Consider the following 48,560-nt stretch of genomic DNA (forward strand, 5'->3'; position numbering starts at 1 on the left):
GTCGCCGCCGGCGTCGTGTACATGCCGCCGCCCGATGTAGCACCTTTGGTCTTCTTCTCCGCCTCCGGCGGGGGGTTCCCCTTCGCCGCCCTCGGCGAGCTCCGCCCCCGGTGCGTGGAGGTAGTCGAGGCGGCCGAAGAAGAGCGGGGTGTGGGCGTGGTCGGCGAGGGCCTTGATGCGCTCGCCGATCTGGTGCTCCAGGACGGCGGCATTCACCCAGTTCGCGGTGACGTCGCTGATGTCGAGCGCCTCGACGTCGGCGCGCATGCCGCGCAGCGCGGCGCGTGACGCGGCGAGGTGGGCGCGCTCGCGTCGGAGCGGGTCGGTGTCTTCGTGCGCGGGCACGGCTGAGCCTTCCGGGCAGAGCAGCAGTGGATGGATACGAGCGGATCCCGGCCGGTTGCCGTCCGGACGGAGGCTCTCCCTCAGCTGAGCGGGAGGCGGGCAGACGCGGCATATTAGCCACCGGCGCCCGAAACGGCGAACGAATTTCCGGCGGGCGGTCCTGGGGGCCGCCGCCGCCCCCGAGCCCACCTCAGGGGCATCCCTCCCGGGTGGGGCAACGGCCTCCACCTGAGGGCTGACCGGCCCGTACCGCCGTCTCAGACCGCTGGCGGATGTGCTCCGAACGCGTGAAATCCATCATGGAGACATGAGCTCCGCATCGTTCACCCCGGCACACCGTCCGCCCGCCCCTGGCGCCTCCGCCCTCGGGGCAGGGCCCGCCCACCACCAGCGCATTCTGCACGCCCTGGGCAACGCGCTGCGCGCGATCCGCGTCTACGCGGAGGCCGCGTTCAGAGTCGTCGTCCTCGGCGAGTACGCGGAAAGATCACCGGTGATCCGCCGCTGACGCGAGCGGCCCGCTAGACCTCGCCGCCCACCTCGTCCCCCACGCCGTCAACCCCGTCCACTCCGTCAGCCCCGTCAGCCGTCAGCAGGTCGCCCGCGTCGACGATCCGGTACGCGTAACCCTGCTCCGCCAGGAAGCGCTGGCGGTGGGCCGCGAAGTCCTGGTCGATCGTGTCGCGCGCGACGACCGAGTAGAAGATCGCCGGGTGACCGTCCGCCTTCGGGCGCAGTACGCGGCCGAGCCGCTGGGCCTCTTCCTGCCGCGACCCGAACGTGCCCGACACCTGGATCGCGACCGTCGCCTCCGGCAGGTCCACCGAGAAGTTCGCGACCTTGGACACCACGAGCACGCTGATCTCACCCTGCCGGAAGGCGTCGAAGAGCTTCTCGCGCTGCGCGTTGGTCGTCTCGCCCTTGATCACCGGAGCCCGCAGGTGCTCGCCCAGCTCATCGAGCTGGTCGATGTACTGGCCGATGACGAGCGTCTGCTGCCCGCGGTGCTGCTCGACCAGCGCCTCGGTGATCCTGCGCTTGCTGTCCGTCGTCGCGCAGTACCGGTACTTCTCGTCCGTCTCGGCCGTCGCGTACGCCAGCCGCTCGGAGTCGGTCAGATTGACCCGCACCTCGACGCAGTCCGCGGGCGCGATGTAGCCCTGCGCCTCGATCTCCTTCCAGGGCGCGTCGAAGCGCTTCGGGCCGATGAGCGAGAAGACGTCCGACTCGCGGCCGTCCTCCCGTACGAGCGTCGCGGTCAGGCCGAGGCGCCGGCGGGCCTGCAGATCGGCGGTGAACTTGAAGACCGGCGCGGGCAGCAGGTGCACCTCGTCGTAGACGATCAGGCCCCAGTCGCGGGAGTCGAACAGCTCCAGGTGCGGATAGATGCCCTTCCGCTTCGTGGTGAGGACCTGGTACGTGGCGATGGTGACCGGCCGGATCTCCTTCCGCGCACCGCTGTACTCGCCGATCTCGTCCTCGGTGAGCGAGGTGCGCCGCACCAGCTCGTGCTTCCACTGGCGCGCGGAGACGGTGTTCGTGACGAGGATGAGCGTCGTCGACTTGGCGGTCGCCATCGCACCGGCGCCGACCAGCGTCTTGCCCGCGCCACAGGGCAGGACGACGACGCCGGAGCCGCCGTGCCAGAAGTTCTCGACGGCGTGGTTCTGGTACGGGCGCAGTGCCCAGCCGTCCTCGCGCAGCTCGATGGGGTGCGCCTCGCCGTCCACGTAACCGGCCATGTCCTCGGCGGGCCAGCCGAGCTTGAGCAGCGTCTGCTTGATCTGGCCGCGCTCGGAGGGGTGCACGGCGACCGTGTCCTGGTCGATGCGGGCGCCGACGAGCGGCTGGACCCGCCGGGAGCGGAGGATCTCCTCGAGGACCGGGCGGTCTGTGGTGACCAGGACGAGGCCATGGGTGGGGTGCTTCTCGAGGCGCAGCCGCCCGTAGCGGGCCATGGTCTCGGCCACGTCGACGAGGAGGGCGTGCGGCACGGGGTAGCGCGAGAACTCGACGAGCGCATCGACGACCTGCTCGGCGTCGTGCCCGGCCGCGCGGGCGTTCCACAGCCCGAGCGGCGTGACGCGGTAGGTGTGGATGTGCTCGGGAGCGCGCTCCAGCTCCGCGAAGGGGGCGATGGCGCGGCGGCACGCTTCCGCCTGCTCGTGGTCGACTTCCAGGAGCAGCGTCTTGTCGCTCTGGACGATGAGCGGTCCGTTCACGCCTCGGCCCTTTCTACTGGCGGTGCGGCCGGCCGGGTGGAGGAGCGGGGCGGGGGCTCCGACCGGACCGGCCAAACCTCCAGTGTGCCCCATGCGGCGAGGTGGCCGGGTGGCCCCGGCCACAAATGCCTGGGAGCCCGGGGGCTGCCGGTCGGGGCCGGTCGGGGCCGGTCGGGGCCGGTCCGCGGCCGCTCCCTCCTCACCCGGCCCTCACTTGGCCTTCAGCCGGCTCTCAGAGGGCGGGGAGGTGGAGGTTGTTCACCAGCGGGCCTTCCACCTGGAGCTCGACGGGTACGGGGACGGCGCTCGCCGGGACGGTGAGCGCGGCGAGGAGCGCGACGGCTCCGAGCAGCACGGTGGCGATTCGGCGCATGAATGACCTTCCTCTTCCACAGCTTCCACAGTGGTTCGGGCAGTGGGTTCCGGCATTGATTCCGGCGTGGATTCGGGCAGCGGTTCCGGCTGTCGCCGGAGGGGCCGGACCCCGGACCGCTGGGGGGAGGCGGGTCCGAGGCAAGATCCGCCGGACTAGGCAGGTCCGTCGGCGAGCTCGGCGACGCCGGTGATGCGGTGCAGGGGGAAGGTGCGGACCTCGTCGGCGGTGTGGTCGTACGCCGTGACGAAGCCGCCCTCCACCCGGACCGGCGCGATCACCCGCTGGCTGGCCGCCCCGTCCGCGTTGACGTAGCCGATCCACACGGCGGTGCTGGCCAGCGCGGCGGCCTGCATGGTGGCGAGGGTCTCGGCAGAGGTGGTGCGGGGAAGGCGGCCGCCGCCGTCCGCGGGCGCGGCGGTGGAGGCGGAGGCGGCTGTGGTCGCGGCAGCGGGCCTGGTGACGGCCGTGGCCGCCAGGTCGCCCGCGCGGATGGCCTTGACCGCTGCGCCGAGCAGAGTGTCGTCGGGGACGGGCGGACCGCCGTGTACGGGGGCGGGCGCGGTGCGGGGCGGGGTGCGGTACGCGTCCGCGCGGGTCACCAGCACGTCGCCCTCGGCCGACTCGGCGGCCGGCGCGTAACCCATCTCGCGCAGCCGCTCCAGCAGCAGGTCGGGTGTGGCCTGCGCGGCCACCACGGTCGGCGCGAGGCGGCGCAGCCGCAGACTGGACGAGCGGCGGTCGGCGAGGATCTCGGCGAGCAGCGCGTCGTCGTCGCAGCGGACGTACGCGAAGGCGGCGCCGACGCGGAGGTTGCCGTGCTTGCGCGCCACGTCGTCGATCAGATAGCTGAGCGGCTGCGGTACGGGCGTACGGGAGTGCTCCGCGAGGAACGCGTGCAGGTCGGCCGCCGTCTGCCCGGCGTCGAGCGCCCGGCGCACGGAGCCGGGGGTGAAGCGGTAGACGGTCGCGCCGCCCTTCGACTCGACGTCCGCCAGCACCCCGAGCACCTGCGCCAGCGGCCGCTCCAGCGGCCCCGGCGCGACAGCGGTCAGATCGGCCTGCAGCAGCACGTGATCGAGCGGCTCGGGCAACTGCGGTGCGAGCAGCGCGGCGGCCTGCGCGACCGCCGCCGCGACCTCTTCGGCTGTCGGCATCCCGGTCCACGCGGGGCCGTACCCGGCTGCGGCGAATGTGCGGGCGACTGCCGCGCCACGGCCGCCGGCCCCAAGCGCTGCGCCCTCCCCGGCCCCTTCAGGTTCAGGGGCGCGCCCGGCCCGGTCGGGGCGCCCGCGTCGGGGAGCGCCGACGCGATCCGCGTCCGGCTCGGTGGGGCCGGTCCGCTCGTCGGCGGGCGGGAGGGGGCCCAGCAGGGCGCGGCCGTGGGTGGAGAGGGCGCCGCGGCCGGTGACGCCGAGGAGTTCTGCCTCGGTCAGGGTCCAGCGCGCGAGGCGGGAGCGGAGGCCCTCCGGGGCGGGCGCCGCGGTCCGGGCCTGGCTCTGGGACGAGGTCCGGCTCTGGGTCTGGGGCTGGGCCTGCTGGTCGGCTGTGGCGATCCGGGTGGCGGCCGAGCGCGCCCGCGCGGCGCTGGAGGACCCGGCGGATGCGGCGGGTGTGGCGCCGCCACCAGCCGTCGGGCGCCCGGCCGTTCCGGCGCCGGGGCCGGGGCCGGTGGCCGCGCCTGTCGCGGAGGCCGCACCGGCAGCCGCCCCGCGCGTAGCCCCGCCCGCGCCGGAGGCGGCCCCGTGTTCCCAGCCCAGGCGCGCCAGCAGCGCATCCGGATCCGGCGCCGTGCCCTCCGGCAGGGAGGCGAGGAGCTCCAGGACGCGGCGGCGGACGTACGGGGCCGGGGAGCGGTCGAGGCCAGGACCCAGGGCCGCCAGCGTGCGCCCCTTCGCGTCCTGGCCTCCGACGGGTCCGGCCGTGCGGGTGGCCCCGAGCCAGGCCGTGACCAGCGCGGCCCACCGCTGCTCGGCGGGCTGCCCCAGCCACTCGTCGTATGCCGGGGTCGGCGCGAATCGCTCGTCCGCCTCGCCGTCGGAGGCGAGCAGCCCGGCGGCGTAGGCGAGTTCGAGCCAGAAGGCCGCGGTCGGCTCGTCCGTGTCGAGCGCGGCGGCGGTCCGCTTGAGGTCGCGGACGCTCAGGCCGCCCGCGCGCAGGACGGCGGGCCCGCCGAGGTCCCACTCCTTCAGCAGGTCCTCGACCGTGCCGAGGGCCGTGAAGGCCTGACCCGCGGCGGTCGCGTCGACGATCCGGGGCCGGTGCTCGGCCGCGGGCGCGAGGGGCGGCGGCAGCGGCTCGGGCGTGCGGTGCGCGCGGCCGCCGCGCAGATGCAGCGCGACCTCGCGCGGCAGCACGACCGTGCCGACACCCATCGGCAGCAGCAGCCCGCGGGCGGTGAGCCAGCGGACCGGCGCCGACGGCTGCGCGGGCACGGTCCCGTACGGCGGGCCCCATACGAGCCGGGCGAGGATCTCCCCCGACTCCTCCGGGGCCCCGGCGAGCAGCGCCGCCATCCGCTCGCGGTCGCGGAAGAGGGCGGTGAGTGCTTCGACGGCGGTCACCGGGTCGTGGGTGGTCGGCAGCCCGGCCGTGGCGATGATCTCCTGGAGACGGCCGGGCGACATCCCGGCGGTGGCCTCGGCGACGGTGGGCCCGAGCCCGGTGGGCGACGGGGCGGCCGCGCCCGCGGCGCCTGCGGCGCCTGCTGCCCCGGGGGCGCTGGGGGCGAGCACCTCGCGGGCCGTACGGACCAGATGCAGCCGGTCGTCACCGCCCCAGACGAGCGCCTGGGCGCGGAGCGCGGCGACGGCGCCGGGCAGTTCGCGTGCGACGGCCTCGTCGCCGGAGTCACCCGCCATGAGGCCGAGCAGTACGGCGTACGGGCACGGGTCGGGGGCGACCGCCAGCGCCTCGGCGGTCTGCAGGGCGAACCGGTCGAGGCGCTCGAGGGCCCGTACGACGGAGGCGCGGGTGCCGGCCCGGGTGGCGAGCTGGGTGAGGTCGCCGGGGACCGGGGAGAGCAGGTCGGGGCGGGCGCGGAGGAGGACCGCGAGGTCGGCGTCGGGACGCGTGCGCAGCTCCTCGGCGAGCGTGCGGGGCGCCGCCCCGGCGCGCCGCCCACCGCCGCGGCGGCGACGCTCCGCCGACGCGCGCGCCTCCGGATCCCGCTCGCTGGTCATCCGCACCACGATATCCGCTCCCCGCCAACCACCGGGATGCCCCGCATCTCCCACCACCCCGCGGGGCCGGGTCGCGCAGGCGCGACTGAGGCGGAGGGAGGAGAGTCGGGGTGGTGCGTTCGGCTGGGGCGTGGGGCCGCGCGCCCGGCTGGGGCCGGGGGCCGGAGGCGCGGCTGGGGCCGGGAGGCTGCGGGTGCCGCCGGGCGAGGCACGCGGCAAGGACGCCGCGGGGCGGATGGCGGCGGCTTCACGCCGCGGGGCGGCATTCGACCCGGCCGAGTGCGGCCCCGCCGACCGAAGCAGTCCACCGACGGAGGGAAGGGGCCAAGCCCTCTCAGAAGAAGAGCCGGTGGGGACAGCCCCGCGGAGCCGCGCCCCTCGGCCGGGAGCTGGGCCGGTACTCGGCCCAGGGCTGAGCCCGGCACTCGGCCCGGAGCTGGGCCCGGCGCTCAGCCCAGTACCCGGCCCGGCACCCGCCCCCGCGCTCCCCCTCCGCGCTCGGAATGTCAGGCGCACCAACGGCGTTGGGACCTGACATGCCACCCAACGCCGAGCGCACCCGCATGCCCCCCGCCGTCCACATCCTCGGCATATCCGTCTTCGCCCTCGGCACCTCGGAGTTCATGCTCTCCGGCCTGCTGCCGCCCATCGCCGACGACATGGGCGTGTCCATCCCGCAGGCCGGGCTGCTGATCTCGGCCTTCGCGATCGGCATGGTCGTAGGCGCCCCGCTGCTCGCCGTCGCGACCCTCCGGCTCCCCCGCCGTACGACCCTCATCACGCTCCTCGGCGTATTCGGCCTCGGCCAGATCGGCGGAGCAATCGCACCCGGATACGGGTTCCTGTTCGCCTCGCGCGTCATCAGCGCCCTTGCCTGCGCGGGCTTCTGGGCCGTCGGAGCGGCGGTCGCCGTCGCGATGGTGCCGGTCAACGCGCGCGCCCGCGCGCTGGCGGTGCTGATCGGCGGACTGAGCATCGCGAACGTCCTCGGCGTCCCGGCAGGCGCGCTCCTCGGCGAGCACTTCGGCTGGCGGTCGGCGTTCTGGGCGGTCGGCGGGATGTCCGCGGTCGCGCTCGTCGGCGTGGTCGCGCTGATCCCGCGCATCCCCGTCCCCGAAGGGCGGCCGAAGCTCCGCCGGGAGCTGCGGATCTACCGCGACCGGCAGGTTCTCCTCGCGGTCGCCACGATCGCGCTCGCCGCCGGCGGCGTCTTCTGCGCCTTCAGCTACCTGGCACCGCTCCTCACCGACGTCGCCGGGCTCAGCGACAGCTGGGTTCCCACCGTGCTCGGCCTCTTCGGCATCGGGGCACTCATCGGTACGGCGATCGGCGGCCGTGTCGCGGACGCACACCTCTTCGGGGTGCTGCTGACCGGCATCACGGCCTCGACGGCCTTCCTCGCGGTGCTCGCCTTCACCGCGCACAGCCCGGTCGCCGCGGTCGCCCTCTCCTTCCTCCTGGGCGTCTCGGCCTTCTGCACGGCGCCCGCCCTCAACGCGCGCCTCTTCAACGTCGCGAGCGCGGCCCCGACCCTCGCGGGAGCGACCACCACCGCGTCCTTCAACCTCGGGAACACGGGCGGCCCGTGGATCGGCGGCGCGGTCATCGACGCGGGCTTCGGCTTCCCCTCCACGGCGCTGGCCGGCGCGGTGATGAGTGCGGCGGCGATCGGGGCGGCGGCATGGAGCCTCCGCCTCCACCGGCGTGCTGGGAGCACCCGCATGATCGCGGTAGCGGGCTCCCCGCACGCCCTCGAGCACGCCTCCGAGCATTCGCCCGCCGACTCGACGACCGGCGCGTAAGGCACGCAGGCACCGCCGGCCACCGCATCCCCGTACGCCCCGGGCGCTCCACCGTCAGCCCGCTCTGCACCGAGCCGACCGGCCTCACGCCTCACGCAGGCCGGAGTCGACAGCGGCCCCCTTGGCCGAGGCCTGCCGGCGGCCGGCGGCCGAACACCGGGCAGGGGACAGGGCTTCGGGTCGACTGGGGCCGCATGAGGTAGGGAAACTCTTACCGCGCGAGGCTCGGGTGTGACCGGATATCTCTGTGGCTGCGCCTTGTGAATCCGCTGGTAGCTATCCCCGCATGGCCTTGATGTCCTCGGCGTTCTTGGCTCCGCCGCCGATCGCCCATTCGGCGCTCGGCGTCTCGGTAATGAACGCGTGCGTGGCCTGGCGCATCTGTTCGCCCGCGATCTCGATGAGTGCTTCCGAAAGGCGTTCCACCATCTGGCGCTTTTCCTCATGAGTGAAGACGCCCTCGATGACCTTGATCTCCACGACAGGCATAGGGCCATCCCTTTCGTTCTACTGTGCCTGTTATGAGGCTAGGCAGCTCGCATGACTGCCGCGCAAGGTGCGAGGCCATTCAGCGCAGCAGAGCATGCCCGGTCGCCCGGCTCTGGTGCTCATGCCGAGCCCACGCACGGCCGGACCCACCTGGTCAGGCGTTGGGGTGGCTGCTGGATTCGGCGACCTTGGTAGACCTGCGGGCTCGCAACAACCGGCGTTCAGTTACGCGGCAGTGCCGGGCCGCAGGCACGCCGTCCCCCCGTTCGCCGGCGCCGATTCACCGGCCCTTGCGCCGCCTCAGCCCCGCCTCCGTCAGCCGCCTCACCAGCTCCTTGCTGCTCACCTCGATCGCGCCCAGCTCCACTGCCCCGCGGTAGCGCTCGCTCGGCACGTCATAGTGGTCCCCGTCGAAGGCCCGCGGCGGGGCGCCGAGCCGGGCCGCGAAGGCGTGCAGCTCCTCGTACGAGACGTCGCTGACCATGTGCGACCACATCCGCCCGTGGCCCGGCCAGGTCGGCGGGTCGATGTAGACCGCCACGCTCAGTGCCCCAGGACGGCGCCCAGGCCACCCACGGAGGCGACGACCACGCCCGCCTCCGTGCACACCCAGTGCGGATCGGGGCCGAGTTCGGGTTCGATGCCCAGCGCATGCGGATCCCCGCCCTCGGTGCAGACCGGACAGACCGGCCAGCGCCCGTACTTGTCCAGCAGCGCGTCCTGGACGTCCTGGGCGATCAGCCCCGCGAGGAAAGGTGCGCCTTCAGGCCACTGCTCGACCCACCAGCGCCGGTGCGCGACCGCGTCCTCGACGAGCGAGACCACGTCGGCCTGGGCCACATCCCCGGCCGCAAGATCGGCGAGTACGAGGGCACGCGCAGCGTGCAGTGCCTGCTCAAGCTCCATAAGCCCCATTGTCACGCCCTTTCCACAGGGGGTTGACTCCACCGGCGGCTGAAAATACCTTCCAAGTGTGAGCAGCAGTCTGAAGGAAACTTTCAGCAGCGGGCCGGTCCGCCCGACCGGACCCGATGGGCCGCCCGCGCCCGCCGCCCTCGCCGCCAAGGTCCGTACGCTCGGGCCCTCAATGACCCGCTCGATGCAGCGAGTTGCCGAGGCCGTGGCCGGCGACCCGGCGGGCTGCGCCGCGCTCACCGTCACGGGTCTCGCGGAGCGTACCGGCACCAGCGAGGCCACCGTCGTCCGCACGGCCCGCGTCCTCGGCTACCCGGGCTACCGCGATCTTCGCCTCGCGCTCGCCGGGCTCGCCGCCCAGCAGCAGTCGGGCGCGGCGCCGGCCGTCACCGCCGACATAGCGGTCGACGACCCGATCTCCTCCGTCGTCGCCAAGCTCGCCCAGGAGGAGCAGCAGTGCCTCGCCGACACGGCGGCCGGCCTCGACACCACCCAGCTCGAGTCCGCGGTCGCCGCGCTCGCCGCCGCCCGCCGCATCGATGTGTACGGGATCGGCGCCTCCAACCTCGTCGCCCAGGACCTGGTGCAGAAGCTGCTGCGGATCGGGCTGATAGCGCACGCCCATGCGGACCCGCACCTGGCCGTCACCAACGCCGTGCAGCTGCGCGCGGGCGACGTCGCCATCGCGATCACCCACTCCGGGCGAACGACGGACGTCATCGAGCCGCTGCGGGTCGCGTTCGACCACGGCGCGACGACGCTGGCGATCACCGGCCGCCCGGACGCGGACGTCGCGCAGTACGCGGACCACGTCCTCACGACGTCGACCGCGCGCGAGAGCGAGCTGCGGCCCGCCGCCATGTCGAGCCGGACGAGCCAGCTGCTGGTCGTGGACTGCCTGTTCATAGGCGTCGCCCAGCGCACGTACGACGCGGCGGCACCCGCGTTGTCCGCCTCGTACGAAGCACTGGCCCACCGCCACAGCCCCAAGCGGCAGTAGCGGGTCCACCGGCCCCGCACTCGAAAGAACGACGCCACCCCCCTTCCTGCCACAGAGAGTCGACACGCCATGCCCTCCACCACCGACACCCCGGGCGCCGACCACGCGGAGCACGCCGACCCCGGCAACCCCGCCGACCCCAGCGACCCCGGTAACCCCGCCGACGGCCCCGACGACGACATGAGCGATGCCGCAGGCGACTACGCAAGGCTGCGCGCCCAGCTGGACAGCCTCACCACCGAGGCGTTCCGCAGCGAGTTGGCCGACATCGACCAGCTGCCCACCCTCGAGATCGCGAAGATCATGAACGGGGAGGATGCCACCGTTCCCGGTGCGGTCGCCGCGGTGCTCCCGCAGATCGCCGCCGCGATCGATGCCACCGCCGCCCGTATGGCCCGCGGCGGCCGGCTGGTCTACGCGGGCGCGGGCACGGCGGGACGGCTCGGCGTGCTCGACGCAAGCGAGTGCCCCCCGACGTTCAACACCGCGCCCACCGAGGTGGTCGGCCTGATCGCGGGCGGCCCTTCCGCCATGGTGACGTCGGTCGAGGGCGCCGAGGACAGCAAGGAGCCGGCGGCCGCGGACCTCGACGCACTGGGCCTCACGGCGGACGACACGGTCGTCGGCATCTCCGCCTCGGGCCGCACCCCGTACGCGATCGGCGCCGTGGAGCACGCACGCGCGTGTGGGGCTCTCACCATCGGCCTGTCCTGCAACGCCGGTTCCGCGCTCGCGGCCGCCGCCGAGCACGGCATCGAGATCGTCGTCGGCCCCGAGCTGCTCACCGGCTCGACCCGCCTCAAGGCGGGTACCGCCCAGAAGCTCGTCCTCAACATGCTCTCGACGATCACCATGATCCGGCTGGGCAAGACGTACGGGAACCTGATGGTCGACGTCCGCGCCTCGAACGAGAAGCTGCGCGCCCGCTCACGCCGCATCGTCTCGCTCGCCACGGGTGCGCCGGACGCGGAGATCGAGGCCGCGCTCGCGGCAACGGACGGGGAGGTGAAGAACGCGATCCTCACCATCCTCGGCGGAGTCGACGCCCCGACGGCAGAAAGGCTGCTGGCCGCTTCTCAAGGCCACCTACGCGCAGCCCTTCGCGCAGCACAGAGTTGACAGGGGGTTGTGGGCAATCGTTCCGCGGGGCGGAACGGGTGGGCACAACCCGACCACCGGCCCGCACCCGGAAAACCCACCGCAAGGCCCCACGGGCCCGCACAGCAAGGCACCCCGCACATGCCACCAGCACACGAGACCGCAGCCGCGCTCCTCCCCCTCGTCGGAGGAGCGCGGAACGTCACGTCCGTAGCGCACTGCATGACCCGGCTCCGCCTCGGCCTGGCCGACCGCTCCCTCGTACAGGACGAGGCCCTGAGGGCCCTGCCCGCCGTGCTCGGCGTCGTCGAGGACGACACCTACCAGATCGTCCTCGGCCCGGGCACGGTCGCCCGGGTGACACCGGAGTTCGAGCGGCTGGTGGAGCAGGAGCGCTCCGCACGTGGAGGCGCAACAGGCGCCACCACCGCCGAAGAACTGGCCGCGCACGGCACCGCACTGCGCGCCGCGCAAAAAGCACGCAACTCCACCCCGCTCAAACTCTTCCTCCGCCGCATCGCCAACATCTTCGTCCCGCTCATCCCCGCCCTCATCGGCTGCGGCATCGTCGCGGGCATCAACGGCCTGCTGACCAACCTGGTCAGCACCGGCCAGGCCCCCTGGGCGTCCTCCCTCGTCCCGGCGCTCGCCGCCATCGCGTCCGGCTTCATGTCGCTGATCGCCGTCTTCGTCGGCATCAACACGGCCAAGGAGTTCGGCGGTACGCCGGTGCTGGGCGGCGCCGTCGCCGCGATCATCGTCTACGCGGGCGTGGCCAACGTCAGCGCCTTCGGCCAGAAGCTGGCGCCCGGCCAGGGCGGCGTGCTGGGCGCGCTCGGCGCGGCGCTGCTCGCCGTCCAGGTCGAGAAGTGGTGCCGCCGCCGGGTCCCCGAGGCGCTGGACGTCCTCGTGACGCCGACCGTCACCGTGCTGGTATCCGGCCTGGCCACCCTCTTCGGCCTGATGTTCCTGGCGGGCGAAGTGTCCACCGCCATCGGCGACTTCGCGAACTGGCTGCTGTCCGCGGGCGGAGCCTTCGCGGGCTTCGTCCTCGGCGGCCTCTTCCTCCCCCTCGTGATGCTGGGCCTGCACCAGGCGCTGATCCCCATCCACACCACCCTGATCGAGCAGCAGGGCTACACCGTCCTCCTCCCCATCCTCGCCATGGCGGGCGCGGGCCAGGTGGGCGCGGCCGTCGCCGTCCTCCTCCGGCTCCGCCACAACACCTCGATCCGCAAGACCATCCGCTCGGCCCTCCCCGCGGGCCTGCTGGGCGTGGGCGAACCGCTGATCTACGGCGTCTCGCTGCCGCTCGGCCGCCCGTTCGTCACGGCCTGCATCGGTGGCGCGTTCGGCGGCGGCTTCGTCGGCATGCTCAACCAGCTCGGCGACGCGGTCGGTTCCACGGCCATCGGCCCCTCCGGATGGGCGCTCTTCCCCCTGCTGAAGGGCAACACAGGACTCGCCGCGCTCGTCGCCGTCTACGCGGCGGGCCTCCTGGTCGGTTACGTGGCGGGCTTCCTCATCACGTACTTCTTCGGCCTCAGCAGGCAGCAGCGGGCGGAGCTGAACGTCGCCCCGGAGGACGCGGCGGCCGACCCGGCGGCCGCCGCGGAGACGGCGGCCGGCGACCCGCGCGCCCTCGTCCAGGGCGACCGCGACAAGGAGCCGGCGACGTCCGCCGGGGTGGCGCCGTGACAGCGGAGGCCACGGCCGCACGGCCACGGCGCCTGTATGTCCTGCGGCACGCCAAGTCCGCCCGGCCGGACGGAGTGGCCGACCAGGACCGGCCACTGGCCCCGCGCGGCCGCCGCGACGCGCCGGCCGCGGGCCGCTGGCTGCGGGACACCGGCGCGGCTCCCGACCTCGTCCTCTGCTCCCCCGCCCTGCGCACCCGTGAGACATGGGACCTCGCCGCACCCGAACTGCGCGCCGGGGGCGCCGCGCCGCAGGTCACCTACGATGCGGGCGTCTACCAGGCCACCTCGGACGAGTTGCTCGCCCTGGTACGGCAGACCCCCGCAGACGTACGGACGCTGCTGCTGATCGGCCACAACCCGGGCCTCCAGGACCTGATCCTGATGCTCACCGGCGAGGCGGACGGCGATGCCCTGGTGCGGATCCGCGAGAAGTTCCCGACGTCCGCCATCGCCGTCCTTCTCGTCCCGGATCCCTGGTCGGCCCTCGCGCCGGGTGCCGCCCGGCTGACCGAAATGGCCGTGCCGCGCGGCAGGAAGGGGTGACGCCGTACGCCGCCTGACGGCACGTCCGGCATCCGGCTTCCGTCATCCGGCGCCGGCGCCCGGCGTCGCGCGTCAGACCTCACGCCTCACGCCTCACGCCTAGGGCGTCAGGCGTCGCACTCCCCCGGTTGCAGCTTCTGCGGCTTGGACAGGGACACCTGGTCCTCCACCGCGCCGTTGGAGGAGTTCTTCACGGGCGAGGTGGCGGTGAAGTCGGTGATGGCCCAGTAGTGGTGGCCGTGTCCCTCGAAGGGGCCCGTACCCGTGTGCTCGTAGTCGATCCAGAACACTCCGGTGACCTGCTGCCGCTGGTACCGGTGCTGAAGGTGCGCCTTGTGGCCCTCGGGGACGAACGCGCTGAAGCTCTGGGTCGTGCCTGTCGACTGCCCCCAGGTGTGCTGGTACTGGGTCTGGATCGAGGCCTTGACCAGCTTGCTCAGCCCGACTTCGAGGCTGGCTCCGACGGTCACGCTGTTCGTCGTGATGTACTCGTTGTGGTCGCTCCAGGTGATGTTGTTCTGTTCGTTTCCGCCCCGGCAGTTGGCGAAGTCGGAGCTCAGCGGCTCCCAGGGGCCGAGCCCTGTGGTCTCCGGCGATCCGTACGGATAGAAGCCGCACGACACCCCGGGGACGTCCATCTCCTGCTCCGCCGCGCAGTCCTCGACTATCTGACGTGCGCTGATCTGGCCTTCGCCGGAGGCCTCCGGATACGCCTCCTCGGGGGCACCGAAGGCGGTGCCGTCCCCCAGGCAGACGTACTTGCCCTCGCAGAAGGTCGGGGTCTCGGCGAAGGCGGTACCGGCGCCCAGGGCGCCGAAGGAGAGGGTGGCCGTCACGACGGCGAGCAGCCGGGACTTGCGGAATCTCATGGAACGATCTCTTCCGGTCGAACGGGGGGGTGAGAGATGGTGCAGATGTTTCTGGAAGGAACATCTGGATGAAGAGTGACGCTAGGGAATTCGCCCGGAGCCCACAACGCATCGCACCAGAACGGCCGGAAGAGACAACGGAGTTCGACGGACCCATCGGTAACGCTTAATGTTCCGTAGCTTGTGCGCTGCCGGAGAGGGAACGCCGCGATCAGCGGCGACCGGACGGCTTGCTGCATCGATCTCGCAGCGAGCAGTCGTCGAAACGCTCGGTACACCGATACCAAGGATCAAATCGCGCCAGTCTGGCGCAGAAAAGCCGCTGGGGCGGCACCTTCACAGGTGCCGCCCCAGCGTTCAGGACGTTGATCAACCTGGGGGTCCCCCTGCTCGAGCGAAGCCGAGAGCTTGGGGGAGGTCGATCAGAAGTCCATGTCACCGCCCGGCATGCCGCCCGGGGCCGCCGGGGCGGCCTTCTCCGGCTTGTCGGCGATGACGGCCTCGGTGGTGAGGAAGAGCGCCGCGATGGAGGCGGCGTTCTGCAGCGCGGAGCGCGTGACCTTGGCCGGGTCGATGATGCCCTCGGCGATCAGGTCGACGTACTCGCCGGTCGCGGCGTTGAGGCCGTGACCCGGGGTCAGGTTGCGAACCTTCTCCACGACGACGCCGCCCTCGAGACCGGCGTTGACCGCGATCTGCTTCAGCGGGGCCTCCAGGGCCAGGCGCACGGCCTGGGCACCGGTGGCCTCGTCACCGTCGAGCTCGAGCTTCTCGAAGACCGAGGAAGCCTGCAGCAGGGCCACGCCACCACCGGCGACGATGCCCTCCTCGACGGCGGCCTTGGCGTTGCGCACCGCGTCCTCGATGCGGTGCTTGCGCTCCTTGAGCTCGACCTCGGTCGCGGCACCGGCCTTGATGACGGCCACGCCGCCGGCCAGCTTCGCGAGGCGCTCCTGGAGCTTCTCGCGGTCGTAGTCCGAGTCCGAGGCCTCGATCTCGGCGCGGATCTGGTTGACCCGGCCCTGGACCTGGTCGCTGTCACCGGCGCCGTCGACGATGGTCGTCTCGTCCTTGGTGATGACGACCTTGCGAGCGCGGCCCAGCAGGTCGATACCGGCGTTCTCCAGCTTGAGGCCGACCTCCTCGGAGATGACAGTGCCACCGGTGAGGATGGCGATGTCGCCGAGCATGGCCTTGCGGCGGTCACCGAAGCCCGGGGCCTTGACGGCGACGGACTTGAAGGTGCCGCGGATCTTGTTGACGACGAGCGTGGACAGGGCCTCTCCCTCGACGTCCTCGGCGATGATCAGCAGCGGCTTGCCGGACTGCATGACCTTCTCCAGCAGCGGGAGCAGGTCCTTCACCGCGGAGACCTTGGAGTTGACGATCAGGATGTACGGGTCGTCGAGGACGGCCTCCATACGCTCCATGTCGGTCGCGAAGTACGCGGAGATGTAGCCCTTGTCGAAGCGCATGCCCTCGGTGAGCTCCAGCTCGAGCCCGAAGGTCTGCGACTCCTCGACGGTGATGACGCCTTCCTTGCCGACCTTGTCCATCGCCTCGGCGATGAGCTCGCCGATCTGGGTGTCGGCGGCGGAGATGGAGGCGGTGGAGGCGATCTGCTCCTTGGTCTCCACGTCCTTGGCCTGCTCGAGCAGGGCGGCCGAGACGGCCTCGACGGCCCGCTCGATGCCGCGCTTGAGGGCCATCGGGTTGGCGCCCGCGGCAACGTTGCGGAGGCCTTCCTTGACGAGCGCCTGGGCCAGGACGGTCGCGGTCGTCGTGCCGTCACCGGCGACGTCGTCCGTCTTCTTCGCGACCTCCTTGACCAGCTCGGCGCCGATCTTCTCGTACGGGTCCTCGAGCTCGATCTCCTTGGCGATGGACACGCCATCGTTGGTGATCGTGGGGGCGCCCCACTTCTTCTCGAGGACGACGTTCCGGCCCTTGGGGCCGAGCGTGACGCGGACGGCGTCGGCGAGCTGGTTCATCCCGCGCTCGAGACCGCGCCGTGCCTCCTCGTCGAACGCGATGATCTTGGCCATGTGAAGTGGTCCTCCCGGACTGGGGTGGATTGCTCCGGACCGCGCCCGCGCCCGCGACGGACGGCCTGCACGCCTGACGGTTCCTTGCCCCGCCCAGCCTGCGGGCCTCACCGACCCGGTCCTTCTGTCACTCTCAACGTCAGAGTGCTAACGCCAATGATTAGCACTCTCACCCGGAGAGTGCAAGGCGGCCCGAAGGGCCTCGATGAGGGGTGGCGGTCGTGCGACGGGTGGGCGCAAGCCGCCCGAAGGGCGACGATGAGGGGTGGCGGTCGGGCGACGGGTGGGCGCAAGCCGCCCGAAGGGCGCCGATGAGGGGTGGCGGTCGGGCGACGGGTGGGCGCAAGCGTGTGCCATGACGAAGGGCCCGCACCCTCGACGGGGTGCGGGCCCTCTTCTAACGCCTGTGGTCAGTCGGCGCGTCCTCGGTCAGCCTGCTACGCGGACCATGTCCGCCTGCGGCCCCTTCTGGCCCTGCGAGATCTCGAACTCGACCCGCTGACCTTCCTCGAGGGTGCGGTAGCCGTCCATCTGAATCGCGCTGTAGTGCACGAAGACGTCCGCACCACCGTCGACCGCGATGAAGCCGTACCCCTTCTCCGCGTTGAACCACTTGACGGTGCCCTGAGCCATCCCTAACTCCCCTATTACTGGCCCTTGCGCAGGACCGCACTCCGCGGACCCGGGTCAGACTTCACCCAGACCTCACCCCCCAAACACGCGGGGTGTGCGCCGGAACGCCTCGACCGCGGCTGAATGTATCTGCACGGATGCCGTCTGCAACAGGTCAATCCGACGAGAATTCCGGGCGCACCCGATCGGTAATTCCCGTGGAATTAGCAAGAATTCAGGGCAACTCGGGCCGGGCATAACGCATCAAACCGACAAATCGCGCACACACTTGGGACACAACTTGTCGGTTCTCATATGCGTTCGGCAAGGACGCCGGCGGGGGATTGACCAACTGTACCGCGCTCAACCACGTAGAACCGCCCCCTCCGCTTCTCTCACGGAGGGGGCGATCCCGATTACGAAACGTTGTTGAGTTTTGTCCTCAACTATTTTCCGGAGCGGCCGGAGGCGCTGGAGCCACTGGAGCCGCTGGAAGGCCCCGGGAGGGCCCGGAGGGCCGGAGGCGCTCAGCAGCCGCCCGCGACAGCCGGGATGATCGAGACCCCGGCGCCGTCCGGCGTCGCCGTCTGCAGCCCGTCCTCGAAACGCACGTCGTCGTCGTTGACGTAGACGTTCACGAAGCGGCGGAGCTTGCCCGTGTCGTCCAGGACTCGCGCGGCGATGCCCGGGTGGTTCTTCTCCAGCGACTCGATGACCTCGGCGAGAGTCGCGCCCTCGGCACTCACCTCGGCCTGGCCACCGGTGTAGGTGCGCAGGATGGTCGGGATACGGACGTTGACGCTCATACGGGGTCACCTTCGGTGCGAGGGCGGATTCAGGGTTTCGTGTTCCGGTGCGGGCGGTGGCCGGGTTGTGCCCACCCTCCCCCAGAGCTTCGCCTGGGGGTATCCCAGCCCCGCGGAACGAGTGGCCACAACCCGGCGGTCAGTCGGCGAGGCCCGCCTCACGGAATGCGTCGAGGCTCGGGCGGATGGTCGCGGACGGGCCCGTGGTCGGGGCCACCGCGTCGAGCGTCTTGAGGCCGTCGCCGGTGTTCAGCACCACCGTCTCGCCCGCCGGGTCGAGCTGACCCGTCTCGATCAGCTTGCGCAGCACACCCACCGTCACGCCACCCGCGGTCTCCGCGAAGATGCCCTCGGTGCGCGCCAGCAGCTTGATCGCGTCGACGACCTGCTCGTCATCGACGTCCTCGACCGCGCCACCCGTACGGCGGCAGATGTCGAGCACGTACGGGCCGTCGGCCGGGTTGCCGATGGCCAGCGACTTGGCGATGGTGTCCGGCTTCACGGGCCGTACGACGTCGTGGCCGTCCTTGAACGCCCGCGACACCGGGGAGCAGCCCTCGGCCTGCGCGCCGAAGATCTTGTACGGCTTGTCCTCCACCAGACCGAGCCGGATCAGCTCCTTCAGCCCCTTGTCGATCTTCGTGAGCTGCGAGCCCGAGGCGATCGGGATGACGAGGTTGTCCGGGATCCGCCAGCCGAGCTGCTCGGCGATCTCGTACGCCAGGGTCTTGGAGCCCTCGCCGTAGTACGGGCGCAGGTTGACGTTGACGAAGCCCCAGCCCTGGCCGAGCGGATCGCCGATCAGCTCGCTGCAGAAGCGGTTCACGTCGTCGTACGTGCCCTCGATGCCCACCAGGTCGCCGCCGTAGACGGCGGCCATCACGACCTTGCCCGCCTCCAGGTCGTGCGGGATGAACACGCAGGACCGGAAGCCGGCACGGGCGGCCGCGGCGCCGACGGCGCCCGCGAGGTTGCCCGTGGAGGAGCAGGAGAGGGTGGTGAAACCGAAGGCGCGGGCCGCCTCGACGGCGATGGCGACGACGCGGTCCTTGAAGGAGTGGGTGGGGTTCCCGGAGTCGTCCTTGACGTGCAGGCCGCCGGTGACGCCCAGCTCACGGGCGAGGTTGTCGGCCTTCACGAGGTTGGTGAAGCCGGGGTTCAGGTTCGGCTTGCTCGCGACGTCGGCGGGGACGGGAAGCAGCGGGGCGTACCGCCAGATGTTGTTCGGGCCTGCCTCGATCCGCTTCCGCAGGCCCTCGGGGTCGCCGCTCGGCAGGTCGTACGCCACCTCGAGCGGCCCGAAACACACCTCGCACGCGAAGATCGGGCCGAGGGCGAATCGCTCGCCGCACTCACGGCAGGACAGGGCGGCGGCCGGTCCGAGAGAGACGGTTTCGGTGCTGTTCGCAACGGTTTGCACAGCCATGGATGGCGAGGCCCTTTCTCCTCATCTTTCCCGTGACGGACTTCGCCACGAGACGGAATTGGCACCTTCCCTAGCCGGGAGCCTCGCCATGCGCTGCGCGAGACCGGCTGGAGGGTTGCCGGGGCTTCAACGGGCCGTTTCCCTCTGCCCCTCTGGATGAGCGGTATGGCACCGGGCAGCATCCCCGGGCATTTGTGCGCGCCCACCCCGACATGAAGTGGACACGTGCGTTGTTCAAGACTGTAACGGAAGGCACGGACGGTTGAGGGAGTCGTCCGAACCGCGAGATGGATCACATGGTTCTCATGGGGTCCCGACACCAGGGAGACGAGCGTACGTGCTTGATGAGGTGGAGCGCTGGTTGGAGCGCCGCTCCTGGTCTGCCGCCGATCGTCCGCTGAGCCGGCTCCTCGCCGCCAAGCGGAGCGCAGGGCCCGCAGGGACAGTCACCGTCGTACTCCCCGCGCTCGACGAGGAGACCACAGTCGGGCCGATCGTGGAGACGATCCGCCGCGAGCTGATGAGCGAGGCGGTGCCCCTGGTCGACGAGCTGGTGGTGCTCGACTCCGGCTCCACCGACCGTACGGCCGAGGTGGCCGCCGCGGCCGGGGCCCGGGTCGTGCACCGCGACACGATCCTGCCGCGCCTGGCCCCACTGCCCGGCAAGGGCGAGGTGCTGTGGCGCTCGCTGCTGGTCACCAGCGGCGAGATCGTCTGTTTCGTGGATGCCGACCTGCGCGACTTCTCGGCGACCTTCGTGTCCGGGATCGTCGGGCCGCTGCTCACCGAGCCGGATGTGCAGCTGGTCAAGGCGATGTACGACCGCCCGCTGGGCGCGAAGGACGAGCGGGGCGGACGGCTCGCCCGGGGCGAGCAGGGCGGCCGCGTCACCGAGCTGGTCGCCCGCCCGCTGCTCAACCTCCACTGGCCGCGGCTCGCCGGGTTCGTCCAGCCGCTGGGCGGCGAGTACGCGGTCCGCCGCTCGCTGCTCGAGCGGCTCTCGTTCCCCGTCGGCTACGGCGTCGAGCTGGGCATGCTGGTCGACGCGCTGGAGCTGGCCGGGCTGGACGCGCTGGCGCAGGTGGACGTCGGCATACGGCTGCACCGGCACCAGGACGGGCAGGCGCTCGGCCGGATGGCCGCGACGATCTACCGCACCGCGCAGGCACGGCTGGCGCGCGGGCACCTCGTACGGCCGGTGCTGACGCAATTCGACCGCACGGACGAGGGGTTCACTCCGACGGTCCACGAGGTGGCGGCGGAGGAACGGCCGCCGATGATCACGGTCCCCGAGTACCGGGTTCGCCGTGCGGCGAGCAAGGACCAAGTGGCCTGAGGCCTGGTTGTGGGCTTTTTTTCCTCAGGGAGATAGGGGTTCCCCCACCGCCCCGCGGAACGAAAGCCCACAAACCGGTGGTGGTGAAGCGCACGTTTGCGCGGATCTGTGGCGGGCTAGGCTCGCGGCATGGTCGCAGAGCAGCAGGCTGCCCAGGTTCTCGTCGCGTCCAACCGCGGCCCGGTTTCGTACGCCCTGCACGAGGACGGTTCGCTCGCCGCCAGGCGCGGCGGAGGCGGGCTCGTCTCCGGCCTCTCGGCCATCGGCCCTGACGCCGGCGCGCTGTGGGTGTGCGCGGCGCTCGGCGACGGCGACCGCGAGGCCGTACGCCGTTCGGGCACTCGCCTCGACCCCGCCGAGACCGGCGGCCAGCAGGTGCGGATGCTCGACATCGACCCCGGAGTCTTCGCCGACGCCTACAACGGCATCGCGAACTCCGTGCTGTGGTTCGTGCACCACATGCTCTACCAGACCCCGCTCGAGCCGGCCTTCGGCGCCGAGTTCCGCGCCCAGTGGGCGGCGTACGAGACGTACAACGCGGCGTTCGCCGACGCCCTCGCCGAGGAGGCCGCAGAGGGCGCCGCGGTCCTGGTGCAGGACTACCACCTCTGCCTGGTCCCCGGCATGCTCCGCAGGCGCCGCCCCGACCTGCGCATCGCCCACTTCTCGCACACGCCCTGGGCGCCCCTGGACTACTTCCGGCTGCTGCCCGACGACATCGCGCGGCAGCTGCTGCGCGGCATGCTCGGCGCGGACCGGGCGGGCTTCCTCACCCACCGCTGGGCGAACGCGTTCGCCGCCTGCGCCGCGGACGTGCTCGGCGCCCAGGTGGACACCGAGCACGAAGCCGTCACGTACGAGGGCCGTACGACCCGGCTCGGCGTGCACGCGCTCGGCGCCGACGCGGACTTCCTGCGGGAGCGGGCGCACCGGCCGGACGTGGTCGAGCGGATGGCGGCCCTGCGCGAGCAGATCGGCGGCCGGGACCGGCGGGTGATCGTCCGGGTGGACCGCACCGAGCTGTCGAAGAACATCGTGCGCGGCCTCCAGGCCTACCGGCAGCTGCTCACCGACCACCCCGAGTGGCGGGGCCTGGTCGTCCACCTGGCCTTCGCCTATCCGTCCCGGCAGGACCTGGCCGTCTACCGCCACTACACCGAGCAGGTGCAGCGGGTCACCGAGGAGATCAACTCCGAGTTCGGTACGGAGGCCTGGCACCCGGTGATCCTCCACGTGAAGGACGACTTCGCGCGCTCGCTCGCCGCGTACCGGCTGGCGGACGTGGCCCTGGTCAACCCGATCCGCGACGGCATGAACCTCGTCGCGAAGGAGGTTCCGGTCGTCTCGGACGAGGGCTGCGTGCTGGTGCTGTCGCGGGAGGCGGGCGCGTACGAGGACCTCGGCGAGGAGGCGGTCGTCGTGAACCCGTACGACGTGACGGGGACGGCGGATGCACTGCACCAGGCGCTGATGCTGTCGGCCGGGGAGCGTGCGGAGCGCACGAAGCGGCTGGCTGCGGCGGCGACTGCGCTGCCCCCGCAGCAGTGGTTCCTCGACCAGCTCAACGCCCTCCGGGCGGGATGACGAGGTTGTGGGCACGCGTTCCGCGGGGCGGAACGCATGCGACACGTGGCTACGACAGCGCGTCGGCCAAGGCGTTGATCAGGTCGACCAGCCCGGCGGGGCCGTCGACCACGACATCCGCGCGTTCGGCGAGTTCGGTGACCTCAGTGCTGCCACTGCAGACCAGGACTCCCGGCAGGCCGTCGGACCTGAGCTTCTCCACCACACCGAAGGCGGCGAGGTCCCCCAGGTCGTCGCCCGCGTAGAGCACCGCACCCGCGCCGGACTCCCGTACGTACTCCGCGAGCGCGACGCCCTTGTCCATGCCCGGCGGGCGGAGCTCGAGCACGAGGCGGCCCGGCTCGACGATCAGGCCGTGCCGCTCGGCCAGCGCGTACAGCGGCTCGCGCAGCTGCTCGAAGGCGCGCTGCGGATCGTCGGCGCGGCGGGTGTGGACGGCGATGGCGCGGCCCTTGTCCTCCACGTACGTGCCGCGCCAGGTGCCGTCGCGGTCGAGGACGCCGCGGAGTTCGGCCCGTACGGCGGCGACGCCGGGGTGCGGTTCCGGCTCCTGCACGGCGCCGGAGGCCGCGTCCCAGCGCTCCGCGCCGTACGCCCCCAGGACCACGAGGTGCTCCAGGCCCGCGGCGCCCGCGAAGCCCCCGTAGCGGACGGCGACACTGGCGGGGCGGCCGGTGATCACGGCGACCGAGCCGACCAGCGGGGCCAGCCGGGAGAGCGCCGGCACGGCGCCCGGGTGGGCGCGCGCCTGGTCGGGGTCGGGCACGATCGGGGCGAGCGTGCCGTCGAAGTCGAGGGCCACGACGGCCTGTTCGGGCCGCTCGAGCAGCGCGGCGAGGCCGGCGCGGCCCGCGGGTGTGACCGGGGTCGGCAGGGAGTCCGGAATGCCCATACGGCGACCCTATCGGTTTGTGGGCAGCCGTTCCGCAGGGCGATGGGGGTGCCCCCATGCCGTTCAGGCTGTGGGGGAGGGTGGGCACGACCCGTTAGCGATTGTGCCGCCGGGTCTCGCGGATGCGGCGGAGGCGGTTGACCGTCACCGGGTCGTGGGCGAGGGCCCGCGGGTCGTCGAGCAGGGCGTTCAAGAGCTGGTAGTAGCGGGTCGGCGAGATGCCGAGCTGCTCCCTTATGGCGCGCTCCTTGGCACCGGGCCCCGCCCAGCTGCGCCGCTCCACGCCGAGCACGGCGCGGTCCCTGTCGGACAGCTCCCCGCTCTCCCCTTCCCTCATGCCCATCACCATAACGGCCCTACCCGATGGTGCTCCTGGCCGCGCTCTCGGTCGCCTCGGCGTCGCGCTTCAGCGCGCCGAGCACGCTCGCCGGGTCGCCGCCCGGTTCCACGGTCGCGCCGATCGACTTCTTGAGCTTGGAGACGACCGGGCCCCAGGAGAGCTTGCTCACCGGGTAGAACTCGGCGGTCGGCAACTGGTCGAGGAACTCCCAGAGGTGCTTGTTCCGCTTGTCGGCGCGCATCGCCTCGGACGCGGAGTTGGTGACCGGGAGGAGGTCGTACTGGTCCGCGAACTTCAGCACATTCTCCTCGCTGTATACGAAATCGAGGAACTTGCCGGCCTCTTCGCGATGCCGGTTCTGCTTGAACGCCATCATCCAGTCGGCGACACCGGTGGTGGCCGAGGACGGCCCGTCCTTGCCGGGCAGCGGCGCCATGCCGTACTTCACGCCTTTGGCGTCCGCCAGCCGCATGAGCGTGGGGTGGCCGTTGAGCATGCCGACCCGCCCGCGCGAGAAGGCGTCGAAGACTTCCTTGCGGTCGGTCGAACCGGGCTTGGGGTTGGTGAGGCCTGGGGCGACCAGCTCGTCGCGCAGCCACTCGAACGCCCTGACGTTCTCCGCGGAGTCGAGGGTGTAGTTGCCAACGTTGTCGATGTAACCGCCGCCACCGCTGAGCATCCAGTTCAGCGCCTCGGCCTGCGGCTCCTCAGGGCCGAGCGGCAGCCCGTACGGCACCTGGACGCCGACCTTCTTCAGCGCCTCGGCGTCCTGCCGCAGCTCCGCCCAGGTCGTCGGCGCCCCGTTGAGCCCGGCCTCGGCGAACAGCGTCTTGTTGTAGAAGAGCACCCGGGTGCTGGAGACGAACGGCAGGCCGTACTGGATGCGGCGTATCTCGCCCGCCTGCGCGAGGCCGGGCAGGAAGTCCGCCTGGGTGGGTATGGAGAGCAGTTCGTCGGCTCTGTAGAGGCGGCCCTCGGCCGCGTAGTCGGCGTAGGCGCCGATCTGGGCGATGTCCGGGGCCTCGCCGCGCCTGACCATCTCCGCGACCTCGCGGTCGACGTCGTTCCAGCTGTAGACGGAGACGTCGACGTGGATGCCGGGGTTCTCGGCCTCGAACTCCCCGGCCAGTTGCTCCCAGTACTTCCTGGAACCGTTGGCGGCCGAGTCCCCGTAGTCGGCCGCGACGAGCTCGAGCGTCACGTCGCCGACGGACAAGTCACGTCCGCAGCCGGTGAGGGACAGCGCCATGGCTGTTGCGACACCTGTTGCCATCAAGCCCAAGAACCGCCGCTGCACTGCGAATACCACCCTTTTGTCCTGAACGTCACTTGGTAGTCAGCGCGTCCTCGCTCCGGCATGAAGGAGCGGGTATTCGCCCGCGCGCCCCCTAAGGTCTACACCAGGTCTACACCAAAGGAACCCGCTCGTAAGAATCGCCCTTTCCTCCCGCAGGTCAGGACTGCTATTCACGAGGGGGACAGAGCTCGGGATCGCCTCCACGACCGCTTGCAAGCCCAAGCGCTGACCCGCATCGACCGCCCGGACCGCCCCGCCCCGACCGCATCGACCGCGCCGAACCCCACTGAAGGAGCAGCCGACATGGCGGCAGCAGAGCAGCCCCCGACCTCGAGGACCGCAGCCGAGATCGCCACCCAGCCGAGCTGCTGGCGGCGCGCGGCGGAGGCCGCGGCCGCCGGGGCGGGTCTGCCGCGGCCGGGCGAGCGGGTGGCGGTGACCGGGTGCGGCACGTCGTGGTTCATGGCGCAGGCGTACGCGGCGCTGCGCGAGGCCGCGGGGCAGGGCGAGACGGACGCCTTCGCGGCGTCGGAGTTCCCGCTCGGGCGCCCGTACGACCGGGTCGTCGCCATCACCCGGTCCGGGACGACGACGGAGGTCCTGGACCTCCTGGCCTCGCTGCGCGGCCGTACGGGTGCGACGAGCGCGGCCGCCACCACTGCGACCACCTCCCCTGCCCCCGCCGCCCCTGCGACTACGGCTCTCACTGGGGATCCGAAGACGCCGGTGCTGGAGGCGGCCGGCGCCGTGGCGGTGCTGGACTGGGCTGACGAGGAGTCAGTCGTCCAGACCCGCTTCGCGACCACGGCCCTCGCGTACCTGCGAGCCGGTCTCGAGGCGCACGGGCCGCTCCCCGCGGGCGTGAAGACGGTCGCCGAAGCCGCCGTCGACGCCGAACTCGCCGTCACCCAGCCGGTACCGGAGACGGTGCTCGCGGCCGAGCAGTGGACTTTCCTGGGGCGCGGCTGGACATACGGCCTCGCGCAGGAGGCGGGCCTGAAGATGCGCGAAGCGGCGGGGGCCTGGACGGAGTCCTACCCGGCGATGGAGTACCGGCACGGGCCGATCTCGATCACCGGGCCGGGGCGCGTTGCCTGGGTGTTCGGTGCGCTGCCGGAGGGGCTGGCAGCGGATGTCGCCCGGGTCGGCGGCGCGCTGCTCGCCGACTCGGACGGCTCGACGGGGCCGCGGGCGCTGGACCCGATGGCGGATCTGATCCGCGCTCAGCGGCTGGCGGTCGCGGTGGCGGAGGCGAGGGGCTACGACCCGGACCGGCCGCGGAACGCATGCCCACAACCTGCTCAGCTCGCGCGGAGGGCCGGGCCCTTTCGGGTCCCGGGCCTCCGCATTGCGTCGCCGCGTCGCTGCGCCGCCGGCGGCTCAGCGTCAGTCGGGACGCCGGGCGCGACCTCAGACGTTGACGCCGAAGTCCTGGGCGATGCCGGCCAGGCCGGACGCGTAACCCTGGCCGACCGCGCGGAACTTCCACTCCGCGCCGTTGCGGTACAGCTCGCCGAAGACCATCGCGGTCTCGGTCGCCGCGTCCTCGCTGAGGTCGTAGCGGGCGATCTCGGCGCCGCCGGCCTGGTTGATGATGCGGATGTACGCGTTGCGCACCTGGCCGAAGTTCTGGCTGCGGGACTCCGCGTCGTAAATGGAGACGGGGAAGACGATCTTGTCCACGTCGGCCGGGAGACCGGCCAGGTTCACGTTGATGGCCTCGTCGTCGCCCGCGCCCTCGCCGGTGCGGTTGTCACCCGTGTGCACGATTGTCTGGTCCGGGGTGGACTTGTTGTTGAAGAAGACGAAGTGGCCGTCGGAGACGACCTTTCCGCCCGGGTTGACGGCGATCGCGCTCGCGTCCAGGTCGAAGTCCGTGCCGGTGGTGGTGCGGACGTCCCAGCCGAGGCCGACCGTGACGGCGGTGAGGCCCGGGGCCTCCTTGGTGAGCGAGACGTTGCCGCCCTTGGACAGGCTTACAGCCATGGGGATGTCCCTTTCCTCGTCAGTGTCTCGGGCTCCGTGCCGGTGACGAAGCTACCGTCACCCTCCACAACGCCAGGAGAGCACCGCCGGGTTCCGGCCCGCTTTACTTTCTTTACGCGCCCTGCGCGCCCCGTCCCCGCCCCCGTCCCCGCCCCGCCACCGCCGCGCCCCTGTCGCCCCGCGCCCCGGCGCACGGAAAAACGGGTGACGGCCGCGGGCCGGGGCGGGATCATGGGAAGCATGTCCGGGCCTTACGTCATCCGCGGCTCGGTCTCCCTCCCGGAGGCCGAGCTCATGTGGCGTTTCTCGCGCTCCTCCGGGCCCGGCGGCCAGCACGTCAACACCAGCGACAGCCAGGTCGAAGTGCGCTTCGACCTCGCCGCGACCGAAGCGCTGCCGCCGGTGTGGAAGGAGCGGGCCCTTGAACGGCTCGCGGGGCGCCTGGTCGACGGCGTGGTGTCCGTACGGGCCTCCGAGCACCGCTCGCAGTGGCGCAACCGCGAGACGGCGGCGGTCCGCCTTGCCGCCCTCCTCGCCGAGGCGACCGCGCCGCCGCCCAAGCCGCGCCGCCCGACCCGTATCCCTCGGGGCATCAACGAGCGGCGGCTGCGCCAGAAGAAGCAGCGCGGCGACATCAAGCGCGGCCGCAGCGGCCGCGACTGGTAGTCCCGCGGCTTCCCGCCCGTCCTCCCCCCGCTCCCCACCACCGGCTCTCCCCCCGGCTCCCCGCCCGCCGGGGGTGTCCGCACGCCGGGCCGGTCCGCTCGCCCGGGCCGGTCCGTCCGGGGCCGAACCGCCCTACCCCAGCAGCCGGTAGCGGCCGCGGAAGTACAGGAGAGGCCCGCCCTCCGCGCTCGGTGTACGGGCCGTCAGCACCCGTCCGATCACCAGCGTGTGGTCCCCCGCCCGCACCCGCTGCTCCGTACGGCACTCCAGCACCGCGAGCGCCCCGCCGACCAGCGGCGCCCCCGACGCCTCCCCGCGCTCGTACGCGATGTCCTCGAAGAGCAGCCGGTCGCTGATCCGCCCCTTCATCGAGAACCGTCCGGCGATGTGCCGCTGGCTTTCGGAGAGTACGGACACCCCCCACAGCGGTTGACGCTCCAGAAGTTCGTCCATCCGCGACTCGTTGCGAACGCTCACCATCACCAGCGGCGGGTCAAGTGACACCGACATAAACGCCGTCGCCGTCATGCCGACGTCCTCGCCCCGCGGCCCGTCCTCGGGGTCGAATGCGGTCAGCAGCACCACACCCGCGGCAAGCCGGGACATGGCGGCGCGGAACTCGTCGTCACTCACCCCATCAGCATGGGGGATGGCCTCTGGGCGCGGGGGCGGGGTCCTCTGCAACACGCGAAGAACGCTAGCGGCCGCCGCCGCGGACCCGCATCGGACCCGGGAACCAGCCGGGACCTAGGCCATCCGACGTACTCGCCGGTACGGGCCCGGTGTGCCGCCCGGATCCGGAATTTGCGATCAAGAACTGTAGGAGCGCTCCCACCCTTGGGCTGCAACGATTCATCACTGACTGTGACTTGAGTCACAGCAAGCGGTAATTGTTGACCCTGTGTACCGAGTGAGCAGCTCGCTGTGATTCAGTGGCCGTGGCAATCGGATGTCTGACCCTGGAGTTGCTGTCAGGTCTCGGGGGGTGCGAGCGATGGAGACGGAGTCGGAGCCGTACGTCCGGCTCGCGACCCTGCGGCAACTGCACCACGTCGTCGCGGACCTGAACACCGCCCGCAGCCTCGCCGACACCCTGCAGACCGTCGCGGACGGTGTCATCAACGGGCTCGGCTACGAGCTTGCCGCCGTGAATCTCGTACGGCCCGACGGCGACCTCGTCGTCGCAGCCGTCGCCGGCAGCGCGGGCGCCGAGGCCCTCATGGCGGGCCGGGTCGGCTCCCGCACCGCCTGGGACCGCTGGCTGTCCATGGGCGAGCACTGGGGCGCGCTGCGCTTCATCCCGCACACCGAGGGCTGGGTGCTGGACGACGACGACATCCCGCAGTGGCGCAACGACGGCCCGATCCCGCGGTTCGCCGACGAGTGGCACCCGATGGACCGGCTGCTGGCGCCCATGTACTCGTCCGGCGAGGAGCTGCTCGGCGTGATCTCCGTCGACAAGCCGCGCAACGGACGCAAGCCCGGCCCCTGGGGCTGCGAGGCGCTGCAGATGTACGCCTTCCAGGCCGCCATCGCCATCAGCAACGCGCGGCTGCGCGCCAACATGCAGCGCGCGCTCGTACGGCTCGAGCGCGAGCAGCAGGCCCTGCGCGCCAGCGAGGAGTCCTTTCGCCAGGCCTTCGAGTACGCGCCCAGCGGGATGGCCATCGCCGAGATGGGCGGCGACCAGCACGGACGCCTGCTGCGCACCAACGACGCGCTGTGCCGGCTGCTGGGCCGCCCCGCGGCCGCGATGCGCCGCTACTCCTTCTCGGACCTGGTGCACCCCGAGGACATCGGCACCCTGCTGCGCACCTCGGCCGAGGGCGGCCGGGCCGAGCTGCGACTGGCCCGCCGCGACGGCACGTACGTCTGGGTGTCGCTGCGCAACTCCGTGGTCGCCGACGCCGCCGACGGGCCGCGCTTCCTCCTCACCCACGTCGAGGACATCGAGGAGCGCAAGCGTCACGAACTGCAGCTCGCGCACCGCGCGAGCCACGACTCGCTGACCGGGCTGCCGAACAGCGCCGAGCTGCGCGCCCGGCTCGGCGCCCGGCTGTGCAGCAGGCCGCCGCTGCCCTCCCAGAACGGGCCGAGCAGCAAGACGCTCGACGTGGCGCCCGGCGAGTTCGGGGGCGCCGCATACGGTCCTGTGGAGGCCGAGGCGGAGACCGACGAGCTCGGCTTCCGCTCCGACGGCTTCGACGCGCCGTACGCAGGGCGTCGCCCGTTCCCGCCGCCCCTGGGCCCGTACGACCACCATGTGCACTCCGTCGCGCCGCCCGAGGGCGAGCAGGACGACGGCACCAAGGGCCTCGCCGTCCTCTTCTGCGACCTCGACGGCTTCAAGTCGATCAACGACCGCTTCGGGCACCACACGGGTGACGCCGTCCTGATCGAGGTCGCCCGGCGGCTCACCAACGGCGTGCGGGACGGGGACACGGTGGCCCGGCTCGGGGGCGACGAGTTCGTCGTCCTCGCCGACGGCCTCGGCCGCGCGGACGCCCAGGACCTGGCCGTACGGCTGCGCAACGCGATCATCCCGCCGATCCGCGTGGAGGGGCGGGCGGTCCGGGTCGGGGCGAGTTTCGGCATCGGCTGGGCGAGCTGCGGCATGTCGGCCGAGGAGGTCCTGCAGTCGGCGGACCAGCGGATGTACGTGGAGAAGCGCTCCCGCGCGAAGACGCACCGCCGGGCGGGGTGACACGACTCACCTCTCACCGCCCTCGCATGGGGACGCCCAGGCGGGGCGGGCGCGGCCGCCGTTCCACCGCGGTGAACACGGACCGGTCCTTGCGGCGAGCGGGTAGGCTCGGTCGATCGGGTGGTGTGGCTTCGGACGAGCGCCTCGGAGCGGCCGCCGCCGGTGAATCGATCATGAACATTGGCCATCGGGACAGCGCTGGGCCTGTCGGGGTCGCCCCGGCCTTGATAGGAGCTGTCCTGGCGTTCTGGGTCCAGAGCGCCTTTGGTCCGAAGACAGTTGGGGAGTGACAAGGGGATGACGGCCGGGAACAACGGCGCGAGCACGCCTGAGAATGACGATCCGTTCGCCTACCTGTACCGCTCGGAGGACGGCGAGGGTGGCGCAGGCGCGGACTCGGCGGCCGCTCCCCGTACCGGCGGCTACGGCTACCCTCCCCCAGAGCTTCGCCTGGGAGGTGCTCCCAGCCCGGCACAGCCCGGCGTCCCCCGCACCTCGTACAACCAGGTCTCGCGGGTCGGCGAGCGCCGCTACGGCCAGCAGGCTCAGCAGGGACAGCAGGCGCCGTACGCGACGCAGCCGCAGCAGTCCTACGGCCAGCAGACGAACCCGCACTACGCCGCCCCCGAGACCTTCCCCGGCGGGACGCCGAACCGCCCCGCGCCCCCGTCCCACGGCGGCGCCCACGGTGGCGGCGGGCGCGGCCCGAACAGCAGGGGCCTGCTCATCGGCGCCATCGCCGTCGTCGCGGTGGTCGTCATCGGCATCGGGGTCGCGATGCTCACCAACAACACCGGGGGCGAGGGCAAGCAGGACGAGGCCGGGAACTCCGCGCCCCCGAGCGCGGCCGAGAGCGTCGATCCCAGCGAGGACCCGGGCGACGAGCCCCAGACGGAGCTGCCGAAGGCGGACGCGGCCAGCCTCCGCGTCGACAGCCCGGCCACCACCGACTCGAGCATCAAGGGCGCCAAGAGCGCCACGGGCGCATACGTCGGCATGAACGCCCCGGGTGCGGCGGCGACCTGGAACATGGACGTCGACAAGGCCGGGGAGTACCGGCTGTACGTGCGGTACGGCGTGCCGGGCAAGGACGCCGACCTCACCCTCACGACCAACGGGAAGCCCTCCTCCCAGGCGATCAACATGAAGAACTTCGCCGGGGCCAAGGCCGGCGACTGGGAGCACGGCTGGCAGCACACGTGGTCCACGGTCAACCTCACCAAGGGCACCAACACGATCAAGCTGTCGTGCGAGACGGGCAACGCGTGCGAAGTCAACCTCGACAGGGTCGCGTTGCGGCCCGGGAGCGGCGGGGCTCCGGACGGCTGGTGACGAGCCGACGGACGGGCGTGGCCGACTGATGGCTCGTCAGCCGCGCTGACCGGCGGTTTGTCTGCTGCCGCTGACCGTACGGAGGAAGCGGGCGACCGCCTCCGCCATCGCGTCCCGCGCGGGGGCCAGGTACTTGCGCGGGTCGACCGTTTTCGGGTTCGCGTCGAGGTAGGCCCGTACGGCGCCGGTGAAGGCCGTGTTGAGGGCCGTGCCCACGTTGACCTTGAACACGCCGGAGGCGACGGCGCGGCGGAGTTCGGCGTCGGGGACGCCCGATGAGCCGTGCAGGACCAGGGGCACGGGGACGGCGTCGTGAAGGCGGGCGATCAGGTCGTGGTCCAGGGTCGCGGTGCGCTCGGTCATCGCGTGCGAGCTGCCGACCGCGACGGCGAGGGCGTCCACGCCGGTGGCGGCGGCGTACGCGGCGGCCTCGGCGGGGTCGGTCCGTACGCCCGGCGCGTGCGCGTCCAAGGGCGGCTCGCCCTCCTTGCCGCCGACCTTGCCGAGTTCGGCCTCGACCCAGATGCCGCGCTCGTGGCCCCAGCGCACCGCCTCCGCCGTGGCCTTGACGTTGTCGCCGTAGCTGAGCTTCGAGGCATCGAACATCACCGAGCTGAAGCCCTCGGGGTGCGCGGCGCGCAGCAGCTCCGCCGACTCGACGTGGTCGAGGTGGAGCGCGAGGGGCGCGGACGAGGCGCGGGCGACTGCGGCGGCGGCCGCGGCGACCGGGCCCAGGCGCCCGCCGTGGAACTTCACGGCGTTCTCCGAGATCTGCAGGATCGCGGGCGCGCCCGCGGACTCGGCGCCCGCCGCGATGGCTTCCGCGTGCTCCAGCGTGATCACGTTGAACGCCGCCACGGCGCGCCCCGCCGCCTGTGCCCGCGCGACGAGCTCGGCTGTGCCGACCAGTGGCATGCGCCCTCCCCGAACGTGGGCCGCGGCGGGCCCGGTTGTGGCCGGGAGCCGCGGCTGCGGCCCCAGTTGCCGTAAACCGCGAGCTGAGGCACGGTCGCAGTAAACCGCGAGCTGCGGGCCAGTTGACATAGCCGCGGGCTGCGGCGCGATTGCCATTGCCATGAACCGCGGGCAGCGGCCTGGTCGCCATGAGCCGTGGCTGCGGCTCGGCTGCGTCAAGACGTCGGCGCTGTGCGCCGGGCCTCCCGCCGTCCGACCGGGCATCTGAGTCCCCTTTAAGGGCGGGTGGGTGGGGAGGGCGTGCCGGAGGCGCGGGGGTGCAGCGGGCGGTTGTGCCTCTGTCCTGCTGGTCACTGCTGCCTCCCGGCCTCGTCAGACCGGGCAGTCCGACCGGTCGGCGACCTCGACCCGCGGCAGCAGGTCCTCGTACGTGGCGCGGTCGAACTCGCCCGCCACCGGGGCCCGTACGGTCGCCGCCGAGAGGGCCACGGCCCGCGCCAGGCGGTCCGGCCAGGACAACCCCTCGACCAGGCCCGACAGCAGGCCTGCCACGGCCGAGTCGCCCGCGCCCGTCGGGTTGCCGGGGATACGGCGCGGCGGCGCCGCCTGCCAGCTGCCGCCGGCCGTCGCCGCGAACATCCCGTCCGCGCCGAGCGAGGCGGCGACCGCGCGGGCGCCGCGGCGGCGGGTGGCGTGCGCGGCGCGTACGGGCTCGGTGGAGCCGGTGAGCCCGGCCAGTTCTTCGGCGTTGGGCTTGACGAGATCGGGGCGCGCGGCGATGCCGCGGCGCAGCGGCTCGCCGCTGGTGTCGAGGAGGACGGGTACGCCGGCGGCCTGCGCCTCGCGTATCAGCTGGGCGTACGTGCCGACGGGCAGGCCGGGCGGCAGGCTGCCGCACAGCGCGACGGCCTCGGCTTCGCCGAGAAGGGTGGTGTAGGTGCCCAGGAAGGCGTCCCACTCGGGGCGGGCGATGACCGGGCCGGGCTCGTTGAGCTGCGTGGTGTCCCCGGAGGCCGCGTCCACGACGCCGACGGTGCGGCGGGTGGCCCCGGCGATGGGCGTGAGCACGTCGACGATGTGGCCTCCCGCCGGGGAACGGGAGTCCGGGCCTTCCGGCCCCGGGGGCCGGACTGGGCCGTGGGCCCCGGGGCCGGACGTCACGGAAAGGGACCGGCCGCCGCCGTAGGTCGCGTCGGTCGCCGGTCCGCCTGCCGCACCGGTGTGGGGCCGGCCTTCCCCGCCCCCGGCCTCCCCATCGCGGGCCCGCCCGCCGGGCGCGGTGGCGTACTGCCCCGCACCGTCGCTGGTCCGGCGGCGCGCCGCGCCCAGCGCGGAGTCACCGGACGCCCGCGGGGCGGGCAAGGACGCGTGCGTGTCCGCCGCGAGGAGCCTGCGCACCGTCTCCCCCGTCGCCCCACCCACGAAGCCGGTGACCGCGACGCCGTGGCCGAGCGCCGCGAGCACCCGGGCCACGTTCAGCCCTTTGCCGCCGGGGCGCTCCGATACCTCGGACACGCGGTGCGTGGCCGAGGCCCGCAGGCGCGGCACGCGGTAGGTGATGTCGAGGGCGGCGTTGAGCGTGACCGTGAGGATCAACGGCTGCCCCTCCAGTGCTGTCGGTCTGCTGCCGGGCCCCAGGCCCGCCCGCGTAGGTACAAGTGCGCGAGCGATCATGCCACTGCCGCCTCCCGGCAGGCGAGACCCGTGACCGGCCCAACCGGTCGCGCTCTCAGCCCAGTTCGGGCGAAACGACCCATTCCCCCTTCCGCATGACGCTCACCAGGCGGAACTCCGCGTCGAGCACGACCAGATCGGCGTCCTTGCCCGGCTCCAGCGAGCCCACCCGGTCATACGCGCCGAGCAGCCGGGCCGGGGTTGCCGAGATGGCCTCGACGACCTGCTCCACCGGCAGTCTGTCAACCGTCACGCCGCGCCGGAAGGCCGTGTCCTGCGTCAGCGTCGAGCCCGCGATCGAGCCGCCCTCGACCAGCCGTGCCACGCCGTCCCTGACCTCGACGTCCATACCGCCGAGCGGGTAGCGGCCGTCGCCCTTTCCGGCCGCGCCCATCGCGTCGGTGATGAGGGCGACACGGGCCGCACCTGCGCGGTGGAAGGCGACGCCGAGGACGGCCGGGTGCAGGTGCACGCCGTCATTGATCAGCTCGACGGTCACCCGCTCGTCCTCGAGCAGTGCGGGAATCGGGCCGGGCGCGCGGTGTGCGAGGGGCGGCATCGCGTTGAAGAGGTGGGTCGCCACGGTGGCGCCCGCCTCGATGGCGGCGAGCGTCGCGTCGTACGAGCCGTCGGTGTGGCCTACGGCTGCGATGACGCCGTGGTCGGCCAGCAGCCGTACGGACTCCAGGCCGCCGGGCAGTTCGGGCGCGAGCGTCATCATCCGCGCCGTGCCGCGCGCCGCGTCGACCAGCTTCCGTACGTCCGCGGGGTCGGGGTCGCGCAGCAGCGTCGGCTCGTGGGCGCCGCAGCGGTTGCGGGCGATGAACGGGCCCTCGAAGTGGATGCCCGCGAGGTCGCCCTGCTCGACCAGCTCGGAGAGCGCGGACGCCTGGTGGGCCAGGTCGTCGAGGTCTCCGGTGACGGTGGAGGCGACCATCGTGGTGGTGCCGTGGTGCCGGTGGGTCGCGACGACTTCGAGGGCCTGCTCCGCCGTACCGGCGGAGAAGGAGGCGCCGCCGCCGCCGTGCACGTGGATGTCGACGAAGCCGGGGACGATCCAGTGGTCGCTCGGCAGGGCGACGGTGGTGGCCTCGCCCCCGGCGTACGGCGCGATGGTGCGGCCGTCGACCGTGACGCGGCCGCCCTCGACGACGCCGGTCGGCAGCACCACGCGCGCGCCGGTGAGAACCTTGACTGCCTTACGAGCCACCATCAGGCGGTTACCTCCGCGGAGAGAAGATCCCAGGCGAGCAGGCCCGCGCCCAGGCATCCGGCGGTGTCCCCCAGGGCCGCCGGGACGATGTCGGGGATTTGCTGGAAGGTGATGCGGGCCTCGACGGCTGCCCGGAGCGGCGCGAAGAGCGTCTCTCCGGCCTCGGCGAGGCCGCCACCGATGATCAGTGTGCGGGGGTCGAGGAGGGTGAGGCCGGTGACGAGGCCGTCGGCGAGCGCGTTTATCGCCTCCTGCCACACGGCGCGGGCCCGCGGGTCGCCGGACTCGACGGCCTTCGCGCAGTCGGCGGCGTCCACGTCCGGGTCGCCGCTCGCTTCCGCCCAGGCGCGGGAGACGGCGGACGCGGAGGCGAGTGTCTCCAGGCAGCCGGCCTGCCCGCAGCCGCAGGCGGGGCCGCCGGGGCGTACGACGATGTGGCCGATCTCGCCCGCGCAGCCGTGGGCGCCGGCCTCGATCCGGCCGTCGATGCCGATGGCGCCGGCGATGCCGGTGCCCAGGGGGAGGAAGAGAAAGCGATCAGCCCCGCGGCCCGCTCCGATGCGGCCTTCGGCGAGGCCGCCGGTGCGGACGTCGTGGCCGAGCGCGACGGGACAGCGTCCGTTCCCGTCGGCGCCGAGCCTCTCGGCGAGGCGGGCCCGCAGGGGGACGTCACGCCAGCCGAGGTTGGCGGCGTAGACAGCGATGCCGTCGCTCTCGTCGACGATCCCGGGGACCGCGACGCCTGCGGCGACGGCGGGCTCGCCGAACCGCTCGCGCCCGAGCTGCCGCAGCTCGGCGGCGAAGTCGAGGATGGACTCGACGACGGCTTCGGCCCCACGCTCCCGGCCGGTCGCCCGGCGGGCCTCGTACAACAGCGCGCCGTCCGCCGCCACGAGGGCAGCCTTCATCCCGGTGCCGCCCACGTCGAGGGCGATGACGTTTCTCACGAGACCAGTCTCGCGCGGCCCACCCCAAGAGGTCTAGTCCACTCACACCCTCGCCGGGCGGGCCGCAGCCGCGGGAGGGGATGCGGGACGAGATGCGCAGGTCCGCGCGGCGGGCAGGCGGCCCGGTGCCGCCGCGGGGCAACGCGGATCTGCCGGCCGCCGACGCCGGGGGGTGTGCGGCTGCGCGGCGGGGCCCGAACGAGGCGGCGCGGGCGGGTGCGGATTACGGGTTCGTGCCGCCGCGGGGCGGCGTTCCGCCGGGCCGGGCGCGGCGCCCATCCGTGCGCCCGCCCCCAATACCGTCCCAACCCCACCGCGCCGGTGTTCCGCATCGAGAGCTGCCCCCGCCGGCCCGGTGGGCCGCCCGCCGCGGGCCGACCGCGCGCGCCGGGCCCGTGCGCCGGGTTCCGCGGCGTTAGCGTCGGCGCATGATCCTGGAAACGCTCACGCTGTCCGAAGACGAGGCGCACGGGCCGCACGGCCTGCCCGCGCCGCTGCTCGACGAGCTGACGGCGCTCTACCGCTCCGACCCCGTCTTCCAGCGGATCAGCGGCGACTTCCCCGACCCCGAGGACATCCGTCCCGAGCAGGTCGCGGCGAGCATCCGGCAGGAACTGGCGCATCCCGCGGCCGAGGTGCTGCTCGGCCGGGAGGGGCACCAGCTGCTCGGTGTGGCCATCACGCTCGCCGAGCACCCGGATCCGGACGACCCGGATCCGTGGATCGGCCTGCTGATGGTGCATGGACAGGAGCAGCGGACCGGGCACGGGCAGGAGTTGGCCCAGCTCGTGGAGGAGCGGCTGCGGGCCGCGGGGCACGAGGGCGTACGGCTCGCGGTGCTGGAGAACAATCCGAAGGCGCTGGCGTTCTGGACCGCCCTCGGTTACGAGGTCATCGACCACCGGGAGGACCGGCGGCTGCACCGGCCGTGCCTCGTGCTGCGCAAGGACCTCCGGGAATCAGGGGACTTTCCGGGCGTAAGGGAGTAACTCCCAGGCCAATGACCTCTGTTGAGCCACACCTGACACGGCCGTAATACGAACATGTCCGGTCAGTCATCGGACAATGCAAGGTCAAATCTTTGTTGCCGACCTGTCGTAAAGGTTCAACCAATGGCACGCTCTGGTCGGCTCGTCCGCGCATCGCGGTAGGGCCTTCTTTTCGCATGGGTGCGCAATCCCCTCCGTGAGGCCCGCCTTGCGGAGCCCGCACGACCCGCACCGCTCGTACGACTCGCACCACTCGCAGCACTCGCAGCACCGCACCCGCACGCTCCTGTACCACGGGCCGCCACACCCACGGCCGCCCGTCCCCCACACCCGGGCCGCGACCCGCGGCCCCGCATCGAGGAGACCGAGTGAGACGCACGTCCAACTCTCCCCGGAAACACGCCAGAAAGCGCACCGCCGGCGCCGCCGCGCTCGCTGCCTCGGCCGCCATGGTCGTCGTCGGCGTCCAGACCGGCTCGGCGAGCGCCCAGCCCGACCGCGACTCCGCCGCCGCGGGCGCGGCCGGAGCCATCGCGGTCGCGCAGTCCACTGCCCAGCGCGCCTCCGCGATCGAGGCCGCGCAGACCGCAGCCCCGGCCGAAGCCGGTGCGCTCGGCCTCGGCGCCCAGGAGAACCTGATCGTCCGCGATGTCATCAAGGACGCGAACGGGACCGTCCACACCCGCTACGAGCGCACGTACGCCGGCCTGCCCGTCCTCGGCGGTGACCTCGTCGTCCACGAGAAGAAGAGCGGCTCGCGCAGCGTCACCAAGGCGACCAAGGCCCGGATATCCGTGCGGGACACGGCGGCCGACGTCCCCGCGTCCGCCGCGAAGAAGACCGCCCTGAAGGCCGCGGAGACCGAGGGCACCGGCGAGGGCGGCAAGGCCGGCAAGACCGGCGGGGCCGCCACCGGCGAGGCCCCCCGCAAGGTGATCTGGGCGGCGGGCGGCAAGCCCGTACTGGCCTGGGAGACCGTCGTCACCGGGCTCCAGCACGACGGCACGCCCAGCGAGCTCCACGTCGTCACCGACGCCGCCACCGGCAAGAAGCTCTTCGCGAACGAGACGGTCCACACCGGAACCGGCACCGGCGATTACAGCGGCAAGGTCACCCTCGGCACGACGAAGAGCGGCAGCTCGTACGAGCTGAAGGACGGCGCCCGCGGCAACCACCGGACCAACGACCTGGGTCAGGGCACGTCCGGCAGCGGCGCGATCTTCAAGGATGCGGACGACGTCTGGGGCGGCGGGCGGCAGAGTGCCGCCGTCGACGCGCACTACGGGGCCGCGACCACCTGGGACTTCTACAAGAACGTCCTGGGCAGGAACGGCATCAAGAACGACGGCGTGGGCGCGTACTCCCGCGTGCACTACGGCGACAACTACGTCAACGCCTTCTGGTCCGACAGCTGCTTCTGCATGACGTACGGGGACGGCGAGGGCAACGCGAACCCGCTGACCTCGCTGGACGTCGCCGCGCACGAGCTGAGCCACGGCGTCACCTCCAACACCGCAGGGCTGCGGTACAGCGGCGAGTCGGGCGGCCTGAACGAGGCGACCTCCGACATCTTCGCCACCTCCACCGAGTTCTACGCGAAGAACCTCGCCGACCCGGGCGACTACCTCATCGGCGAGAAGATCGACATCAACGGCGACGGCACGCCGCTGCGCTACCAGGACAAGCCGAGCCGCGACGGCGCCTCCAAGGACAACTGGTACGCGGGCATCGCGAACATCGACGTCCACTACTCCTCCGGCCCCGCGAACCACTTCTACTACCTGCTGTCCGAGGGCAGCGGCGCGAAGACGATCAACGGGGTGTCCTACAACAGCCCGACGTTCGACGGCTCGAAGGTGACGGGCATCGGGCGGGCCAAGGCGGAGAAGATCTGGTACCGGGCGCTCACGACGTACATGACGTCGACGACCAACTACAAGCGCGCGCGCACCGCCACCCTCAAGGCGGCGGGTGACCTGTTCGGGACGACGAGCGCCGAGTACAAGGCGGTCGCCGCGGCCTGGACCGGGGTGAACGTGAAGTAGCCGGGTCACCCGGCGGCATCACGCGGTCACGGGCCGCACCGCCTTCCCCCGGTGCGGCCCGTGACACCATCGAGCGGTGATCGACCTCGGCTATTCGCTCTCCCGCCGCTTCCCCGACCCGCCGCAGACGGACTACCGGACCGCGGACGTACGCGCCCTGCGGCACGACCTCTTCTGCGGCGACGTCCATCTCGCCGACACCGAGGCCGACCGGGAGTTGTCCACAGGCTGGGGATGGGTGCCCGTACTGGACTTCGCCTGGGCGCTGTGCGACATCGTCGAGCGGCTCGACCTCGATCCGCGCGGGAGCCGCTCGCACCGCGCCCAGTACGCCGAGCTGGACTTCACCGAGACCACCGACCGTATGCGCTTCGAGCGCCGCTTCGGCTGGGTGGACGTCACGGCCGACTGGCAGCCGGCCGGAGAGCCGCCGCTCACCCTCAACCACGCGGCGCTGCGCCGCGAGGCCCGCGACTTTCTGCAGGATCTGATCGCGGACCTCACGGATATGCACGAGGCGCTCGCGGGCAATCCCGTCATCTGGGATCTGCAAGCACGTTTCCCTCGGATCTGAACCGGCGGAACGGGCCGGGCCGGGACAAGCCAGAACAGAACACACGAAACCGGTCCCGAAACAGCCGGGCGCGATTCCGTCAGACGCGGCGCAAGCGCACGGCCAGCCCATGTCCGATCAGCAGGTAAATGATGGCGGGCAGGCCGTAATTGAGGAATACGCGCAGCCCTTCGGTCTCCATGGTGAAGATGTCCTGGGACCACCATGCGAGGAAATCCGCCATTCCGCGCACAAACCCGACGAAGACGTTTCCCTGGTTGGCTTCGAGCAGGTACAGCAGGATCCACAGGGCCAGAAAGCCTGCGGCAATGTCCGCGATGGTCTGGATGATCAGGGCTGCCCGGCTTGCTCCGGCGCCGTCCCGGTTGGCGCCATAGGCGCCGTTTACGGGCCTGGGTTCAGGGTTGTTGTTCATGGCCCGCTGATTGCCGGACCCAGGCGCGCGAAACCTCTTTCAAGCTTGCGATTCGATATCCATCAGTTAGATCATTCCGGGCCCTGGACCCGCACTCCGAACTGCGCCGCGAATGCCGGTGCCAATTCCAGGAGTTGGGCCGGAGAGATCACCGCACCCGCAAGCCGGTCCACTCCCCGCGCAATGTCCAGTTCGGCCGCCTCGCGCAGATCCACTTCCGCCATGCGCGCCCCGCTGAAATCCACCTGCCGCAGTGAGCAGTCGCGGAAGACGACCTTCTCAAGCCGCGCGCCGCCGAAGTCGGCCTCGGCGAGCACGCACCCCTCGAAAACCACGTCCTTGAACGAGGCCCCTCGCAGATTGAGGTAGTCGATCTTCCCGCCGCGCACCACCACCCGCTCCAGGACCGAGCCGTGCAGCTGCACCCCGCCCAGCCGCGCGTCGCTCAGCTCCACATCCCGCAGCACCGCCCCGGCGAGGTCCGTGCCGACGCCACGCACCCCCTCGAGCACGCTGTCGATGAACCGCGCCCCGGTCAGCCGCGTCTCGTCGAGGCCGCAGCGCCGCAGCGCGCAGTCCAGGAAGCGGGCGTCCCGCCCGTCCTGTCCCGCGAGGTCGAGATCCGCGAATTCCAGGCCCTCGTAGTCCCCCTCCCCCTCGAGCCCGTCCTCCTCGAACGGCAAAAGCTCCATGCGTATCTCCCGCTGCTCCGCACTGCCCGGTCGTCCCGCGCTTCCCGGTCGTCGTGTCTCCCATCCTGAGGCACGGGTCTGACAGCGGAGGCTTGACCTCAAGCAAGCTTGAGGTTGGAGGCTGTTGCCGAGCGGCGAAAGCCGACCCGACCGCTCGAACCGACCGTTCAACCCGACCGCTCGACCCGACCGCTCGACCCGGCCACTCGACCCGGCCGCTCGACCCGACCGACCCTTGGGAGCCCACCATGCACGCGATCCGCCAGTACGCCTTCGGCCCGGCCGAGAACCTGCGCTATGAGAAGGCCGAGGACCCGGAGCCGGGCCCGGGACAGGTGCGGATCGCGGTCGCCGCGGCCGGTGTCCACATGCTCGACACCACCATCCGCCAGGGCGCCCAGCGTGGCCCGCTCCCGCTGCCCGAACTGCCCATGACACCCGGCCGCGAGGTCGCAGGAACGGTCGATGCGCTCGGCGAGGGCGTGCCGGAGAGCCTGCTCGGCAGCCGCGTCGTCGTCCACCTCGGCCCGTCCCCGGCCCACGGCGGCTACGCCGAACTGACCGTCGCGGAAGCCGAGTCCCTCCACCCGGCCCCGGATGGGCTCTCCTCGGAGAAGGCCGTCGCCATGATCGGCACGGGCCGTACGGCCCTGGGCATCCTGGAGCAGGCCGCCCTTACCCCCGACGACGTGGTCCTGGTCACCGCCGCGGCCGGCGGCCTCGGCACCCTCATCGTCCAGTACGCCCGCCATCTGGGCGCCACCGTGGTCGGCGTCGCCGGCGGCCCGGCCAAGACCGAGGCCGTACGGGCCAACGGCGCGGACATCGCGGTCGACTACAGCGCCCCCGACTGGGCGGACCAGGTCCGCGCCGCCATTGGCTCCCGCGCCATCACGGTCGCCTTCGACGGCGTCGGCGGCACTCTCGGCCGTACCGCCTTCGGCCTCGTCGGCCGCGGCGGCCGCCACATCGTCTACGGCTGGGCCCCCGGCAGCGACGCAACCGAGCCCTCGGAGGCGGAGCTGACCGAGCGCGGCGTCACGTCCGAGGTGGTGGTGGGCCCGCGCATGCTCGCACGGCCGGGCGGTCTGCGCGGCCTGGAGGACGCGGCGATGGAGGCCGCCGCCGAGGGCCGCCTGGACCCCGCGGTGACCACCTTCCCCCTCGCGGAGGCGGCGGCCGCCCACCGCGCTCTGGAGTCCCGCGTGACGACGGGCAAGGTCGTCCTCATCCCCTGAGGCTGTGCCTTGCGGCAGGCCGTGAGTCGGCACCGGTGAGCGACGTCCTACGCGCGGCGATACGCAGGCGGTGAGCACGGGCTCGTATGGCGGGAGTTGCACGCTCTCCACGCAGCCGCAGGCCCACGAGGCCGCAGACGCGCGAGGCCGCGGGGGCAAGTCTGGGGGCTTCGCCTCAGACCACACGGGGTCCAGGGGCGGAGCCCTGGTTACGGGAAGGGGCGAGGTGGGGGAAAGCTCCGCCGGACCCGTCCTACGCCGGCCGCTCCGCAGCCTCCGGCCCAGCCGCCTCGGAAGCGAGCCGGGACAGCGGGGCGCCGGTGAGCCGGTAGCCGGTCCACTCCTCCATCGGGACCGCGCCGAGCGACTTGTAGAAGTCGATCGACGGGGTGTTCCAGTCCAGGACGGACCAGTCCAGGCGCCCGTACCCGCGCTCCTCGCAGAGCCGGGCCAGCTCCGCGAGGAGCGCCTTGCCGTGGCCCCGGCCGCGGGCCTCGGGCCGGACGTAAAGGTCCTCCAGGTAGATGCCGTGCACGCCGCGCCAGGTGGAGAAGTTGAGGAACCAGAGGGCGAAGCCCTCGGCCCGGCCGTCCGTCTCCGCGATGTGCGCAAAGGCCACCGGGCTCTCGCAGAAGAGGGCGCGGCGTATGTGCTCCTCTGTCGCCTCGGCCTCGTGCTCGGCCTTCTCGTACGCGGCGAGCTCGCGGATCATGGCGACGATGGCGGGGACGTCCTCTGGCTTGGCTGTACGGATCATGTCGTCAGCGTACGGCCGGGCCGCCGGGCATCGGCATCCCTCCGGATGACGCGGCATCCCCTGGATACCGCTGGCTTTCGAGCGATGACTTGACGTAGTCGGAAGGCACTCACGAGAACGTGTTCCCGACCCCTGGGGTCCCTGCCCTAGCCTCGTGTCCCCGCCCGTATGCGCCACCCGTATGCATCGCGCGCGTGCGTCGCGCGAATGCGCCCCTTCTCAACGCTTATCGAGGGGAGTTGGCACCCCGTCATGGCAGAACCGGCAGCCGGACCGGACGGCGGCGGAGTCCTGAAGCAGCTCGCCGCGGAGGGAGTGTCCCTCTGGCTGGACGGCGCCTGCCGGGAGCTGCTCGACTCCGGCCGCCTGGACCGGCTGGTGCGGGACCGGCGAATCAGCGGGGCCACCACGAACCCGGGCCTGCTGACCGGATCCGTGACGACCCACCCCTCGTACCTGGAGCAGTTGGGCCGGCTGGAGAGCCAGGGGACGTCCTGCGACGAGGCGGTGCGGGCGCTGCTCGCCTACGACGCCCGGTGGGCCTGTGACGTGCTGCGGCCGGTGTTCAGGGCGAGCGGCGGCCTGGAGGGCCAGGTGTCGGTGGACCTCGACCCGCGGCTCGCGCACGACGCGGGGGCCACGGTCGCCGAGGCCCGCGCGGTGAACCGCGCCGTGAACCGGCCCAATGTGCTGGTCAAGATCCCGGCCACCGAGGCCGGGCTCTCCGCGATCACCGACTGTCTCGCCGACGGGATCAGCGTGCACGCCACGACCCTCTACTCGGTGCACCGCTACGGCGAGGCCGTCGACGCCTACTTCGAGGGCCTTGAGCGGGCGCGCGCGGCGGGGCATCCGCTGCGGGCGATCACCTCACTGGCCGGGCTGCCGATCAGCCGGCTCGACGCCGAGGTGGACGCCCGCCTCGACGGGCTCAGTCCCGGCCCCAGACCCAGACCCAGACCCGGGCTCGGGCTCGGACCGGCCGCCGCCCGCGCGCTCCGCGGGCAGACCTCGCTCGCCACCGCCCGCCTGGCGTACCGGCTCTACGAGGAACGGCTCGGCAGCGACCGCTGGCGCTCCCTCGTGGCCGCCGGAGCCCGCCCGCAGCGGCTGATGTGGAGCTCGACCGCGGTTCAGGACCCGGCGTACTCCAAGACCCGTTACGTCGACGGCTTCGTCGCCTGGGGCACGGTCAACGCGCTGCCCACGGACACGCTCGACGCGGCCGTCCACCACTCCCGGCTGCGCGGCGACACCATGACGGGCGAGCACGAGGCGGCGAGGCGGGTGATCGAGGAGCTGGAGGCCCTCGGCATCGGGTACGAGGCGGTGGTGCGCCAGGTGGCGGAGGACTGTCTCAGGAACGCCCTGGAGGCGTGGGAGGACCTGCGCTCCGCCGCGCGCACCGCCGCCACCACTCGTACCGCCACCACTCGTACCGCCGCCACCCGTACCGCCGCCACCCCTGCCGCCGCCGCCCAAACCGCCGCCGCGGAAAGGACCCTACGGACCCGCCCCTTCACGCCGACTGCGTCTGCCAGGCCCTCCCCGGAAATTCCGCCCCCGTCAGGGCGAGCAGCGGCGCCGCCTTCACCGCCGTCTCCTCGTACTCCTCCTCCCGGTCCGACAGCGCGATGATCGCGCCGCCCACGCCGTAGCGCCTCGACCGAGCCGGTCCGGGCGCACCGGCCGAGGTCGTTGCGTACCAGGTCGACGATCACCGGGTTCTCGGCCCGGTCCTTCTCGCTGTTCAGCAGGTCGGCGGCGTGGCGCGCGTCCTCCTGCGGCGTGGCGCCACGCGGCAGGGTGCCTTTGATGGGCCTGGACTCCGCGAGCCCGTCGCGGCCGACGCGCAGAAACCGCTCGGGCGGGTCGGCAGCGGCTCCACCAGCACGCGCAGCCTGGGTCCCGGCCGCGGGTCGGCCACAGCAGGGCGGTGGGGCACGGCAGGACGACCGGCCGCGGGAGCCTGGGGGTCCGGGCGGCGGCGGCCGGTCGGTCGGACGGGCTGCGCGGGCGTGCGGGTGGGCCCGGCCGCCCGGTGCTCGCGGGTCATCCGGGCGAAGTTGCCCAGGAGTTGGCGGCCGCCGTCCGTGCCGATGGACTCGGGGTGGAACTGCACGCCCCACAGCGGCAGCTGCCGGTGGCGCAGGCCCATGAGGACGCCGTCGGGCGTCAGGCGGTGGCCTCGAGCTCGTCCGGCAGGCAGGTGACGGCCAGCGAGTGGTACCGAACCACCTCCAGCGGGGACGGCAGCCCGGCGACGAGGCCGGTGCCGTCGTGCAGCACGGGCGAGGTGCGGCCGTGCCGCGGCTCGGGGGCGCTTCCGACGGTCTCGCCGTGGGCCAGGGCGATGCCCTGGTGGCCGAGGCAGACGCCGAGCACGGGCAGCTCTGCGGCCTCGGCGATCTCCCGGCAGATCCCGAAGTCGGCGGCGCGGCGCGGGGTTCCGGGCCCGGGCGAGAGGACGCCGTTGTCGAACTCGGCGAGCAGCCCGGGTCGCCACCGCGGGTCGTCGTTGCGGATCACCACGGGCTCCTGCCCGCCCACCTGCGCGGGGTGGTGGAAGAGGTTGTGCAGGTGAAGGAGTCGTAGTTGTCGATCAGCAGCGTGCGCACTGTGGACACCCGTAACCGGAACTCATACGACGACGGCCTCGAGCAGCATGTGCTCGACCATGTCCGTGCCTTCGGGGACCGAACGGGTGGCCAGGACCCGTAGTTCCCGGCCGGTTGCGGCAGCGATCGCGTTCAGGCCCTCGACGTCTCCCCGGTTGCTGAAGTGCAGCAGCACCGAGCCGCCCGCGGTCAGCCACTGCGGCGCCTCCGCCAGATACCTGCGGTGCACCGCGTATCCGGCGTCCACGTAGGCCCGCTCATGGACCGAGCGGTACTCGTAGTCCTCCGGGGCCCGCACGTAGTTGGAGCTCCAGAAGATCGTGTCGAACCGCTCGCCGGGCCCGAGTCCGGAGAACAGGTCGCCGTGCACGGCGCGGACGCGGTCGGAGACGCCGTGCCGGGCGGCGTTCCTGGCCGCGTTCTCGACCGCGCGCTCGCTGATGTCGGCCGCGACGACCGGGCCGCAGCCGGCCAGGGCGGCGGTGACGGCGATGATGCCGGTGCCGCAGCCGATCTCCAGCAGCGAACCCTTGAGCGGGGCCTGCTCCGCTTCGGCTGTTCCGTCGGTGAGTCCGGGTCCGGATCCGAGCCCGAGGAAGTCGAGAGCGATGCCCGTCGAGGGGGAGTAGATCGGCGCGAAGACCTCGTCCAGCAGATCCCAGTCGCGCCCCCGCATGGTGAAAACGCTGGGTCGGTCCGTTCTGGTCAGTGACTCCCGGCTGCGCTGAAGTGACCGGACATAGCTCTGGACTTCCGACACTTGACCCCTGCTCCCTACGTCGGCCTCCGTTCAGCCGGACCGTACAGATGAGCGATGTACGGACGCCAACTGTTTCGCACAGCTGAGGCGCCGCAACAGGTGACCCGGCAACACTCTCGGGGGTCCGAGAGGTGCCCGGGTCACCACAGTACGGTCCTGAGCTGCGGCGTTCCGGCTGTCCTCACGCTTGGTCAAGCCTTGACTCGCACCTTGTCCCGTCATTAGGTTCGCGGCGAGGGGGACGTTCTGGCCTCAACGGGGGAGCACGGTGTCGGACGGCGGATCAGAAGGCATCGACGTCTTATCCGTCCTCGAGCTGCTGGCCAAGGAGGCACCTCCGAGCCAGTTCGAGGACCTGATCAGGCAGGCCCGCCGGGAAGGCGCCTCGCCCGCCGCCCTCGAAGAGCTGTCCCGCGCCCAGGAGTTGGCGCTGTCCGTCCACGCGCTGCTCGGCCGCCGCCGGCAGCGCGAGGCCGGTCTCTCCGCCCTCGTCGACACCGCACGCGACCTGACCACTCCGTACGACCTGGACGCCCTCCTCGAGCTCATCACCCGGCGAGCCCGCCGGCTGCTCAGCGTCGACATGTCCTACATCAGCTTCCACGAGCCCGCGGAGTCGTGCTCCTACGTCCGCACCGCCGACGGCAACGCCACCGCGCTCACCATCGGCTTCAAGGCCCCGCTGTTCTCCGGGCTCGGCCAGAAGGTCACCGACAGCTCCGCGCCCTTCTGGACGCCCGACTACCTGCCGGACGAGCGGATCGTGCACCAGGACGTCCTCGACGAGGTGGTCAGGGCCGAGGGGCTGCGCGCGATGATGGCCGTCCCCCTCCGCTACGGCAACTCCACCTTCGGGATCCTCTACATCGCCGACCGGAACATCCGTCACTTCACCCCGGACGAGGTCTCGCTGATGAGCTCGCTCGGGGACCTCGCCGCCGTGGCCATCGAGAAGACCCGTCTGCTGGACCGCACCCACGCCGAGGTCGTCGAGCTGGAGCTGGACACCTCGCGGGCCAAGTCGCGCCTCACCGCCGTGCGGCGGCTCGGCGACACCCACAGCCGCCTCATCGACCTCGTGCTCACCGGCTCGGACCTGCACACGCTCGCCGCGGAGGCGGCGGATGCGCTGGAGGGCACCCTGATGGTGCGGGACGCGGACGGGCGGCTGCTCACCGCCACCGGCGAGCTCCCGGGCCTCGACGAGACCGAGGTCACCAAGGCGGCCCTGGACGCGCACGCCGGACAGGCGCGGCCGGCCCTGCCCGACGGCACCTGGGTGGCCCCGGTCGTAGCGGGGCGCGAGGACCTCGGCACGCTCCTGCTGCGCCCCAGGACGCCGCTCAACGACAACGGCGTACGGCTGCTGCACCTGGCCGCGCAGGCCGTCGCGGTCCTGCTGCTGATGCAGCGCAGCACGGCCGTCGCCGAGGACAAGGTGCGCGACGAGCTGTTCGAGGACCTGCTCGCCACCCCGCAGCGGCCGCCGCAGCAGCTCGCCGAGCGCGCCCGCCGGCTCGCCGTCCACCTGGAGAAGCCGCATGTCGTGGTCGTCGCCCGGCCCGAGGGCGGGGCGCAGGGCAGGGCGCTGGTGTGGGCGGCCTCATATGCCCGCCGGATGACGGGTCTCAAGAGCACCCGCGACGGCTGCATCGTGCTGCTCCTGCCCGGCTCCGACGCGAGCGGCGCGGCGCAGGCGGTCTCCGCCGAGCTGTCGCCGCTGCTCGGCCACCCCGTCACGGTGGGCGGCGCGGGCCCGGTCTCGGATCCGGGCCCGGTCTTCCGCGCCTACCGTGAGGCGCTGCGCTGCCTGGACGCGCTCACCGCGCTGGGCGGCACCGGCTCCACCGCCTCCGCCAAGGAGCTCGGCTTCCTCGGCCTGCTGCTCTCCGACAACCACGACGCCGAGGGGTTCATCGCCGCCGCGATCGGTCCCGTCCTGGAGTACGACGCGCAGCGCTACACCGACCTCACCGGCACCCTGCGCTCGTACTTCGAATCGGGCGGCAGCCCCACGCGCGCCGCGGAGGCCCTGCACGTTCATCCCAACACCGTCTCACGGCGCCTCGAGCGCATCACCGAACTGCTCGGCCCCGACTGGCAGAAACCGGAGCGCGCTCTCGAAGTGCAGCTGGCGCTCCGGCTAAACCTCGCCCTTC

The 48,560-nt window shown here is 72.3% G+C and carries 42 protein-coding genes, 3 pseudogenes and 1 riboswitch (1 of these 46 running past the window's edge); of the genes and pseudogenes, 18 read left to right on the forward strand and 27 right to left on the reverse strand.

Annotated features, from left to right (window positions below; translation table 11 throughout):
• Positions 1–345: the beginning of a HelD family protein gene (locus tag ACTWP8_RS24275; RefSeq protein ID WP_443324237.1), read on the reverse strand. The gene continues 1,770 nt to the left of window position 1, outside the view; the window shows 345 of its 2,115 coding nt (coding positions 1–345); the start codon lies at positions 343–345; its stop codon lies off the left edge, out of view.
• 307 nt (positions 346–652) lie between these two features.
• On the opposite strand from ACTWP8_RS24275, the gene ACTWP8_RS24280 reads away from it, so the two are divergent.
• Complete coding sequence (locus tag ACTWP8_RS24280) at positions 653–853, forward strand: hypothetical protein (RefSeq protein ID WP_443319410.1); 201 nt, start codon at positions 653–655, stop codon at positions 851–853.
• A 13-nt stretch (positions 854–866) separates the two neighbouring features.
• On the opposite strand, the gene ACTWP8_RS24285 is transcribed toward ACTWP8_RS24280, so the two are convergent.
• The 3 genes from ACTWP8_RS24285 to ACTWP8_RS24295 all read right to left on the reverse strand — a co-directional run bounded on the left by ACTWP8_RS24285 (position 867) and on the right by ACTWP8_RS24295 (position 6,122).
• The gene (locus ACTWP8_RS24285) at positions 867–2,567 is read right to left on the reverse strand and encodes a DNA repair helicase XPB (RefSeq protein WP_443324238.1); all 1,701 of its coding nucleotides are present in this window, start codon (positions 2,565–2,567) and stop codon (positions 867–869) included.
• 232 nt (positions 2,568–2,799) lie between these two features.
• Positions 2,800–2,940: a hypothetical protein gene (locus ACTWP8_RS24290; protein WP_443324239.1), complete on the reverse strand. Its 141-nt coding sequence runs from the start codon at positions 2,938–2,940 to the stop codon at positions 2,800–2,802.
• 155 nt (positions 2,941–3,095) lie between these two features.
• Positions 3,096–6,122, reverse strand: a complete 3,027-nt coding sequence (locus ACTWP8_RS24295) for a helicase-associated domain-containing protein (protein WP_443324240.1) — start codon at positions 6,120–6,122, stop codon at positions 3,096–3,098.
• 563 nt (positions 6,123–6,685) lie between these two features.
• On the opposite strand from ACTWP8_RS24295, the gene ACTWP8_RS24300 reads away from it, so the two are divergent.
• The gene (locus tag ACTWP8_RS24300) at positions 6,686–7,924 is read left to right on the forward strand and encodes a Cmx/CmrA family chloramphenicol efflux MFS transporter (protein ID WP_443324278.1); all 1,239 of its coding nucleotides are present in this window, start codon (positions 6,686–6,688) and stop codon (positions 7,922–7,924) included.
• Between the two features lie 276 nt (positions 7,925–8,200).
• Here the strand turns inward: ACTWP8_RS24300 and ACTWP8_RS24305 are convergent, their stop codons facing one another.
• The 3 genes from ACTWP8_RS24305 to ACTWP8_RS24315 form a co-directional block, all read right to left on the reverse strand.
• Entirely contained in the window at positions 8,201–8,413 is a 213-nt protein-coding gene (locus ACTWP8_RS24305) for a tautomerase family protein (protein ID WP_443324241.1), read from the reverse strand.
• 280 nt (positions 8,414–8,693) lie between these two features.
• Positions 8,694–8,954 (reverse strand): DUF4031 domain-containing protein, encoded by a 261-nt coding sequence (locus ACTWP8_RS24310; RefSeq protein ID WP_443324242.1) that lies wholly within the window; start codon positions 8,952–8,954, stop codon positions 8,694–8,696.
• A gap of 2 nt (positions 8,955–8,956) precedes the next feature.
• Entirely contained in the window at positions 8,957–9,328 is a 372-nt protein-coding gene (locus ACTWP8_RS24315) for a hypothetical protein (protein WP_443319452.1), read from the reverse strand.
• A 58-nt stretch (positions 9,329–9,386) separates the two neighbouring features.
• On the opposite strand from ACTWP8_RS24315, the gene ACTWP8_RS24320 reads away from it, so the two are divergent.
• From ACTWP8_RS24320 to ACTWP8_RS24335, 4 genes are all read left to right on the forward strand, one after another.
• Positions 9,387–10,328 (forward strand): MurR/RpiR family transcriptional regulator, encoded by a 942-nt coding sequence (locus ACTWP8_RS24320; RefSeq protein ID WP_443324243.1) that lies wholly within the window; start codon positions 9,387–9,389, stop codon positions 10,326–10,328.
• A gap of 180 nt (positions 10,329–10,508) precedes the next feature.
• Entirely contained in the window at positions 10,509–11,447 is a 939-nt protein-coding gene (gene murQ / locus ACTWP8_RS24325; protein WP_443324279.1) for an N-acetylmuramic acid 6-phosphate etherase, read from the forward strand.
• A 120-nt stretch (positions 11,448–11,567) separates the two neighbouring features.
• Positions 11,568–13,124 carry a PTS transporter subunit EIIC gene (locus ACTWP8_RS24330; protein ID WP_443324244.1) on the forward strand — a complete coding sequence of 519 codons (1,557 nt, stop codon included), beginning with the start codon at positions 11,568–11,570 and terminating at the stop codon, positions 13,122–13,124.
• Entirely contained in the window at positions 13,121–13,669 is a 549-nt protein-coding gene (locus tag ACTWP8_RS24335; RefSeq protein WP_443324245.1) for a SixA phosphatase family protein, read from the forward strand. The genes ACTWP8_RS24330 and ACTWP8_RS24335 overlap by 4 nt, the downstream gene beginning before the upstream one ends.
• Positions 13,670–13,776: 107 nt before the next feature.
• On the opposite strand, the gene ACTWP8_RS24340 is transcribed toward ACTWP8_RS24335, so the two are convergent.
• From ACTWP8_RS24340 to thrC, 5 genes are all read right to left on the reverse strand, one after another.
• Positions 13,777–14,538 carry a hypothetical protein gene (locus ACTWP8_RS24340; protein ID WP_443324246.1) on the reverse strand — a complete coding sequence of 254 codons (762 nt, stop codon included), beginning with the start codon at positions 14,536–14,538 and terminating at the stop codon, positions 13,777–13,779.
• A 422-nt stretch (positions 14,539–14,960) separates the two neighbouring features.
• Complete coding sequence (gene groL, locus ACTWP8_RS24345; RefSeq protein ID WP_443324247.1) at positions 14,961–16,583, reverse strand: chaperonin GroEL; 1,623 nt, start codon at positions 16,581–16,583, stop codon at positions 14,961–14,963.
• A gap of 429 nt (positions 16,584–17,012) precedes the next feature.
• The gene (locus ACTWP8_RS24350; protein WP_003986833.1) at positions 17,013–17,216 is read right to left on the reverse strand and encodes a cold-shock protein; all 204 of its coding nucleotides are present in this window, start codon (positions 17,214–17,216) and stop codon (positions 17,013–17,015) included.
• Between the two features lie 506 nt (positions 17,217–17,722).
• Complete coding sequence (locus tag ACTWP8_RS24355; RefSeq protein ID WP_443319423.1) at positions 17,723–18,001, reverse strand: ubiquitin-like small modifier protein 1; 279 nt, start codon at positions 17,999–18,001, stop codon at positions 17,723–17,725.
• Between the two features lie 139 nt (positions 18,002–18,140).
• Positions 18,141–19,427, reverse strand: coding sequence for a threonine synthase (gene thrC / locus ACTWP8_RS24360; protein ID WP_443324248.1), 1,287 nt, complete (start codon positions 19,425–19,427; stop codon positions 18,141–18,143).
• A gap of 18 nt (positions 19,428–19,445) precedes the next feature.
• A riboswitch (SAM riboswitch) is annotated at positions 19,446–19,590 on the reverse strand.
• A 174-nt stretch (positions 19,591–19,764) separates the two neighbouring features.
• Here thrC and ACTWP8_RS24365 point away from each other — a divergent pair.
• Together ACTWP8_RS24365 and ACTWP8_RS24370 are read left to right on the forward strand one after the other, a co-directional pair.
• Positions 19,765–20,763: a glucosyl-3-phosphoglycerate synthase gene (locus tag ACTWP8_RS24365; RefSeq protein WP_443324249.1), complete on the forward strand. Its 999-nt coding sequence runs from the start codon at positions 19,765–19,767 to the stop codon at positions 20,761–20,763.
• A 129-nt stretch (positions 20,764–20,892) separates the two neighbouring features.
• On the forward strand, positions 20,893–22,347 hold the full coding sequence (locus ACTWP8_RS24370) for an alpha,alpha-trehalose-phosphate synthase (UDP-forming) (protein WP_443324250.1): 1,455 nt from the start codon (positions 20,893–20,895) through the stop codon (positions 22,345–22,347).
• Between the two features lie 49 nt (positions 22,348–22,396).
• Here the strand turns inward: ACTWP8_RS24370 and otsB are convergent, their stop codons facing one another.
• The 3 genes from otsB to ACTWP8_RS24385 form a co-directional block, all read right to left on the reverse strand.
• Entirely contained in the window at positions 22,397–23,239 is an 843-nt protein-coding gene (otsB, locus tag ACTWP8_RS24375; RefSeq protein WP_443324251.1) for a trehalose-phosphatase, read from the reverse strand.
• Between the two features lie 94 nt (positions 23,240–23,333).
• Positions 23,334–23,582, reverse strand: coding sequence for a DUF3263 domain-containing protein (locus tag ACTWP8_RS24380; protein WP_443324252.1), 249 nt, complete (start codon positions 23,580–23,582; stop codon positions 23,334–23,336).
• 13 nt (positions 23,583–23,595) lie between these two features.
• A complete protein-coding gene (locus tag ACTWP8_RS24385) occupies positions 23,596–24,828 on the reverse strand; it encodes an extracellular solute-binding protein (RefSeq protein WP_443324253.1) in 1,233 nt (410 codons plus the stop codon).
• A 351-nt stretch (positions 24,829–25,179) separates the two neighbouring features.
• Between ACTWP8_RS24385 and ACTWP8_RS24390 the strand changes: the two are divergent.
• Positions 25,180–26,160 (forward strand): annotated as a pseudogene (locus ACTWP8_RS24390) (SIS domain-containing protein); the annotation flags it as partial.
• A gap of 126 nt (positions 26,161–26,286) precedes the next feature.
• On the opposite strand, the gene ACTWP8_RS24395 reads toward ACTWP8_RS24390, so the two are convergent.
• Positions 26,287–26,862 (reverse strand): TerD family protein, encoded by a 576-nt coding sequence (locus ACTWP8_RS24395; RefSeq protein WP_443319432.1) that lies wholly within the window; start codon positions 26,860–26,862, stop codon positions 26,287–26,289.
• 240 nt (positions 26,863–27,102) lie between these two features.
• On the opposite strand from ACTWP8_RS24395, the gene arfB reads away from it, so the two are divergent.
• The gene (arfB, locus tag ACTWP8_RS24400; protein ID WP_443324280.1) at positions 27,103–27,528 is read left to right on the forward strand and encodes an alternative ribosome rescue aminoacyl-tRNA hydrolase ArfB; all 426 of its coding nucleotides are present in this window, start codon (positions 27,103–27,105) and stop codon (positions 27,526–27,528) included.
• Positions 27,529–27,660: 132 nt separating this feature from the next.
• Here arfB and ACTWP8_RS24405 read toward each other — a convergent pair whose 3' ends face one another.
• Complete coding sequence (locus tag ACTWP8_RS24405; RefSeq protein ID WP_443319434.1) at positions 27,661–28,161, reverse strand: flavin reductase family protein; 501 nt, start codon at positions 28,159–28,161, stop codon at positions 27,661–27,663.
• 361 nt (positions 28,162–28,522) lie between these two features.
• Here ACTWP8_RS24405 and cdgB point away from each other — a divergent pair, with 361 nt between their 5' ends.
• Both cdgB and ACTWP8_RS24415 read left to right on the forward strand, forming a co-directional pair.
• Positions 28,523–30,232, forward strand: a complete 1,710-nt coding sequence (gene cdgB / locus ACTWP8_RS24410) for a diguanylate cyclase CdgB (protein ID WP_443324254.1) — start codon at positions 28,523–28,525, stop codon at positions 30,230–30,232.
• Between the two features lie 297 nt (positions 30,233–30,529).
• The gene (locus tag ACTWP8_RS24415) at positions 30,530–31,564 is read left to right on the forward strand and encodes a CBM35 domain-containing protein (protein WP_443324255.1); all 1,035 of its coding nucleotides are present in this window, start codon (positions 30,530–30,532) and stop codon (positions 31,562–31,564) included.
• 36 nt (positions 31,565–31,600) lie between these two features.
• Here ACTWP8_RS24415 and ACTWP8_RS24420 read toward each other — a convergent pair whose 3' ends face one another.
• The 4 genes from ACTWP8_RS24420 to ACTWP8_RS24435 all read right to left on the reverse strand — a co-directional run bounded on the left by ACTWP8_RS24420 (position 31,601) and on the right by ACTWP8_RS24435 (position 36,313).
• On the reverse strand, positions 31,601–32,479 hold the full coding sequence (locus tag ACTWP8_RS24420) for a class II fructose-bisphosphate aldolase (protein WP_443324256.1): 879 nt from the start codon (positions 32,477–32,479) through the stop codon (positions 31,601–31,603).
• A gap of 372 nt (positions 32,480–32,851) precedes the next feature.
• Positions 32,852–34,039, reverse strand: a complete 1,188-nt coding sequence (locus ACTWP8_RS24425; RefSeq protein ID WP_443324281.1) for a 1-phosphofructokinase family hexose kinase — start codon at positions 34,037–34,039, stop codon at positions 32,852–32,854.
• Between the two features lie 169 nt (positions 34,040–34,208).
• Complete coding sequence (nagA, locus tag ACTWP8_RS24430) at positions 34,209–35,366, reverse strand: N-acetylglucosamine-6-phosphate deacetylase (RefSeq protein WP_443324257.1); 1,158 nt, start codon at positions 35,364–35,366, stop codon at positions 34,209–34,211.
• Positions 35,366–36,313, reverse strand: a complete 948-nt coding sequence (locus ACTWP8_RS24435; RefSeq protein ID WP_443324258.1) for an ROK family protein — start codon at positions 36,311–36,313, stop codon at positions 35,366–35,368. The genes nagA and ACTWP8_RS24435 overlap by 1 nt, the downstream gene beginning before the upstream one ends.
• Before the next feature lie 428 nt (positions 36,314–36,741).
• On the opposite strand from ACTWP8_RS24435, the gene ACTWP8_RS24440 reads away from it, so the two are divergent.
• The 3 genes from ACTWP8_RS24440 to ACTWP8_RS24450 all read left to right on the forward strand — a co-directional run bounded on the left by ACTWP8_RS24440 (position 36,742) and on the right by ACTWP8_RS24450 (position 39,921).
• Positions 36,742–37,302 carry a GNAT family N-acetyltransferase gene (locus ACTWP8_RS24440; protein ID WP_443324259.1) on the forward strand — a complete coding sequence of 187 codons (561 nt, stop codon included), beginning with the start codon at positions 36,742–36,744 and terminating at the stop codon, positions 37,300–37,302.
• 449 nt (positions 37,303–37,751) lie between these two features.
• Positions 37,752–39,347, forward strand: a complete 1,596-nt coding sequence (locus tag ACTWP8_RS24445; RefSeq protein WP_443324282.1) for a M4 family metallopeptidase — start codon at positions 37,752–37,754, stop codon at positions 39,345–39,347.
• Positions 39,348–39,423: 76 nt separating this feature from the next.
• Entirely contained in the window at positions 39,424–39,921 is a 498-nt protein-coding gene (locus tag ACTWP8_RS24450; protein WP_443324260.1) for a hypothetical protein, read from the forward strand.
• A 79-nt stretch (positions 39,922–40,000) separates the two neighbouring features.
• On the opposite strand, the gene ACTWP8_RS24455 is transcribed toward ACTWP8_RS24450, so the two are convergent.
• Together ACTWP8_RS24455 and ACTWP8_RS24460 are read right to left on the reverse strand one after the other, a co-directional pair.
• The gene (locus tag ACTWP8_RS24455) at positions 40,001–40,336 is read right to left on the reverse strand and encodes a hypothetical protein (RefSeq protein WP_443319442.1); all 336 of its coding nucleotides are present in this window, start codon (positions 40,334–40,336) and stop codon (positions 40,001–40,003) included.
• 71 nt (positions 40,337–40,407) lie between these two features.
• The gene (locus ACTWP8_RS24460) at positions 40,408–41,028 is read right to left on the reverse strand and encodes a pentapeptide repeat-containing protein (RefSeq protein WP_443324261.1); all 621 of its coding nucleotides are present in this window, start codon (positions 41,026–41,028) and stop codon (positions 40,408–40,410) included.
• 248 nt (positions 41,029–41,276) lie between these two features.
• Here ACTWP8_RS24460 and ACTWP8_RS24465 point away from each other — a divergent pair, with 248 nt between their 5' ends.
• Complete coding sequence (locus ACTWP8_RS24465; RefSeq protein WP_443324262.1) at positions 41,277–42,266, forward strand: zinc-binding dehydrogenase; 990 nt, start codon at positions 41,277–41,279, stop codon at positions 42,264–42,266.
• 253 nt (positions 42,267–42,519) lie between these two features.
• Here the strand turns inward: ACTWP8_RS24465 and ACTWP8_RS24470 are convergent, their stop codons facing one another.
• The gene (locus tag ACTWP8_RS24470) at positions 42,520–43,023 is read right to left on the reverse strand and encodes a GNAT family N-acetyltransferase (RefSeq protein WP_443324263.1); all 504 of its coding nucleotides are present in this window, start codon (positions 43,021–43,023) and stop codon (positions 42,520–42,522) included.
• A 252-nt stretch (positions 43,024–43,275) separates the two neighbouring features.
• Here ACTWP8_RS24470 and tal point away from each other — a divergent pair, with 252 nt between their 5' ends.
• The gene (gene tal / locus ACTWP8_RS24475) at positions 43,276–44,661 is read left to right on the forward strand and encodes a transaldolase (RefSeq protein WP_443324264.1); all 1,386 of its coding nucleotides are present in this window, start codon (positions 43,276–43,278) and stop codon (positions 44,659–44,661) included.
• Between the two features lie 80 nt (positions 44,662–44,741).
• Here the strand turns inward: tal and ACTWP8_RS24480 are convergent.
• From ACTWP8_RS24480 to ACTWP8_RS24490, 3 genes and pseudogenes are all read right to left on the reverse strand, one after another.
• Positions 44,742–44,879: pseudogene (locus tag ACTWP8_RS24480) on the reverse strand (chorismate-binding protein); the annotation flags it as partial.
• A gap of 11 nt (positions 44,880–44,890) precedes the next feature.
• Positions 44,891–45,641, reverse strand: a pseudogene (locus ACTWP8_RS24485) (anthranilate synthase component II); the annotation flags it as partial.
• Between the two features lie 22 nt (positions 45,642–45,663).
• Positions 45,664–46,317, reverse strand: a complete 654-nt coding sequence (locus ACTWP8_RS24490; RefSeq protein ID WP_443324265.1) for a methyltransferase domain-containing protein — start codon at positions 46,315–46,317, stop codon at positions 45,664–45,666.
• 352 nt (positions 46,318–46,669) lie between these two features.
• Here ACTWP8_RS24490 and ACTWP8_RS24495 point away from each other — a divergent pair.
• On the forward strand, positions 46,670–48,560 hold a 1,891-nt coding region (locus ACTWP8_RS24495; RefSeq protein WP_443324266.1), incomplete at its 3' end, for a helix-turn-helix domain-containing protein.

The sequence above is a fragment of the Streptomyces sp. 7N604 genome, from assembly GCF_052245475.1.
In the GTDB taxonomy this organism is placed as follows: domain Bacteria; phylum Actinomycetota; class Actinomycetes; order Streptomycetales; family Streptomycetaceae; genus Streptomyces.

Bases quoted from the DNA above. Each gene is read 5' to 3' on its own strand.
- murQ (WP_443324279.1), top strand. From the start codon at position 10,509: ATGAGCGATGCCGCAGGCGACTACGCAAGGCTGCGCGCCCAGCTGGAC.
- ACTWP8_RS24415 (WP_443324255.1), top strand. From the start codon at position 30,530: ATGACGGCCGGGAACAACGGCGCGAGCACGCCTGAGAATGACGATCCG.
- ACTWP8_RS24455 (WP_443319442.1), bottom strand. From the start codon at position 40,336: ATGAACAACAACCCTGAACCCAGGCCCGTAAACGGCGCCTATGGCGCC.
- ACTWP8_RS24470 (WP_443324263.1), bottom strand. From the start codon at position 43,023: ATGATCCGTACAGCCAAGCCAGAGGACGTCCCCGCCATCGTCGCCATG.
- cdgB (WP_443324254.1), top strand. From the start codon at position 28,523: ATGGAGACGGAGTCGGAGCCGTACGTCCGGCTCGCGACCCTGCGGCAA.
- nagA (WP_443324257.1), bottom strand. From the start codon at position 35,366: ATGGTGGCTCGTAAGGCAGTCAAGGTTCTCACCGGCGCGCGCGTGGTG.
- ACTWP8_RS24290 (WP_443324239.1), bottom strand. From the start codon at position 2,940: ATGCGCCGAATCGCCACCGTGCTGCTCGGAGCCGTCGCGCTCCTCGCC.
- ACTWP8_RS24315 (WP_443319452.1), bottom strand. From the start codon at position 9,328: ATGGGGCTTATGGAGCTTGAGCAGGCACTGCACGCTGCGCGTGCCCTC.
- otsB (WP_443324251.1), bottom strand. From the start codon at position 23,239: ATGGGCATTCCGGACTCCCTGCCGACCCCGGTCACACCCGCGGGCCGC.
- ACTWP8_RS24370 (WP_443324250.1), top strand. From the start codon at position 20,893: ATGGTCGCAGAGCAGCAGGCTGCCCAGGTTCTCGTCGCGTCCAACCGC.
- ACTWP8_RS24295 (WP_443324240.1), bottom strand. From the start codon at position 6,122: ATGACCAGCGAGCGGGATCCGGAGGCGCGCGCGTCGGCGGAGCGTCGC.
- ACTWP8_RS24380 (WP_443324252.1), bottom strand. From the start codon at position 23,582: ATGGGCATGAGGGAAGGGGAGAGCGGGGAGCTGTCCGACAGGGACCGC.
- ACTWP8_RS24460 (WP_443324261.1), bottom strand. From the start codon at position 41,028: ATGGAGCTTTTGCCGTTCGAGGAGGACGGGCTCGAGGGGGAGGGGGAC.
- ACTWP8_RS24305 (WP_443324241.1), bottom strand. From the start codon at position 8,413: ATGCCTGTCGTGGAGATCAAGGTCATCGAGGGCGTCTTCACTCATGAG.
- groL (WP_443324247.1), bottom strand. From the start codon at position 16,583: ATGGCCAAGATCATCGCGTTCGACGAGGAGGCACGGCGCGGTCTCGAG.
- ACTWP8_RS24440 (WP_443324259.1), top strand. From the start codon at position 36,742: ATGATCCTGGAAACGCTCACGCTGTCCGAAGACGAGGCGCACGGGCCG.
- thrC (WP_443324248.1), bottom strand. From the start codon at position 19,427: ATGGCTGTGCAAACCGTTGCGAACAGCACCGAAACCGTCTCTCTCGGA.
- ACTWP8_RS24385 (WP_443324253.1), bottom strand. From the start codon at position 24,828: ATGGCGCTGTCCCTCACCGGCTGCGGACGTGACTTGTCCGTCGGCGAC.
- ACTWP8_RS24445 (WP_443324282.1), top strand. From the start codon at position 37,752: ATGGTCGTCGTCGGCGTCCAGACCGGCTCGGCGAGCGCCCAGCCCGAC.
- ACTWP8_RS24330 (WP_443324244.1), top strand. From the start codon at position 11,568: ATGCCACCAGCACACGAGACCGCAGCCGCGCTCCTCCCCCTCGTCGGA.
- arfB (WP_443324280.1), top strand. From the start codon at position 27,103: ATGTCCGGGCCTTACGTCATCCGCGGCTCGGTCTCCCTCCCGGAGGCC.
- ACTWP8_RS24395 (WP_443319432.1), bottom strand. From the start codon at position 26,862: ATGGCTGTAAGCCTGTCCAAGGGCGGCAACGTCTCGCTCACCAAGGAG.
- ACTWP8_RS24350 (WP_003986833.1), bottom strand. From the start codon at position 17,216: ATGGCTCAGGGCACCGTCAAGTGGTTCAACGCGGAGAAGGGGTACGGC.
- ACTWP8_RS24300 (WP_443324278.1), top strand. From the start codon at position 6,686: ATGCCCCCCGCCGTCCACATCCTCGGCATATCCGTCTTCGCCCTCGGC.
- tal (WP_443324264.1), top strand. From the start codon at position 43,276: ATGGCAGAACCGGCAGCCGGACCGGACGGCGGCGGAGTCCTGAAGCAG.
- ACTWP8_RS24340 (WP_443324246.1), bottom strand. From the start codon at position 14,538: ATGAGATTCCGCAAGTCCCGGCTGCTCGCCGTCGTGACGGCCACCCTC.
- ACTWP8_RS24465 (WP_443324262.1), top strand. From the start codon at position 41,277: ATGCACGCGATCCGCCAGTACGCCTTCGGCCCGGCCGAGAACCTGCGC.
- ACTWP8_RS24355 (WP_443319423.1), bottom strand. From the start codon at position 18,001: ATGAGCGTCAACGTCCGTATCCCGACCATCCTGCGCACCTACACCGGT.
- ACTWP8_RS24490 (WP_443324265.1), bottom strand. From the start codon at position 46,317: ATGCGGGGGCGCGACTGGGATCTGCTGGACGAGGTCTTCGCGCCGATC.
- ACTWP8_RS24280 (WP_443319410.1), top strand. From the start codon at position 653: ATGAGCTCCGCATCGTTCACCCCGGCACACCGTCCGCCCGCCCCTGGC.
- ACTWP8_RS24420 (WP_443324256.1), bottom strand. From the start codon at position 32,479: ATGCCACTGGTCGGCACAGCCGAGCTCGTCGCGCGGGCACAGGCGGCG.